46 protein-coding genes (2 of these 46 cut by a window edge) are annotated in these 57,671 nt (G+C 49.1%); 15 read left to right on the forward strand and 31 right to left on the reverse strand.

The annotated features are described in order from the left end of the window. The 6 genes from A3844_RS10895 to A3844_RS10915 all read right to left on the reverse strand — a co-directional run. On the reverse strand, nt 1-859 hold the 5' portion of the coding sequence (locus tag A3844_RS10895; protein ID WP_074107405.1) for an ABC transporter substrate-binding protein. The gene continues 527 nt to the left of window position 1, outside the view; only the first 859 of its 1,386 coding nucleotides appear in the window; it begins with the start codon at nt 857-859; the stop codon falls past the left edge of the window. 160 nt (nt 860-1,019) lie between these two features. After that, complete coding sequence (locus A3844_RS10900; RefSeq protein ID WP_074107406.1) at nt 1,020-2,678, reverse strand: response regulator; 1,659 nt, start codon at nt 2,676-2,678, stop codon at nt 1,020-1,022. Beyond that, nucleotides 2,665-4,494: a cache domain-containing sensor histidine kinase gene (locus A3844_RS10905; protein ID WP_074100263.1), complete on the reverse strand. Its 1,830-nt coding sequence runs from the start codon at nt 4,492-4,494 to the stop codon at nt 2,665-2,667. Before A3844_RS10905 ends, A3844_RS10900 begins: the two co-directional genes overlap by 14 nt. 455 nt (nt 4,495-4,949) lie before the next feature. Next, the gene (locus A3844_RS33730) at nt 4,950-5,072 is read right to left on the reverse strand and encodes a hypothetical protein (RefSeq protein WP_256701440.1); all 123 of its coding nucleotides are present in this window, start codon (nt 5,070-5,072) and stop codon (nt 4,950-4,952) included. A gap of 358 nt (nt 5,073-5,430) precedes the next feature. Beyond that, nucleotides 5,431-6,831, reverse strand: coding sequence for a helix-turn-helix domain-containing protein (locus A3844_RS10910; protein ID WP_178382276.1), 1,401 nt, complete (start codon nt 6,829-6,831; stop codon nt 5,431-5,433). Nucleotides 6,832-6,981: 150 nt separating this feature from the next. Further along, nucleotides 6,982-9,660, reverse strand: coding sequence for a YhgE/Pip domain-containing protein (locus A3844_RS10915; protein ID WP_074107407.1), 2,679 nt, complete (start codon nt 9,658-9,660; stop codon nt 6,982-6,984). Between the two features lie 244 nt (nt 9,661-9,904). Here A3844_RS10915 and A3844_RS10920 point away from each other — a divergent pair, with 244 nt between their 5' ends. The 3 genes from A3844_RS10920 (at nt 9,905) to A3844_RS10930 (ending at nt 12,090) form a co-directional block, all read left to right on the forward strand. Next, nucleotides 9,905-10,432 carry a hypothetical protein gene (locus A3844_RS10920; protein WP_074085937.1) on the forward strand — a complete coding sequence of 176 codons (528 nt, stop codon included), beginning with the start codon at nt 9,905-9,907 and terminating at the stop codon, nt 10,430-10,432. Between the two features lie 370 nt (nt 10,433-10,802). Continuing rightward, nucleotides 10,803-11,657 carry an AraC family transcriptional regulator gene (locus A3844_RS10925; RefSeq protein WP_074107408.1) on the forward strand — a complete coding sequence of 285 codons (855 nt, stop codon included), beginning with the start codon at nt 10,803-10,805 and terminating at the stop codon, nt 11,655-11,657. A gap of 223 nt (nt 11,658-11,880) precedes the next feature. Next, a complete protein-coding gene (locus A3844_RS10930; RefSeq protein WP_244169749.1) occupies nt 11,881-12,090 on the forward strand; it encodes an alpha/beta hydrolase in 210 nt (69 codons plus the stop codon). Between the two features lie 83 nt (nt 12,091-12,173). Here the strand turns inward: A3844_RS10930 and A3844_RS10935 are convergent, their stop codons facing one another. The 8 genes from A3844_RS10935 to A3844_RS10970 all read right to left on the reverse strand — a co-directional run bounded on the left by A3844_RS10935 (nt 12,174) and on the right by A3844_RS10970 (nt 19,668). Beyond that, nucleotides 12,174-13,058, reverse strand: a complete 885-nt coding sequence (locus A3844_RS10935; protein ID WP_074107409.1) for a DUF1349 domain-containing protein — start codon at nt 13,056-13,058, stop codon at nt 12,174-12,176. A gap of 185 nt (nt 13,059-13,243) precedes the next feature. Then, nucleotides 13,244-13,711: a GyrI-like domain-containing protein gene (locus A3844_RS10940; RefSeq protein WP_074085941.1), complete on the reverse strand. Its 468-nt coding sequence runs from the start codon at nt 13,709-13,711 to the stop codon at nt 13,244-13,246. Nucleotides 13,712-13,843: 132 nt separating this feature from the next. Further along, a complete protein-coding gene (locus A3844_RS10945; protein WP_074100270.1) occupies nt 13,844-14,740 on the reverse strand; it encodes a sensor histidine kinase in 897 nt (298 codons plus the stop codon). 22 nt (nt 14,741-14,762) lie between these two features. Next, complete coding sequence (locus A3844_RS10950) at nt 14,763-15,524, reverse strand: ABC transporter permease (protein ID WP_074100271.1); 762 nt, start codon at nt 15,522-15,524, stop codon at nt 14,763-14,765. Then, nucleotides 15,517-16,440 (reverse strand): ABC transporter ATP-binding protein, encoded by a 924-nt coding sequence (locus A3844_RS10955; protein ID WP_074107410.1) that lies wholly within the window; start codon nt 16,438-16,440, stop codon nt 15,517-15,519. Before A3844_RS10955 ends, A3844_RS10950 begins: the two co-directional genes overlap by 8 nt. An 83-nt stretch (nt 16,441-16,523) precedes the next feature. Continuing rightward, complete coding sequence (locus tag A3844_RS10960) at nt 16,524-17,216, reverse strand: response regulator transcription factor (RefSeq protein ID WP_074107411.1); 693 nt, start codon at nt 17,214-17,216, stop codon at nt 16,524-16,526. Between the two features lie 207 nt (nt 17,217-17,423). Then, entirely contained in the window at nt 17,424-18,314 is an 891-nt protein-coding gene (locus tag A3844_RS10965) for a DegV family protein (RefSeq protein WP_074085945.1), read from the reverse strand. A gap of 343 nt (nt 18,315-18,657) precedes the next feature. Then, a complete protein-coding gene (locus A3844_RS10970; protein WP_083606806.1) occupies nt 18,658-19,668 on the reverse strand; it encodes a M23 family metallopeptidase in 1,011 nt (336 codons plus the stop codon). Nucleotides 19,669-19,868: 200 nt separating this feature from the next. Between A3844_RS10970 and A3844_RS10975 the strand changes: the two genes are divergently transcribed. Further along, the gene (locus A3844_RS10975; RefSeq protein WP_074085946.1) at nt 19,869-20,576 is read left to right on the forward strand and encodes a response regulator transcription factor; all 708 of its coding nucleotides are present in this window, start codon (nt 19,869-19,871) and stop codon (nt 20,574-20,576) included. Then, entirely contained in the window at nt 20,560-22,347 is a 1,788-nt protein-coding gene (locus tag A3844_RS10980; protein WP_167374667.1) for a sensor histidine kinase, read from the forward strand. Before A3844_RS10975 ends, A3844_RS10980 begins: the two co-directional genes overlap by 17 nt. Nucleotides 22,348-22,458: 111 nt before the next feature. On the opposite strand, the gene A3844_RS10985 is transcribed toward A3844_RS10980, so the two are convergent. The 7 genes from A3844_RS10985 to A3844_RS32305 form a co-directional block, all read right to left on the reverse strand. Continuing rightward, nucleotides 22,459-23,667 (reverse strand): TerD family protein, encoded by a 1,209-nt coding sequence (locus tag A3844_RS10985; RefSeq protein WP_074107413.1) that lies wholly within the window; start codon nt 23,665-23,667, stop codon nt 22,459-22,461. Nucleotides 23,668-23,915: 248 nt separating this feature from the next. After that, on the reverse strand, nt 23,916-24,833 hold the full coding sequence (locus tag A3844_RS10990; protein WP_074107414.1) for a helix-turn-helix domain-containing protein: 918 nt from the start codon (nt 24,831-24,833) through the stop codon (nt 23,916-23,918). A gap of 294 nt (nt 24,834-25,127) precedes the next feature. Further along, the gene (locus tag A3844_RS10995) at nt 25,128-25,901 is read right to left on the reverse strand and encodes a hypothetical protein (RefSeq protein WP_143192413.1); all 774 of its coding nucleotides are present in this window, start codon (nt 25,899-25,901) and stop codon (nt 25,128-25,130) included. 680 nt (nt 25,902-26,581) lie between these two features. Beyond that, nucleotides 26,582-27,559 (reverse strand): diaminopimelate dehydrogenase, encoded by a 978-nt coding sequence (locus A3844_RS11005; RefSeq protein WP_074107416.1) that lies wholly within the window; start codon nt 27,557-27,559, stop codon nt 26,582-26,584. Nucleotides 27,560-27,593: 34 nt separating this feature from the next. Continuing rightward, nucleotides 27,594-28,865, reverse strand: a complete 1,272-nt coding sequence (locus A3844_RS11010; RefSeq protein ID WP_074107417.1) for a Glu/Leu/Phe/Val family dehydrogenase — start codon at nt 28,863-28,865, stop codon at nt 27,594-27,596. A 275-nt stretch (nt 28,866-29,140) separates the two neighbouring features. Further along, complete coding sequence (locus tag A3844_RS33100; protein ID WP_208619416.1) at nt 29,141-29,851, reverse strand: hypothetical protein; 711 nt, start codon at nt 29,849-29,851, stop codon at nt 29,141-29,143. Between the two features lie 386 nt (nt 29,852-30,237). Then, nucleotides 30,238-34,653 carry a fibronectin type III domain-containing protein gene (locus A3844_RS32305; RefSeq protein ID WP_167374668.1) on the reverse strand — a complete coding sequence of 1,472 codons (4,416 nt, stop codon included), beginning with the start codon at nt 34,651-34,653 and terminating at the stop codon, nt 30,238-30,240. Between the two features lie 294 nt (nt 34,654-34,947). On the opposite strand from A3844_RS32305, the gene A3844_RS11085 reads away from it, so the two are divergent. Continuing rightward, nucleotides 34,948-35,418, forward strand: coding sequence for a pyridoxamine 5'-phosphate oxidase family protein (locus A3844_RS11085; RefSeq protein ID WP_074085954.1), 471 nt, complete (start codon nt 34,948-34,950; stop codon nt 35,416-35,418). A gap of 171 nt (nt 35,419-35,589) precedes the next feature. Here A3844_RS11085 and A3844_RS11090 read toward each other — a convergent pair whose 3' ends face one another. Beyond that, a complete protein-coding gene (locus A3844_RS11090) occupies nt 35,590-36,510 on the reverse strand; it encodes an alpha/beta hydrolase family protein (protein ID WP_074107418.1) in 921 nt (306 codons plus the stop codon). A 109-nt stretch (nt 36,511-36,619) separates the two neighbouring features. Between A3844_RS11090 and A3844_RS11095 the strand changes: the two genes are divergently transcribed. Continuing rightward, nucleotides 36,620-37,060, forward strand: a complete 441-nt coding sequence (locus tag A3844_RS11095; protein WP_074107419.1) for a MarR family winged helix-turn-helix transcriptional regulator — start codon at nt 36,620-36,622, stop codon at nt 37,058-37,060. 113 nt (nt 37,061-37,173) lie between these two features. On the opposite strand, the gene yidC is transcribed toward A3844_RS11095, so the two are convergent. From yidC to A3844_RS11110, 3 genes are all read right to left on the reverse strand, one after another. Continuing rightward, nucleotides 37,174-38,001: a membrane protein insertase YidC gene (gene yidC / locus A3844_RS11100; RefSeq protein ID WP_074107420.1), complete on the reverse strand. Its 828-nt coding sequence runs from the start codon at nt 37,999-38,001 to the stop codon at nt 37,174-37,176. 1,066 nt (nt 38,002-39,067) lie between these two features. Further along, nucleotides 39,068-40,690 (reverse strand): response regulator transcription factor, encoded by a 1,623-nt coding sequence (locus tag A3844_RS11105; RefSeq protein ID WP_074107421.1) that lies wholly within the window; start codon nt 40,688-40,690, stop codon nt 39,068-39,070. After that, nucleotides 40,668-42,494, reverse strand: coding sequence for a cache domain-containing sensor histidine kinase (locus tag A3844_RS11110; RefSeq protein WP_074107422.1), 1,827 nt, complete (start codon nt 42,492-42,494; stop codon nt 40,668-40,670). Before A3844_RS11110 ends, A3844_RS11105 begins: the two co-directional genes overlap by 23 nt. Nucleotides 42,495-42,703: 209 nt before the next feature. On the opposite strand from A3844_RS11110, the gene A3844_RS11115 reads away from it, so the two are divergent. From A3844_RS11115 to A3844_RS11140, 6 genes are all read left to right on the forward strand, one after another. Continuing rightward, complete coding sequence (locus A3844_RS11115; RefSeq protein ID WP_074107423.1) at nt 42,704-43,972, forward strand: sugar ABC transporter substrate-binding protein; 1,269 nt, start codon at nt 42,704-42,706, stop codon at nt 43,970-43,972. A 102-nt stretch (nt 43,973-44,074) separates the two neighbouring features. Then, nucleotides 44,075-44,950, forward strand: coding sequence for a carbohydrate ABC transporter permease (locus A3844_RS11120; RefSeq protein ID WP_074107424.1), 876 nt, complete (start codon nt 44,075-44,077; stop codon nt 44,948-44,950). A 13-nt stretch (nt 44,951-44,963) separates the two neighbouring features. Continuing rightward, on the forward strand, nt 44,964-45,809 hold the full coding sequence (locus tag A3844_RS11125) for a carbohydrate ABC transporter permease (protein WP_074107425.1): 846 nt from the start codon (nt 44,964-44,966) through the stop codon (nt 45,807-45,809). 21 nt (nt 45,810-45,830) lie between these two features. After that, the gene (locus A3844_RS11130) at nt 45,831-46,940 is read left to right on the forward strand and encodes a glycoside hydrolase family 172 protein (protein ID WP_341864890.1); all 1,110 of its coding nucleotides are present in this window, start codon (nt 45,831-45,833) and stop codon (nt 46,938-46,940) included. 95 nt (nt 46,941-47,035) lie between these two features. Continuing rightward, entirely contained in the window at nt 47,036-48,349 is a 1,314-nt protein-coding gene (locus A3844_RS11135; RefSeq protein WP_074107426.1) for an ABC transporter substrate-binding protein, read from the forward strand. A 499-nt stretch (nt 48,350-48,848) separates the two neighbouring features. Next, nucleotides 48,849-49,298 carry a GNAT family N-acetyltransferase gene (locus A3844_RS11140; RefSeq protein ID WP_074107427.1) on the forward strand — a complete coding sequence of 150 codons (450 nt, stop codon included), beginning with the start codon at nt 48,849-48,851 and terminating at the stop codon, nt 49,296-49,298. Nucleotides 49,299-49,594: 296 nt separating this feature from the next. On the opposite strand, the gene A3844_RS11145 is transcribed toward A3844_RS11140, so the two are convergent. The 5 genes from A3844_RS11145 to A3844_RS11165 form a co-directional block, all read right to left on the reverse strand. Further along, nucleotides 49,595-50,557 carry a glycoside hydrolase family 43 protein gene (locus A3844_RS11145; protein ID WP_074107428.1) on the reverse strand — a complete coding sequence of 321 codons (963 nt, stop codon included), beginning with the start codon at nt 50,555-50,557 and terminating at the stop codon, nt 49,595-49,597. Nucleotides 50,558-50,582: 25 nt separating this feature from the next. After that, nucleotides 50,583-52,061: an alpha-N-arabinofuranosidase gene (locus A3844_RS11150; RefSeq protein ID WP_074107429.1), complete on the reverse strand. Its 1,479-nt coding sequence runs from the start codon at nt 52,059-52,061 to the stop codon at nt 50,583-50,585. 32 nt (nt 52,062-52,093) lie between these two features. Further along, entirely contained in the window at nt 52,094-53,005 is a 912-nt protein-coding gene (locus tag A3844_RS11155) for a carbohydrate ABC transporter permease (protein ID WP_074085959.1), read from the reverse strand. A gap of 54 nt (nt 53,006-53,059) precedes the next feature. Next, nucleotides 53,060-53,938, reverse strand: coding sequence for a carbohydrate ABC transporter permease (locus A3844_RS11160; protein ID WP_074085960.1), 879 nt, complete (start codon nt 53,936-53,938; stop codon nt 53,060-53,062). An 80-nt stretch (nt 53,939-54,018) separates the two neighbouring features. After that, a complete protein-coding gene (locus A3844_RS11165) occupies nt 54,019-55,263 on the reverse strand; it encodes an extracellular solute-binding protein (protein WP_244169750.1) in 1,245 nt (414 codons plus the stop codon). A gap of 468 nt (nt 55,264-55,731) precedes the next feature. Between A3844_RS11165 and A3844_RS11170 the strand changes: the two genes are divergently transcribed. Together A3844_RS11170 and A3844_RS11175 are read left to right on the forward strand one after the other, a co-directional pair. After that, complete coding sequence (locus tag A3844_RS11170; protein WP_074085961.1) at nt 55,732-56,688, forward strand: ArsR/SmtB family transcription factor; 957 nt, start codon at nt 55,732-55,734, stop codon at nt 56,686-56,688. Between the two features lie 131 nt (nt 56,689-56,819). Further along, nucleotides 56,820-56,978 carry an asparagine synthase gene (locus tag A3844_RS11175; RefSeq protein ID WP_074085962.1) on the forward strand — a complete coding sequence of 53 codons (159 nt, stop codon included), beginning with the start codon at nt 56,820-56,822 and terminating at the stop codon, nt 56,976-56,978. 129 nt (nt 56,979-57,107) lie between these two features. Here the strand turns inward: A3844_RS11175 and A3844_RS11180 are convergent, their stop codons facing one another. Further along, nucleotides 57,108-57,671 carry the 3' portion of a class I SAM-dependent DNA methyltransferase gene (locus A3844_RS11180; RefSeq protein ID WP_074107430.1) on the reverse strand. Its footprint extends 207 nt past the window's final position, so the window shows 564 of its 771 coding nt (coding positions 208-771); the start codon falls outside the window, past its right edge; the stop codon is at nt 57,108-57,110.

The raw sequence follows: 57,671 nt of genomic DNA on the forward strand, positions 1-57,671 counted from the left end.
AGGAAAAACTCAGGTACATCCCGATCTTGCCCTCGGCAAACTGTGCCCGCAGTGGATCGATATCCAGCGATTCCACACCTGGAAGCATGCTGCCGTCATCTTTGATCTGCTTGAAAGCCTCGATAATCGGCTTGAAGCCGCTGAAGTCATAACGCGCCGTTTTGAAGTCATAGCCAAAGCCGCCGAAGCCGCTCATTTCAGCAATAACCCGCGCTGAGCGTCCAAGTGCACTGGCCGGACTTTTGAAGTTCTGCGCAAAGCCGTAGGCACCGTCTGCTTTTCCCGCTGCGGTCAGCTTTTTGGCAGTGTCCACCAGCTCCTGCAAGGTTGTCGGCGGCTTGGTAATTCCTGCTTTGGCGAACAGGTCCTTGTTGTAGACCAGACGCATCGTCGTACCGTAATTCGGAAGGCTGTAGCGTTTGCCGTCAAAGGTGTTCAGATTAACCATCTCCGGAAACTTAGCCTTCATGTCATCGGACAGATACTCGTCGATTGGAGCGAGATATTCTTTTTTATAAAAAGTGCCGATGGTGTTTTCTTTCACCCGGATCACATCCGGAGAGTCGGCAGTCTGGAAGGACAGATCCAGCGCTGTATCGAAATCATCGCCCTTGACGACCAATTCCACCTCAATGCCATCGGTATTCGTTGCATTGAAATCGGCTACCTTTTCCTTTACGAATTCGGCGTCATGGCGGTCACCTGTCCAGTAGCTGATTTTGGTCTTTTCGCCTGATGCCGATCCCGCTCCAGAGTTTGATGGCTCCTTGGAATTCTCAGCAGTATTGGAGTTGCCGCATGCGGCCAGACCGAATGCCAGCACCGCGCTCAGCGAAGTCAGAAGCAGTTGTTTCTTCATTTCTGTTAGCCCCCTTATATGTTCAAAGCTGTGTTTGCCTTACACCTTGATTATAGGGCAGGCCATTCATCTGCATAATGCGGGTAAACCCACATTAAGGGCAGATATCTGCTGAACTAATGCCAAACGGGGATGAACACCCGCAGCATCAGCGGATTGTTCATCCCCGTGGATTCGTAAGTTGTGAAAAGTCTGCCCTGCCGAGATAAGATATCTTGAACTCCGACGGTGTCATGCCGGTGTGTTTCTTGAATACCTCGCTGAAGTAGCGGCGGTGCTCATAGCCAAGCTCCATGGCGATTTCCTGCACCTGCAGCCCTTCAATCAGCATTGTCTTCGCCTTCTCCATCTTCTCGTGCATGACGAACTGCTGAAAGGAGATGCCCGCCACCTTCTTGAACAAGTTCGAGAAATAGCCCTGGCTGAGGCTGATTTGCTTCGCCACCTGCTCCAGGGTCAGGCTGGTGTGCAGGTTGGCACAAATGTAGGCCTTAGCCTGACGGATAATCCGTGTGGATTCGATGGAGCGCTCTTCCTCAATCCAGCGGCAGCCCTCGGCGCACAGTCCCTCCAGAAGGGAGCGTATCTCCTGCAACGAAGGATGCGGGCGGTTCTTCAGACGGTTCACTTCCTGCTCCAGCGGCTGGACCTTCTCATAAGGGAATAGCTCCAGCATGACCCGGCAGATTTTGAATGACAGCTCGTAGCCGATGTTCTCCACATACTGCGGCGCGGGCAGCGGGTCGAGCTGAAGCAGCTCATCGAATATACGTACGAGCACCAGCTGGCTTTTCTCACGGTTGCCTGAGCGGAGAGCGAAAAGAAATTCCTGTTCGGCGGCAACAGAATAGTGGCTCGCAGCCCGCTGCTTATGGACGATACTTGCGTAGTTGTATACAGCGTTGCCGCCAGTATAGAAATGATAAGCCAGGGCACCAAGCGCCTGCGCATAGGAATCGGCCAGCTCATGGATCGCAGATACGCCCAGTCCCATTCCAATCGAAACCGTGCAGCGGGAATAGCGGCTGACATTGGCACAGCAAGCCTCGGTGATCTGCTCCGCCATATGGGGGTCGTCCCCGTTGATGATTCCGACATAACGGTTCGTCGCCTCACGGAAGAGAATTCCTTGCGTCCAGGCCAAGATCGTCTCTTCCAATATATTTTGCAGGCTGAAGCGGATCAGTTCGATCTCCTGCACAGGCTGGCGGCAGTACTTTTCGGCAAACTGATCGATCTCGACGATAAACACTGTGAAATTTTCCTGCGCCAGCGGAATGCCAAGATACTCCCATCGCGCTTTCGCACCCGGCTCAGTCTCCCTATGCTGCATTAGGAGAGTCAGATACTCTTGGCGCAGAATCGGCAGACTTTCTTTGATCCGGGCTTGCATAGCCTTTAGGTTCTCCTGCTCTCTGCGATCCTCCAGACACAGTTCCTTTGCCTTCAGCACCACATTCACGATCTCCTCCAGTGAAAAGGGCTTTTTGACAAAATCCATGGCCCCAAGACGAATTGCCTGCTGGGCATAGGAGAATTCCGAGTACGCGCTGAGAATAATGATTTTGCAGTGCGGGGCAAACTCCAGAATCGCCCGGGTCATCTCCAACCCGTCCATTCGCGGCATGCGGATGTCGGTAAGCACAATATCGGGTTTCAGCTCACGGATCTTCTGCAATCCTTCTTCCCCGTCGAGCGCCGTACCGGCTACCTCGATGCCGTACTCCTGCCACTGAGGCTTGCGGGCAATCATGTCTACTACGCTTTTTATATCGTCGATCACGCAAATTTTGACCGGCCTTACTTCAGGATATTCCATAACTTCCTCCCTCTTCCTTCTGCAGACTGAGCGGTATCCATAGATCGGTTCGCGAGCCTACGCCTGCCTGGCCGGACAGCTCCATCCGCGCCTCATCGCCGTAATAGAGCTGCAGCCGGTGCCTGATATTGACCAGGGCATATCCTTTTTTGGAAAGCTCCCGCTCAGTCATCCCCAGCTCCACTTTGGCGGTATCCATGCCTTTGCCATTGTCCTCCACCACAATATGGAGCATGGCCTGCTCCAGCGAAATCCTCACATGTATCCAGCCGCCGCTCCTCCGGTCCGAGAACCCGTGCTGGATGCTGTTCTCCACAATCGGCTGCAGCAGTATTTTGGGAATCGGGACCGACAAAAGCTCCTCCTCTTCCGTTTCAGCACGGTACACGAACAGATTCTCATAGCATTTTTGCTGGATGGCGCAGTACTGCTGCACATGCGAAAGCTCGTCCTCGAGCGTAATCAGATCCTTGCCGCCGCCAAGCCCCAGCTGGAACATTTGCGATAATGCGAGGATCATCTCGTTGACATCTTCATTTTCACCCATCACGGACTTACAGTAGATCGTATTGAGCGTATTGTATAGAAAATGGGGCTCCATCTGTGCGGTCAGCGCCCGGATCTCCGCATGGCGTTTGCCTTTTTCCTTCTGCCGCACATCTTCGATCAGGGTTTTGATCTCCGTCATCATCCGGTTAAACTGAAAGCCAACCTGGGCGATTTCATCGTTGTATTTGCTCTCAAAAGAAACGCTGAGCTGGTTCTCCTCCACTCTGCGCATCAGCCGGCTCAGCTTGAACAAGGGACGGAGAAGTGCCGCCGTCAGTTTGTTTGAGAAAAACCAGGTCGTCAAAAGAAACACCAGAATCACATACAGAACCGTCCGCTGCACGCCTTTGAGCTGTCCGAGGAGCTGATCCTTGGACTGCATCCCGGCCAGAATCCATTCCGGCGCAACCGCCGACTGCTTATAGTTGACCAGATAATCCTCACCGTCAAAAGGATAAAAGAAATTGCCCTCGCTGTCCGCTGTTCTGTCCTGCAGAAATTCCGGCTCTTTCGGCGGCCCCCCCTGGGCAGTCCAGCCCGTCTGCACTACCGTCTCCCCTTCCTTGTTCAGAAGCAAATACTTTCGGTCCTTACCGGCAGTGCCCTGACCAAGCAGTGAAGCAATCCGGTTCTCTCTGAGATTGACCACAATGAACACGTTGGTGATCGGCGTTTGCTCATAAATTCCCCGTACTACAAAGGACACCACACGCTGGCTCCCGGTGAACAGCCGGTCGTAGTGCCCTTTGGCCCAGTATCCGCCCGGGCTTTTTTTGCTATTATCGTACAGCTCCGAGCCGTAAAATGAATTATCCTGTGCACGGACCTGGGTGGTGGAATAAAAATCCCCGATCGGTGTAGCTATGAGAACGTTCTCAATCATTGGCTCATTGAAGGTTGCCTGCGAGAGGACGTACTGCATTTCCGATAAATGAACATAATATTTCGTCACATCATGGGCCTGCACATCAATCATCATCTGCCTGTAGGCATCACTGAGCATCAGTGATTGGACCGACATCGCCACATCATTCAGCCGATAGTCCAGCAGCTGCAGTGTCTTATCCACGGTCTCTTTACTGGTCTCAAACGCATTGTTCTGAATTTCCTTTCCGGCTATCCGGTAGGTTAGAACTCCCATCGCGCTAATGGATAGCGCTATCAATACGAGAAATGAGAGAAGTACCCGCTGCTTGATGGACACCTGATAATAACGTTCACTCGACTTGCTCCAGATTAGACTGCCCCACTTTCGAAAGAACCTCATGGATGCCCGCTCTCCTTCCTACCGCAAAAATTCCGCCAGTTCTCCGGCAACCAGCTTTCATCCCCTGTACCATACGACCGATTTCGGGTTGATGTCAACAAGTTCACCTTGATTTCCTACCCCAGCAATGGTCTCGATCATTTCCTTCTAGAATTCCAGAGCAGCCGGTAAATCTGGCCCGCCCGGCCATTCCTTCTTCAGCTCCCCTTCTGCTGAATGAAATCAAATAGAGCATCCCTCCATATCAGAGAGATGCTCAGTGTAGTTAATTAATTGTGCCCACTATAAAATTCAGCCCATACCGCTGCCCCGCTCCTGTTGCAAATGGGGCCAGGCCATCCCCAAGGGTACCCTTTGTGTATTCATTATGTTAGAAAATGAAGGCGTAACCACCTGATTAGCCGTTCAAAATGCCGCTATCTGCAACAACGCTCAGCCATTCTTTGGCAATCAGGTCATGACCGGAATGTGTCGGATGGACGCCGTCCCACAGCCAGTAAGCCGCATGCATTGCCGTCGGTAATCGAATCGCCTTGAAACAGAAAAACCTTGTTTTTTCCAGTAGCTGAACTAGTCATCCATACTCATCCTTTGATTTAAATAGTGGTTGTGGATACTGCCCCGGGAGCGCCCGTTTGGTTCCCATCATAGCAGAAAAATGCTCAAAAACACTAGATGGAAGGGAATGCTCCTCTGCACGTACAGCGACCTATAGAACACGCTTTCTGGATATACAAATAATAAAACCTCTCTTAGGAAAGAGAGGCTTGGGGGCTTCTGAAGATGATTCGGTCGAAAGCTGCAGGAAGAACTTCATTTCACAAAAGGCCTTACAGGTATTACTCGGCACCTACCCCATGTGTCAAAGGTTCAATGAATGAATGCGTTGAAGCGGATTGCATAACTAATGCCGGAGCGTCAACAGCAAAAAAAATGCTACCTACTGCCAGCAGCAGAGCCACTTTTCTTATCATTAATCTTTTGCACCTCGCCAATTAGAATTTTGTATCTTTCCTGATCCTCGCCGGAACTGAGATGTCTGTATTGCTCAAATAATACTACGCACTGAACAATATGGCTGTCACTATTCATTCTAACAGAAGTTTCCAGACATTGGAATAAGTAAGCGATACCATTCTTGATTTTCTGGGCATTTAAGCAATACACCGCCAATTCGTACAGCAGTACCGTATATTTGTCTTCGGTCACCTGAGCATTCAGTTTCCCCATTCGGGTCTTCAGGTTTTTGAGGCCCAGATGAGGCTCGAAGCGTTCAATGATTTCATCCACGTTGAAGTCCAGGCGGTTGGCCGCCTGCATGATTTTGGTCAGGCCCGGGACCATTTCGTTCTCTCTGCCGTTAATGAATTCAACATAATCCGCAAGCACCTTGGTCTCTCCTGTCATCAGACGATACAGGTATGTATTGGCTTCAGCCCATTCTTTAAACTGCTCCATAATCTGCCGGGCCTCCTCCGTCGTCTCCTGAACCCAGCTGAAATCGGAATATAGCGAGACATAATGAAGAGCCTGGATATAATCCCCGCGTTCATCACAAACTGCCGCGCGGAGCAGATGGGCGTAGAGGATATAGAAACAAAGGGGCCTCGCAGGTTCTTTTTGGACCGTACGGCGGCTGACCTTGTGATACTTATTCTGATATTGGATAGACGCCTTGTGCCCCATCTCCTCTGCCAGAGCCTCCACTCTGTTCCAGCGGTGCAAGGACGCATAAATATTGGCCAAATCCTTCAGCGCATTCAGCTGGTCCACCTCGTCGAGCCGCTCGACAAAGTATTCAAAATGCATCGCTGTCCGCAGATTGGCATCCTGATCTTTCCCCAGGGCTATGGTAAACAACCGGTACTGGCAGAGGGCCAGCCGCTCCGAATGTTGATATTTCTCACTCTCTGCCACACCTTCATATAACATCGCTGCCGCTTGCCGCTTGCCCTGGACAAAGAATTCCTCCGCTGTTTCAAACAGTGCCTGGGCATAGGAGATATTATCCATAAGGGTCTGGACAACCTGCCGAATGCATTCAAGTTTGTCCAGCTCCGCACAGCGCTGCAGAAAAGGGCCCAGCCGCCGCCAGTCCGGGGTGGAGTGAACAACACATTCATCTATGTATAATTCATAAAATTCACCTTCGGGAAGCCCCATCCCCGCTGTTATCCGGTCCAGCTGCTTCATGGCAATGGGGCGGTTCCCATTGATAATACTGCTGAGCGTACCGGAGTTCACCCCTGATACCCCAGCGAATTGATTAATGGTGATACCTTCTTTTTTCAAATAAGCTTCCAGTTCTGATTGTATTGTTGTCGTTTTTGATTCCAAACAAACACCTTCCTAAGAACCCATATATTTGAACTATAATCCAGATATTCCTATATATTAGGTTTTATACCGGGATAGGTCAATGTGCATTGGCACGCTAAATATGGGTTGACAGATCTGATCGCAGCCGTTCCACTGCCTGGCCCCAGGTCAGGAGATCAGCCTGGACTCCTCCGCCTGCTCTGCGGCACGCCGGATGAACCGCTCGAGGGGCTTCTGCAGGGTAAGGGCCAGCAATAGAGCAAGCAAGCCGAAAAGAACCAAATACAGAGCATCACGAACAGCAACCTCCGGGAGTATGCCGCCAACCGCCTCTCTGAGCAGGCTGATGGCATATGTAAACGGCATATACGGGTTCAGGATTTGAAAGAAGCGGCCGGTAATGCTGACCGGGAAGGTTCCTCCCGAACTGGAGAACTGGAGCACCATAAATACAATGGCTATGCCTTTGCCCAGGCTGCCAAAGATGTAGACCAGCGTGAACACAATCGTCACAAATACAATACTGATCAGGACGGCAAACAGCACAAACCACAGCTTGTCGGCAACATAGCATTTCAGCAGATATATATTGCCAAGTACGGCTACCAGAGCCTGTAGAATTCCTACGGTCAGAAAAGTCAGCAGCCGGCCAAAATACAACTGGTACCTGCGGTATGCGACCCCTCCAGTATCGACACCAGTCCGCAACAGGGAAATGAGCAGGGTTCCTCCAACCCACAAGGCAAGCACCACATAGAAAGGGGTCATGGCCGAACCGTAATTGGGAATCGGGTATAATGCCCTTTCCTTCAGCACCACGGGATTTGCGAGAAAATCGCTGGTTCCCTTGATATTTCCGCCCAGCAGTTCAGCGATTTCCTCCAGATTGACCTCCTTCTTGATCTTGCGGACCGTATCAGCAGCGCGGCGGACGGCCTGCTCCAGGACAGGCAGATCATTCCGCACCAGTTCTGCAGCCCGGTCCACCCCCTGATCTGCACGGGGAAGTCCGGCGGTAATCCGTTCGGACACACGGCGGAACTTGTCCTCTACCCCCGGCAGGTCCTTGCGGGCAAATTCAGCCGCCGTATGAATTTTTTCTCCGGCAGCGGGCAGCCCGTTCTGAATGCGCGGCAGCACATGCGTGACGAAATCGCTGAACGCTGCCAGCCGGCCGTTCATTCCGGCTGCCGCCGCACGAACCTCATCACCTATCACATGCAGAGGTTCCCGCAGTGCGGCCAGGCCGGTCTGCCCGTACTGGATGGCGGTTCCCGCTTCATCCAGCACCGTGTCCAGCGCCGCCAGCCGTGCGGGCGCCTCCTGCAAGGCTGTGGCGGCGTGCCCCGCCGCCAGAGTGAGCTGCTGCAGCGTGCCCTGCAGCGCATGCTGCCCCTCCGCGCCGTAGCGCGTGAGAATCCCCCCCAGCGCCTCAGCGCTGCGGGCGGAATTCTCACCGAGCTGCGCCAGCGCGGCGGGGTCCAGCTTGCCGCCGCCCCGCAATGCGGCGGCAAGGTGTGCCGCCTGCGCAGCGCCGGCGGCAAAAGAAGCCCGCGCCCCGGCCAGGGCGCGGAGCTCGCTGCCCGGCACAGCGCCGGGCGCGAGGGTGTTCACGGCGGCGAAGAGAGCCGCCGTGTGCTGCAGCGCGCCGCTTCCAGCGGTCAGCCGGTCTGCGGCCAGCTGCAGTTGGTCCGCCGCCGCTGCGCCCGGCAGCGGGGGGCCTTCAGCGAGCTGGCCTGCCAGCAGCGCGGCGCTGTCTGCACTCTGCTGCAGCAGATAGAGATTCTGCTGCAGCACCTGCGCAACAGCGGCAAAAGCCGCGCTGTTCTGCGTAAGGAACTGCTGCAGCTCCTGCCCGAAGGCGGGCCCTCCTGCAGCAATCCGGTCGGTCTGCGGCAGGCCCTTGGCGGCCGCAGCGACAACGGCTGCAGCCTCATCCAGCCGGTCTGCGGCAAGGCCCAGCACCTGTCTGGCCTGAATGAAATCAGCGTCCAGACCGGACAAGAGCTGTGCCGCGTGCGTTAGGTCCGGGAGCCTGCCCTGCAGCTCCTGCAGCCTGCCCGCGGCATCGCTGATCTGCCCCCAATGCTCATCCAGCAGCTCTGCTGCCCTGCCGGCCTCTTCTACTTCCGGCAGCTTGTCCGTAACGCTAGCCATCCGTCCGGCGGCACCGGCGATCTGCGGCCAGTCCTCCTGCAGCTTCAATACCAGCTTCCCTGCCTTTTCAATTTCCGGCAGGCTCGCTTCCAGCTTGAAGAGCCCCTGCTCCACCTTACGGATGACAGGCAGCTCAGCCTGAAATTCACGGTCAATGGCACTTAGGGCAGTAAGCACTGTACGGCTAAGGGTTTCGGTGAAGCGCCCGCTAATCTGAGCGGTAATAGCGGAAGCACCTTTGGCAGTAATTTTTGGAGCAATGGCATTCATTTTTTCATTTACTGTATAGTCTACTTCCGGTTTTACCAGTTCACCTTCGAGGACCCCTGCCATCCGCTGTGAGAACTCTTCCGGTATAACAATGCTGGCATAATAATCTCCGCGCTGCACCCCTTGCACTGCTGCTTCTGCATCAGTGAACGTCCAGCCCAGCGACTTGTTGCCATGCAGGCTCTCCAGCACCTCATCCCCAATGTTGAAACCTGTACCGTTCACAGTGGCCCCTTTATCCAGACTGGCCACCGCGACTTGGATGCCGGATGTATTGCTGTACGGGTCCCACACTGCCGCCACATTTACCCAATCGTAGACCGAGGGCAGCACCGCAAGTGCGGCAACCAGCATTAGGGCTACCGGAGCTTTGAGCAGGCCCATCCAATCCCTTTTGTATATTTGCCATATCGCCGCCATATTTGCGCTTCCCCCCATGCCGTAATCTGGATAGCTTAATATGCCCAGGAATGGCTTATTTAAAGTAATAAATTCATTTCTGCTTGTCCTATATTTTTCTGCTTCACAGGTTCAAAACTTTTTGCAACATTTTCACCGGAATTACGTTTATAAAGGTACAAAGCCCGTTTGAGAAAACCAGCGAAGGGTAATGAGTTATATAGATGTACACCGTGTCATATTCATATCAAGGGGGAATTTTTACATGTTCAAAAGAAAATCGGTTGTTCTGTTTCCTGCTCTGGTCCTCCTGTTCCTCTCCCTCGTGACTACGGCTAGTACGGTAGGTACACGCGCAGATGCACAAAGCGGCAATAAAAGTCAGGAATTGACGGTTTATATACATGCGCTGAAGTCCAAAGACGGACATACGATCATGACCGCCGACCCAATCGAATGGTACGAAGGTGCTGAAGCGAACCGTATCTTTGCGGAACGTGAGCCTGAGGCTGCAGCAGAGCTTGGCGGAGTACCGGATGATTACTATATTGTGAATGACAGTGACTCGCTCACTTCCTACCCCATCGCTGATAATGCTACGGTAACGATGCAGATTTACGACCATACAGGGAAACCGGGGGATTTGGATATACAATGGAATGAAGCCATTACGCTTCACAAGTTCATGACGGAATTCGCCAAAAAGGACATCATCGATCTCAGCCAGTCCCCATACCACATTACGGTTCAGGATGGCAAGGTGATCTCGATCGTACAGCAATACACTCCGTAACTTCATAGTCTGCACACCAAACGAGCATCGTCTATATAGACGATGCTCGTTTGGTGTGCAGTAGTATCTGTAAAGTAACACGACCGGATGCTTCGAAGTCTTCCTCATTGCTAACTGCAATTCTGTTCAACCGATATATTATCATTTGTAATGATAACTTTGGAGTAGCCTGATAAAGATTCCGTGTAAGAACAGATCGTCTTTTTTGAAGCTTCTCCTTTCGAATTAGTATATTTCAAGTTTGAACATGTGTAAAAAGGTTAGATGTTTCCTAAACCTTTCAGGTCGTAAGCGCTTTACTTCGGGCCGGGTTTCATTAATAATTGGAGTATTAGCAAGTGTATAAAAGTCTGAAAAAGGGGATATACAGATGACTGCTTTTGAACTGCATGTGGATACACCGGTTGATCTGGAGATCACCGGCAAATTTGTTGCCCCGTCCTCCGATTGGGTTCACCTGAGCAGAGTACTGCAGGATTACGAGCTTATTGTCATGACTGAGGGCGTGTTATATTTGGCGGGTGACAAACAGCAATTTGTAGTCTCCAAGGGTGAATATCTCTTACTTCCCCCGCTTACCAGACAATACGGAACCCGTTCATCCGATTGCTGCTTCTACTGGCTGCATTTTTCGGCCAAGTCCGGGATCACCATCACCGATGTGGCCACCTCCAGCCATAGTGAGCAAGATAACGTCATTCTGTTACCCCAATATGGGACCCTGAAGAGCCTGGAGAAAATTATCGTAATGATGAAGCAACTGCAGGATTCAGTGCGGGGCTACAATCATAAAACGCTGAACAATTACATGGCGACAGTCATTTTATGCGAGCTGTACAACCAGTTGTTCCATGCGGACTCCAATCCGTCCAAAAAAACCAAACAGGAGCAGCTCTACAACGATATCGTGGACTACATAAAATGGAGCCGGAGCGAGCATATCAAGGTGTCGCAAATCGCCGCTTACTTCGGATATAACGATAAGTACCTCTCCCACCTGTTTACCACTATCTCCGGCATCTCGTTGAAGCAGTACATTCTGCAGCAAAAGATGGAGTTGGCCAAATTCCTGCTCGCCGACACTAATCAGAACATCAGCGAAGTCTCCATCCAGCTCGGATACACAGACTGCCATAATTTCATGAAATCCTTCAAGAAGATCGTCGGCCTGACGCCCTCAGATTTCCGCAACGCTTATGCCAAGCGGCTGCTGTTCTATGAGTGACCCTGAACGATTCTACAGACCTAAGAATGTACAATCAATTCCTTCACCCTGAGTATACTCGCAGAAGCCTGTTAACGCATCATTCCGACCAGAGTATGACCTTCCCTGATCCTGTGGTTGGTATGCTGTAAATATAAGCTCCTGCGAGCTTCCCCCCAGAAACCTTGCCCCTACCTATCTTCTAATGATTAGTCAATCTTTTTTAGGTTAGCTTTTTTACTTAATGTCTTTAATTTACCAGGTTGCCAGCCAGCTGAAGCTGCTGTGGCTGTCATGCGGTGCTTCGGATAATCTGCTGTGGGTCAGCCAAAATTTCCATAATAGCTTGAACACTATGAATATCCCGCACACGTGGTATCTGGATGTGGGCGGACATGAAGGGAAAGTTTGGAGCAGCGGGCTGTATCAATTTTCGCAACGGATCTTTAAGTAAATTTGTGATTTATAAAGTTAATGCCTGTACCGGCAAACATGAGGCTATCCGTTGTGGTTGGCCTCATGTTTGCGGATTAGGGCTTAATTGGTGATCTTCACATTGCCAAACACAGCCTTATTCTTCGCGTCATCCCCCGGATTGCTGAGCGCTATACCGATATACACCTGGCGGTTCATCGAGATCTGTACGGTTCCGGCCTTCGTCCAGCGCTTCCCGTCAGACGAAACTGCGCCAGTGAAGGTATTTCCCTTTCGGTTCAGCTTAAGCCAGCTTGGAGCAGAAGCATCTGTTGTCTGGTCAACCGAGCTGCCCGCCGTCTCTTTCCGATACTGGAAGGTTGCCCCATTCTCAGGGGTAATCATCATGTCTGCGTGCTTTGCATCATGCCCCAGCGACTCCCGAATCATAACGCCGGCCTTGGCCCAGCCGTCCATACGTTCAGTTGAACGCATCTGAACAATGATCTCCGCATCACCCTTCACAGGTTGATAGACAAAGTTCATCTGATCCGCTTTCCCCCAAATATCCGTGGATGTGCTGCTCATTGTAAATTGCTTTTTGGAAGAATTGTATACAACATTCCCCGGCATGGAGCCGATATTCCTTGCCTTCCACCCTGTTGGCAGCTGAGCCGGATAGTCATGTTCACCCGGAGGTGTCCAGTCCGGTGTCGGCCATGTTGTACGTTCATCGATTTTGGCCAGCTCGGCTTCAGGCCAGGCCCCATAAGAAAAGAACGACAGACGCTTCACGCCAGGGTAATTCTCGCGGATTCCCTGGTAAATCTCCTGATATTGATCATCAGTCCAGTCATTATCCAGCGTTGCTACAATTTCCACTTGGCTGCTGCTGATCCGGTCGCTCGTATCCTTCAGGATACCGTATGCCGTGCTGTACACCCAGTCGCTGTTGAATTCCCAGTCATCAAAGTACGCCATAGGGGCGACAAAGTCGATAGACGGCATTAATTTTCTTTGCCTACTACATCATTCTGTAACACAAATAAACCCGCAGAAGCCTGTTTACGCATCGTTTCGACCGGAGTGTGACTACCCTCCCCCCTATAGTCGTCATGATGTAAACACAGGCTCCTGCGAGCTTTTCTACAAAAAACTTGCTGATTAGTGAAAGCAATACGTGGACTGTGTTGTCATTTCGCCACAATCGGTACGAATATATCCGATAGATGATAGCCCATTTTCTCTTTGAATACCTTGGGTGTAGTAACATGGGTCATTTCGTAACGTTCAGCTGAATCATTCTCGCTTGTTGATATTTCGAAGCACCCACTTGTCTCAACCCATGCGCGAATGGATGCTTTAGTTTCCTGGATGGCCACTTCCTCTGCATCTTTTGAAGTTGCAACTGCATATAATCCCCCAGGGAAATCGGCAACCTCGTATCCACCTGTATCTTTGTATCCTTCTGGCAGCGCAAAAAACCATTCCAAGTAACCTTTCTTGACGTTATACCACATAAAGTCGCGGGGCGTAATGTAATGCTTGACATCGACAGAAGACCACCATTGGTCAAACGCTTCGAAATCCTCCATAGATGATATGTTTCCCGAATTAACGACCGTTAGAGGTGGGATCTCAATTACACGGATTCGCTCCATATTCACAAAACCTCCGGAAATAGAAGTACTTTAACCAAGAGTATAAGTATAATGGATAAATCAGGAAATGAAATGCATCACAAGTGGATGAACCGAATGATGCAAATGACAGGCTCATGCTGGCATTGCGCCTTACAGCTTCCAACGGCAGGTCATCGTTAAATTGCCCCCATGCAGCTCCGCTGTCAGTGAGCCGTTCATCTTGTCCATTAGACTTTTCGCTATGGAAAGACCAAGTCCCGATCCTTGGGCGGACCGGGTGCGGTCGACCGTATAGAAGCGGTCGAATAGCAGCCTCACATCGATGTCGGATAACTCCTTCGCTTCATTCACGATCCTGAACATGGCTGTCTTCTCCCGTTGCTCGAAGCAGATCTCCACATGACCGGCCGCATGTTTGACAGTATTAATAAGCAAATTCTCAACGACCCTCTGCACGGCTGATTCGTCAGCATATATAGCCACCGCTTCCTTCGGCAGCCGGATATCCGGCGTAATGTTCCGTTCGTTGAACCGGTCGTAGAAACCAACCAGAATGTCTGACAGGAGGACAGTCATTTCGATCCGCTCGGACTTAAGCTGATAATCCGAAGATTCAATTAAGGACAGCTCGAAGAAATCGTTCAATAGCGCTTGCAGCCGTTTCGTGCGATTTTTAACGATTGTGAGGTATTCGTGCTTCTCCTCGGGCGTAATAGGCTCTGCTTCCAGCAGTTGAATATATCCAAAGATGGAGGTCAGCGGAGTACGAATATCATGGGAAATGTTCGTAATTGCCTGCCGCAGCTCATTTTCTGTTCGTCTTCTGCGGGCCTCTGCATCGACTACGAGGTCGGACTGGCTGTTAATTTGACCCGCAAGCGCTTCGAGCCGCCGGTCAAATAGCGTTACGTCTATTTTTTTACCGGTTGTCCGCTCATTATAGCGGCGCAGCTGCGATGTCATCCGTCCCAGCTCCCGCCTCATCAGCAGCAGATGGGCAAGCAGAAGAGCCGCCACCGTAACCGATATGAGCGTTATGATAAGCAACTCTCTTCCGCCCCTCTTACTTTTATTTTATTTCCTTTCTACGGAACACGAGAATACCGAGCAGCCCGGCTGCGACAATCGTCAGCAATGGCACAAGCAGGAGCGCCGGCAGATCGCCGCCGTCGATGCTGGGCTTGCCGATATCGTTCATCAGCTTGAAGATAGAATAATCATACACTGTAGTAAAGAAAGGGATGTACTCACCCAAGCCCCCCAAAATCGTGTCAATCATAAGGAAGAAAATCATCGAGAAGCCGATCGTCTTGCCGCTTTCGGTGAACACGGCAGTGAACAGCGCCCCGATCGCCGCGTAGCCTGCAGTGTACAGCAGTGTTAGTCCGAGGGCCCGTGGTATGAAGAACGCGTCAACCCCCTCCGGCAAATGGCCAAAACCTGAAAGTAGTGAAACTTCGGTCGTGCTTACGATCGGGAATACCAGAGAGACAGCCATGGCTCCGACCGAGAATCCGATCAGCTTGGCGGTGAACAGCCGTCCTCTATCGTTGCCCGATGATGCGATCGTCTTCATGACACCCGTCGCATATTCACTCGCGATGAAGAATCCGGCCAACGCTGCTACGCCGAATTTGATCACATAGCCATTGCTTGCCATAAATTTAATCAGAAATTCGGCTCCTGTAAATTGCGGATCTCCACTCGACTTATTGTCAAAATAGTAGAGCAGTGGATACACCAGTGAAAGAGCGGCGGTTATGAGCAGCAGCACCCGGAATGATCTGTCCTTACGCAGCTTGAACAGTTCTGACCTGATCAGGTTATACATGCCCGGCACCTCCGATCCGCTTCATGAAATAGCTCTCCAGGTCTTCGCCCATCGGCATAAACTGCTCGATTTCCAGGCCTGCGGAGAAAAGCGTCGACGATACTTTGCCTGGCTGCTCCATGTGGCCATACAGCTTGATGGCCCCATCCGGCATCACCTCGAAATCGGCTGTGCGGAACTCATTCTGAATAACGGTTGCTGCCTTGTCCGGGTTATCCGCTTTGATATACACGTATTGCTGGCATTTATCGTTCAATTCCTGTGCAGTGAGCTGCTCCAGCAGCTTGCCGTGATGAATAATGCCGTAATGGCTTGCCAGCAAATGCAGCTCACTCAGAATGTGGCTGGAGATCAGAATCGTTATCCCTCGTTCGTGGTTGAGCTGCTTGAGCAGCTCGCGCATCTCGATAACGCTCATCGGATCGAGTCCGTTGGTCGGCTCGTCCAGAATTAGAAATTCGGGGTCGCCCAGCAAGGCGATCGCCAGACCCAGCCGCTGCTTCATACCAAGTGAGAAATTCCTCACTTTTTTCCTGCCTGTTCCCTGCAAACCGACCCATTCCAGCATCCTGGCGACGCAGTCTTTGCCGGGGATGCCCCGGAGGAGACGGTTCGCCTCCAGATTCTCGGCGGCAGTCATGTGGGGGAACAACGAGGGGCTCTCGATAATCAGCCCCATCCGCTTGCGGGCCTGGGTCAACGCCCGCTCATCGCTGGCTCCGAACAGCTCGATACTTCCGTCGGACGGAAAAGCAAGTCCGGTAACGATGCGCATCAGCGTCGATTTTCCGGCTCCGTTCTGCCCAATAAAGCCATATATGGAGCCTTTGCGGATAGACAAATTTACTTTATCCAGCGCTACGCTGCCTTTGAACTTCTTAGACAATTGATTCGTTTGCAATACATATTCGTTCATTGTCGTCTTGGCCTCCCTTATGTGATAGACCAAGTATAGAAACGAAAACTTAAGAGGGGCTAAAGCCAATTCTTAAGAATGTCTTAAGGCTTCAGCCGATAGCCCATGCCCCATACCGTCTCGATAAATTCGCTGCCAGGCGCAGCCTTCGCCAGTTTACTCCGCAAATTGCTCATATGGACATTGACCGTATTATCGTCTCCGTGGTATGGCTCATCCCATACGCTTTCATATAGATTGGCTTTCGTGAATACCTTTTTCGGTGCCGATAAAAACAATGCGACAATCTCGTACTCCCGGACGGTCAGCGCAACCTCCGCCCCCTCTGCCGTAACCGTTTTGGAATCGTGGTCGAGTACCAATCCCTTATGCTGCAATACGCTCGGCACAGCCGGAGGAGCGATCTGCGCATACCGGCGCAGATGGGAATCGATGCGCGCCGATACTTCCTCGATATCGAAAGGCTTCGTAATGAAGTCATCCGCCCCTCCGCGCAGAGCTGATACCTTGGTCTGCTGCTCACCCTTGGCCGAAATGATGATAACTGGTACACCACCCCGCACGCGGATCCATTTAAGCAGCTCCTCGCCCGTCATTCCCGGCAGCATCAGATCGAGCAGTACCATGCTCCATTGTCGTTGCTCCAGATAGAGCAGTGCCTCTGTTCCGGAGAAGGCAGGCTGTGGCACGTAACCGCTTTTTCTAATAATGCTGCACAGCAGCCGGCTGATGTCACTGTCGTCCTCGGCCACGAGAATATTGATCGAATTATTCATCTAATCTCCTTGTACTATCTGTTATCAGCTTTCAAACCTATGTTCATCAGCATTTATGATAGACTATTTTTACCTCTGATTCCAGAACAGCATTTTTTATGACCTGGCGAAGAGATTAATTTGGACTCCCATGGTTCGCAAAAAACCAGCAGACCCACTCCGGGACCTGCTGGTTTTTTGTATGCAAGCAATTTGGCCGAGCGGGACTCAATCCCAAAGCATAGGCTCCAGTACTTTATCCTGAACAGTGATACTGTTAAGGGCTGTATTATTAATCCATGAAAGCGCGAGCGTTCCCTCGCCCATATGAACACCTACTACCGGAACAAAAGTCATGATTTCTGTACGCACAGAAGGCGACATATCCTTGATGGCCGACTCCAGGCTCAGCGCCTCTTCCATATTGTTGGCATGCATAATGCAAATATCCTGGATCCGCCAGATATCCTTGTGGAGTGTCTCCAGCAACTTTTGCTTCGTCTTCTTGAAGGTGCGGATTTTGTCCACAACGACAACTTTGCCTTCATCGAACTTCAGCAGCAGATGAATCCGCATCAGCTGGCCCAGTACAAGCTGAGAGCCAGAGAGTCGACCGCTGCGGTGCAGCTGGCTGAGACTGGCAGGGATCAGATAGAAAGACATCTCTTCAATGATATTTTCGATTCTGCTCTTGATCTCCAGCGCAGAGCAACCTGCCTGCTGCCAGTGAACGCCGCGCAGAATCATCTCACGGATCGGGTAAGCGCCTACCTTGGAATCAATGCCAATTACGGTAACTCCAGCGATATCCGCTGCCTGTATAGAGGTATGGAAAGTACCACTAAGCTCGGAGGAACAATGGATCGCAATAATTTCGTCATACTCTTCCTTCAGGCGCTCGTATAACTCTACGAACTCACCGATCGGCGGCTGGGAACTGCCAACCTTGTCATTCTGGCGCATTTTATCATAGAACTGGTCGGCGGTGATTTCGATATTTTCTTTATAACATTCATTATTGACAATTAGACGGAGAGGAACAATATATACATGGTTATTTATGGCGAATTCAGAGTCAATTGTGCTGGTGCTGTCGGTTACCCAAGCGATGGATTTCATGTCACTGCTCTCTTTCGTGAGGGATTGGTTGCGATCAGGAATCAGCAGCTTCAACTATCTGCATATTCGTAAATTATACAGGAAACCAAGCGCTCATATAGCGATTACGAGATAATTACCGGCACCTTTTTCAACATGATTCGACATAAATTCACATTTCACATGATAGATATACCTATTAAAGAACCGACTGGATATGGTATGTGAAGACGCTAAAAAAATGGCCGTTACTTATGATTTACTACTGCCTCATGGCTGGGCGCACCAAAAGAACGGCATCTCTGCCGTCCTTTAACATTTGAAATTATTGAATCATCTTCTACTCTTCGGTACTGAAGTCCGGTTAGGGCGCTAATATATAGGCACCTTGCTCATAATCATCGGCGTCCTTCCAGTGAACGCGCAGTGACTTTGTAGTGTACAGTTCCGCGCTGTTGGCAACCTCGAAATGAAGATGTGGTTCGCTGGAATTACCCGAGTTACCGCACTTACCCAGCGTATCTCCGGCCTTGACTACGTCGCCGGTTTTGACGCTGACCGATCCCTTTTGCAGATGAGCGTAGTAGCTGAACTCTCCATTGCCATGATCGATAATGACATGGTTCCCGGCAATCTGCTCCGTATTCTCCTTACCGACAGGCTTATTGTCTTGGATGTCATTGACGATTTTCACAACTTTGCCCGCTGCGGCAGCCAGAATAGGTTTTCCGAAAGCAAAGTAGCTTTCATTTTTGGTGGCGTCGCCTTTATAGCTGAACCCATTGTTCACCACGATGAGATCATACGCATACCGCTGCTGCTCAGCCCCGTAATGATAATTAATGAGCTCATTCGTGCCCCCCCAATAGACAAACCATTTCCCTTGAAAAGGAAGTTCAAAAGTCGTTTGAGTACGCTTCGCATCCGTCTCAGGATACTGCTGCATCGTATTAAATATCAGGCCCTCTATCTTGTTGTTTCTGTCAAACAAAGCTTGTATCGTTTTTTTTCCTTTAGGGTCCTTCCAAGCATAGTAGCTGGTATTGTTTATAAGAAAATGACTAACCAGTTTATAGGATGTGACGTTCTTGTGGTTGAGGTTGACTTGTTTCTTGAAATCCTTTAACGAGAATTGCTTCTTGAATTCGGCCCCGAGTTGTCCATAAATACGTTCATATTTCTCTTGCTGCAGCAGTTTTAAAAGTTCGTCCGGCCGGAAAGAAGCAGCAGCTACTGCTCCTTTCGAGACAGAGTTTGCTGATACAACCTCAGGCTTGGCGGACTCAGCCGACGCCGAGGCTGCGAGTGAGCCCACAGTCAGTATGCCAGCGAGGCTAAGCAGCATCAGATTTCTTTTGCTAATGATATTGTTCATCCGTTTTCTCTCCTTTATATGGGTTTCACGGATAAGTGTATGCGATGAAGTTTAACACCTGCGAAACGAAACCTTATGATTGTATTAATCAGGAGATTGAAAAGTTAAGGTTCCGTTAAGATTTATATTGTGCTGCTGAAACAAAATGAATGATATATTTAAATGGATACCAAGTTTTGTAATAGGGAGATAAGGAAGCGATGAATCAATCAAAGATTCTAATTGTGGATGATGAATCGTCCATTCTAAAACTATTGAAAACCGTGTTAAATAAAGAGGGATTTCCACTCGTCGATACGGCCACAACAGGCGAACAGGCCTTACTAGCCTGCCAAACCACCAAGTATGACCTCATCCTGCTTGATGTTATGCTGCCGAAGCAAAACGGCTTCGAGATCTGTCCATGGATTCGGCAAACAACGGATGCCCCTATCCTGTTCTTAACGGCTCGGATAGGCGATTTTGATAAATTGACCGGTTTTGCCGTTGGGGGCGATGATTACATTACGAAGCCGTTCAATCCGCTAGAAGTGATTGCGCGTGTCCGGGCACAGCTGCGCCGGTATCTCAAAACTGCCGATGTTCCCACTATGAACCGGATATACACTTACAGAACATTTCAAGTGGACGAATATGCTGGAGAGCTTCGCGTGAATGATGTCACCGTCGATTGTCCGGCTCAGGTCTTTCAGCTCCTCTTGTTTTTTTGCCAAAGCCCCAACCGGGTATTCAGTAAAAAACAACTGTACGAGCAAGTTTGGGGCGAGCAAAGTCTTAGTGATGACAATACAGTCATGGTTCATATCCATCGTATCCGCGAGCGCATTGAACCCAATCCCAGTGAGCCAGTATATTTGATTACTGCACGTGGCCTAGGTTACAAACTTGTTCGTGAATCTGAGAATTAATGCGATGAACATCAAGAAAAGGTTTATCCTTCAATATATTAGGCAATTGCTGTTTATCGGCGTCCTACTATTTGTTCTATTTTTAGGTACATTTACTTTAAGCATTGTAAAGCTGGAGCGGCTTGATCAACAACTGGACTCCATTCAGCCCAGTTTGCCTGTGCTCACAGACTCTATTACCCATCATGACGGTAAAATACAATTTGATCCGAAACTTCTTGCCGAGGTACGCGAGCAGGGGGGCTGGCTACAGGTTATAGATAAGGCTGGAGAGACTATTGCCGCTTACCATACTCCAGCTGATGTACCAGAACGTTACACTCCTGGTGAGCTGATGAGCTATTGGAAAGCGGAGAAGGATTTCCCTTACGGACTATATGCATGGATTCAAGAGCTGGATGGACAAACCTATACCCTCTTATACGGAGTGAAGAATGATATTGCCATGCTCAAAAAAAACTTGCTGCAGCAAGTGACATGGAGAGCGGGCAAGATTGAAGTGAACGAGAGCTTCAAGCAGCAGCTTAATGATATCCATGGCTGGATCGAGCTGCTCGATGGGAATGGGAAGGTACTAGGAGGTTACGGACAAAGGGGCGAAGCGCCAGATCATTATAGCCTTCAGGATTTGATGCTGCGTAACCAATATCCGGAACGTTATGGCATGCAATCATTTACGGTTTATGATTCTGCGGCAGGCAGCACCTGGGTCATTCATGCTCCTCTGTCTACAACGGTGGCTTCATGGGTCAATGGCGATACGTATAAGGAAGATATTACTGTATTCTTCTGGAGATCTGCTGCTTTGCTTGTGATGATTCTTATTCTCTTCCTGCTTCTTGCTCTTTGGTACGGTCACCGGTTTGGGACACCTATTCTGCATATGATTGATTGGCTTCACTCTTTGGCCAAGGGCGAATTACGTGAACCGACCAGTCCTAACTCCAATGGGATGCCTCTTAGCCGTAAGCAGTCTGGACATTTAAAAGAAAGATTCCGCGTACATGCCGAATTGATAGAATCCTTAGCTCACTTAACAGAGACATTACAGAAGAACGAGCATATTCGTAAGCAGCTGGAGATCACAAGAGAAGACTGGATTGCAGGTGTGTCGCATGATTTGAAGACACCGCTGTCTTCCATAATGGGGTATGCACATCTCATGGAATCGAGAACGTATGAATGGTCACAAGCAGAAATCCGTGAATTTGCAGCCATTATGCGTGAGAAATCCACTTATATGGATGAAATGATCAACGATTTAACTTTAACCTACCGGTTGAAAAACGATGCCTTTGCGTTTGAATTCATCCCGACAGACATGAATGAATTCATCGATCAAACCATACAAAAGTGGAAACAGCATCCTCAATTCGCCAATGTTCCGATTCATTATAAGGCTTCGGAAGCACCGATTACCTATCCGATAGATGCCAGATACTTCAGACGCGCTCTGGAGAATCTGCTTGCAAATGCTGCCCTCCACAATCCTGAAGGTACATGGATCAACGTTTCTATAGTTAAGAATAACGTTTCGCAATTTGTAATCCAGATACAAGATAACGGGGTAGGCATAGATAAAAAAACGAAGGAACTGCTATTCGAGCGCTACTATCGCGGTACCAATACGGATGAATTAATCCAAGGTACTGGACTCGGTATGGCAATTTCCAAGCAGCTTGTGATCCAACACCGGGGACAGATTGAAATAGAGAGCCAATTGGGGACCGGTACGACAATTTCATTAGTGTTTAGCACGACAAGAGAATAAAATCCATTCTTTATTCAACTAGGCAGTACTAGAAGCAATAACCTAATGAAAAAAGCCCAAGCCACTTGTCTGCTTGAGCTTTTTTCATTTCCTTACTCAGACTACGACAAACTATTTATAATCATTTAAGGGCCCTTGATCCATTATAACTTCTACCCTATTTGAAGGTCCCATCCTGAGAATAGGCCTAAACTCCGAATTCGGTCTACTGTAAAGCTCCAATGGGCTTATAATAACGCCGTCTGGCGTATTATGAAGTATTCCGGGTACACAGGTATAAATCTTATCATTATTATTGGCATTCTTGGCGGATATCGTAACGGACGTTCCATTATGATTATCTATACTCATGGACACCTTATATCTGTAGAATGAACCGGTTCCATTGGACTGAGCTGAATAAACCACAGGAACAACTGCAAGAATATCATCTTTTAATCTTAATTTTATAACCTCTGTCTTCATTGCTTTGCTGCTTCTCCCGACATCGCCCATATGTTCCACAGTCCCGTTACCAAAACTTTTGAGAGGAGGTGTCCCCTCCGCACCAAACATAGCTACATCAATCTGCTTTCCATCCTTTGTGTAGACTAAAGCATATATATCATAATCCGTCCCAGTCTTCCAAGATACAGTAGCCGTGATTTCTGGTGTTTTATCAATAATAACCGGTTTTTGCCCTTTATCGAGATTTATCTTACCCTTTACCTTTTCAAGGCTTATTGATAACTTCGAATCAGGCTCTTTTGAGGTATGATTTTGAATTGTCTGAGGTTCGGAATGCTTGTCTGGCTCATCAGCTTCAACCTCAACACCATAGTTTTTACATAACCCTTCAAGCCCGGAATCAAATCCGCGCCAGATTGATTTTGCCTTCGTCTGACCATCTCTTAGATATAATTCCAAAACTACGATTCCATTTTCGTGCGTGAAACTGGATGGTGATAACTGAATAATCGTATTTTCGGTACATATCTCGGCTGTTAAATTCTTTACATTCGAAAATCCCGTGCTGTGATCCTCTGTCAGAGTTATAGCTATTTTTGTGATACCTTGAGGGACTTTACCCATGTCGAAATTAATTTTATGAACTTTTGTATGGCCCACTTTCTCGGATGGTAAAAGAGTAGCTACACCTGTGGAACTTGTTGGTTGATTATAAAAGATGACCCCGCTATCTCCTTGTACCTTGTCGGAATCCGTTAAAAGGAATGCTGTTAATGAAATATCTATTAAAGTAGAAATTTCGTGACTAATCGTAATATTACCTTTTGCGGCACTTAAGGTTGTATTTGCTCCCATCTGAAGAAATTGATTCACTTAAACCACTCCAATCCATTAATGGCTCATATTCAAGTTGACTCTTTAATTCCCGAAATTCAGAATACATTCTGACTTACTTATATTACCACAAGAAGGTAATACTTAAGACTTGCATTAACATATTGTCCCTCTTGTGGTACGGTTCTCCGCACTATCGGTAACGGAAAATTTAAAGGCCATCCATTGTGGGATGGCCCTCTTTCATTTTCCTCGACTGTCGTCTCCGTCAGCTGAACGGTATTCAGCTATTCATCTTTGATAACAGGCAACAAATAATCAAGAATAATCTTCTGTCCCTTTTCCAGCGGTGTGCAGTATCGGTCATATGTATAGACATCACACCAATAAAAATTTCCAAAGTCAATTTTGTATCCTGTTTTCTCGATTGCTTCGGAACAAATTAAGTATGCACTATCAATAATATCGTTAAGGTAGTCGGCTTCAATCCATATCTTAGCAACCGTTCCAGCGGGTATATCTGCTGCATACATATTTTCTGGAACAGGTGCATCAAGTTCTACATATTTACCAATGATATATTGAAAATTATCTTTCCCTTCAAATTTACTCATATGCCCAAGTCCAATATAGTCATCAATATCTTTGCAAATCCACTTTCCAACTTCTTGTTGTATTTTATCAAAAACGCCTTCCTTGATTGCTGAACCCCAGCATTCTTCTCCTGCTTTTTGAAATGAGGTCATTTTCATCATGCCCACAATTTTTCGACTTCCAAATTGTGCATACTCGATTTTTTTTAGCTCTGCCATAATTCGTTTACCTCCTACAATTCTAATGTTTGTAAAGGAGGTGCGTGGATGATCACTAAGTTTCTCTCTGTCCTTCCTAACACTAGAGGGAGAAACATTGTGATGCTCCCTGAAAGCTCTTGTAAAAGAAGCGTGAGAATTGAAACCATATTTTGTAGCTATGTCGATGATTTTTTCACTGCTATTTCTTAAATCATGACCCGCTAGGGTTAATCGCCGCCGCCTTAAGTACTCATTAATTGAAATTCCTGAAATATATGTGAAAATACGCTGAAATAATGGAGCAGGGCAACCTGCAATTTTAGAAATAACACTATAATCAACCTCATCTGAAGTCGGTATAATATTCTCCAAGTATTCCACTACACTCTCAAAGGCATTAAGATTATCCACTATGCACCTCCTCTCTAATAAAATTATAGGAATATTTTCATGACATCGCTTTGCAAGAACTGTACGTTTTTTGTTAAGTATCGCAATATAATAATTCCATTATATATCCTGCTTATCCTTCTGTTGAATGTGCTATCCTGCCAATATGCTTAAAACCGGCTCAAGCAATTTTTGGTACATATATCATATTCGTGACCTAAAGCCAATCCCCCTTACCGTTTGGTCCTTTTTTACAGCAAAATTATAGCCCCAGGAAAAATCTCCAGGGGCTGTTCTTACTATTGTGGAGCATCCTTATCTTTTTTGCAAAAAGATCCACCATTGCCGGTCAAAACCGGGAATAAAAATCTCTTCGCAGCCCTGAATCCCGTTCAACCAGCGTCTGGTCAGGGGGATGATATTCTCAAACAAATCTACCGGGTAGCCCCAGTCAAGGTCCAATTGGAACATATAATGATTCATAGCGATAATGCCATTTGTCCGCAGAGATTTCAATAAAGTGTGGATCAAGGTGATAAAAGGCTGCATGGCATGAACTTCGAGTGTACCTGAGGCAACCTCCTGCTGAAGAAGTTTGATCATGGCCGGCAAAGTTTCCATCCAATCCGTATGGATGGTGTCGATTCCAGCCTGTCCGCACAAAATCGCCTGGATGATATCATTGACCGCATGCTGAAAAACGATAAGATCCACTGACCCGGAAGGCAGATGTTTTTCGAGATAAGCTGCATCTTCCTCTATGACTTTCATATGCAGGGGAAGGCCCAGCGTTTTCTGCAGCAAACTGGTGGTGAGGCTTTTATTCATATTGGCCGTTATGTACGTACTGTTTGGATGGGTTCGTGCCATGACCTGGGGAACCATATCTGCATCGCCGGAAGCCACCTCCAATAATGTCAGGTCATCTCCCAACTGCAGCGCTTCAAAAACCTCTGCCCAACGCGCTCTGAAGTAGACTTCATTTACAACGGTAAAGTGGGCAATCGGACTTTCCAGCAACAGTTTAAGCTGGTGTTCAACCTCGTTTTGTGGGAGGGAGCGATATTGCTTCAGTTCTTGCTCGCTCAAAAAACGTTGTGCTCGCTCATTTATTAATGGGTAGCATTTGTCTACGTCGTCTAATGGAATCATAATAAGCTTCCCTTCCTGGCTAACTATATTTGCTACTATTATATTTATTAATAGATTTTCCAACAATCTATATTATTAAAGATATATAGGTTAAACTAAAAGTTTTTTCCGAATATTACAACCACGTATCTGAATTTTAAAATCAATAGTCTTGATTATCGACCTCTGCAAAGGGTTAAAAGTGAAGCCGTCCGACTTTTCCAAGCTGACCCGAGTTGGAATATGAGAAGGCGCAAAAGAATGAGTGAATGCAAATAAGAGCGGAACGTAAGGCCGTTAACCTGTGCTGTGCTCTGCTCTTGTAACGACGACTTTGCCTATACTTCGTGCAGGCCCTCATACTCAAAGGGGTCTTCACACGAGTAGATATCATGGAAAAATCCCATATACGGGATATCGTCTTCCAGACATTTAATGCGATATGATAACTCCTCATCACACTCCAGCTCTTCGCCGTTGTGCTGCTTTCTGTATAATAAAACTTTGCGGCAACAAAAAAAGAAGAAGCTCAAGCTACACCTAGCTTAAGCTTCCTCATTTTTAGCTCATGCACATCCTGCTGATTCTGCGATTTTTCCTGCACGAACTTCTTTCTTCCACTAGGATCTCCACTAACGTTACAGCAGTTCCTTGCGGAGCTGCTCCGGCGATTTCGGCGAGAGCAGGCCGAACGGGATATCGAAGACGGTGTGCGCGCCGGACTCTCCCTTTTGCGCCAGACGGTAGGCCGCGCGGGCATAGGCGACGAGCACGCTGGCGGTAAATTCGGGATTGCTGTCCAGCTTCAGACTGAACTCGACGATCTGCGTATTCCCCTCCCCGGTCCGCCCGCTTCGGATAACATGGCCGCCATGCGGCATTGCGCCATGTTCGGCAGCCAGCGTCTCTTCGCTCACGAAATGAACCACAGTCTCATAATCGGCAAAATAATTCGGCATGCTGCGGATCGTCTCCGCAATCGCCTCGCGGTCTGCGCCTTCCTCAGCCACTACATAACACTCGCGCAGATGCTTGTCGCGGGTAGCCAGCACCGGGTTCTCCCCACTGCGTACGCGCGCCACCGCTTCTTCACGCGGAATAGTGTACTGGATGCCGTTCTTGACTCCGGGAACACGGCGGATGGCGTCGGAATGACCCTGGCTTACGCCTTTGCCCCAGAAGGTGAACTCGCTGCCTTCCGGCAGCACGGCTTCTGCCAGCAGACGGTTCAGTGAGAACAGTCCCGGGTCCCAGCCGGTAGAAATGACGCTGACAGTCCCCGCCGCCTTGGAGCTGGCATCCACTTCCGCATAATACTCTGGAATTCGCGCATGGGTATCGAAGCTGTCAACCGTATGGAACAGCTTCGCCAGAGCCGGGCCCTGTTCCGGCAGATCGGTTGCGGAGCCGCCGCATAGGATCAGCACATCAATTTTTCCCCGATAAGCCTCAATATCGTTAATGGACACCATCTGTGTGCCCGTCTCTAACGCGTGGGGATCGCGGCGCGTAAAAATCGCTTCCAGCCGAAGATCAGGATTTTGCCGGATTGCCGCCTTGACGCCACGTCCGAGATTGCCGTAGCCGACGATGCCGATGGAAATAGGTTGGGTCATGGTTATTGTGTCCTCCATTTCATAATATGCTGGATCAGATCCAGCCTCGGGCACTCATCGCTTCGCTAATCCGTTTAATGGAAATCATAAAAGCAGCGGTGCGCAGATTGGTACCGTGCTCACGGGATAAGGCACGGACCGCATCATAGGAAGCGTACATCCGCTGCGACAGACGCTCCAGCACCTCTTCTTCCGTCCAGTAGTAGTTGGCCAGATTTTGCACCCATTCGAAATACGATACGGTGACGCCGCCTGCATTTGCCAGAATATCGGGAATGACTAGCACGCCATTTTCCTGCAAAATTTTGTCCGCCTCCGGAGTGGTCGGGCCGTTGGCCGCTTCGGCGATGATCCGGGCCCGGATGTTGGCTGCATTGGCGCCGGTAATCACATTCTCCAGTGCCGCGGGGACAAGGATATCGACATCCAGCTCCAGCAACTCTTCGTTAGTAATCACGTAAGACTCGCCGTAGTCAGCCAGCTTGGCATGGTCTTTGAGCGCAAAGACTCTCGGCAAGTCAAGACCCTCCGCCTGATACAATCCGCCCCTCGAATCGCTGACCGCAACAACCTTACAACCTTGTTCGGCCAGCAGTTTAGCCGCAATCCGTCCGGCGTTGCCGAAGCCCTGCACCGCAACTATTGCGCCTTCCGGAGATACGTCCAGCTCCTTAAGCGCAGCAAGCACTGTGTACACGCAGCCTTGTGCCGTTGCTTCATTCCGTCCTTTGGAGCCGCCGAGGATGAGCGGTTTGCCTGTGATGACGCCCGGCGTGTTGACGCCCTTCAGGCGGCTGTATGTATCCATCATCCAGCCCATAATCTCCGGTGTCGTGTAGACATCCGGCGCTGGAATATCTTTATCGGGACCGATGAAATCGGCGATAGCCTCCATATAGCCCCGGCTGACGCGTTCCAGCTCGACTTTGCTCAGCTTGTGCGGGTCACAGATAACCCCGCCCTTGCCGCCGCCGTAAGGCAGACCCACAACGCCGCATTTGAAGGACATCCACATCGACAATGCTTTGACCTCGTCCAGCGTAACGTCAGGGTGGAAACGAATGCCCCCTTTTCCCGGACCGATCGCATCGTTGTGCTGGGAACGGTAACCTTCGAAGACGACCACGCTGCCGTCGTCCATCTTGACGGGAAAGTTGACGGTCAGCACACGTTTCGGTTTTTTCAGAATATCGGTAATATGCTGCGGAAGCTGCAAATAGGCAGCCGCTTCATCAATCTGTTTTTGCACAATTTCAAAGGGGTTTAAGGTCTCTTGCGCCAGTGCCACGTTCTCTGTAATGCTCATGTGCTTCAGCCCTTTCTCTCCATCTGATTTTGCGGTTCACCGCATTAAAGAAGGTTAGAATACATCTTACATCATACGTTAGTTTTATAAAAGAATTTTTACGGAAAATCATTGTTATTTTTTTCATCAGATACGAAAATATGCGAATTAATTGCTTACATTTTTGCTTATAGATTGGATTCGGGCTAGACCTGCCCTGCCGAACCGATGGAAGGGACTTTTGCTGTGGATCTGCAAAAGTCCCCCTCGAATGGGTACAGCGTATGGGTATTGCCTCATTCCGATACGGAATGAAGTCCCTTTATCTCTATTAGTTTTTTACTAAACTGATACGCTACATTAACATTTTCTATAATCTCAGTATCCTGGTAGGCAAGGGAGCCCTCAAACTCTAGGGTATCATTGTCTTTCCACACAAAATGATTAGCATAGCTATAATTCTCATGATCTGTGCGAATCCATGTATCTAATCCTTTTTGTGTACCATATTTGACTCTTGCTGATTCTACTAGCTCTGGACTTATTCTTCCCTCTTCAACATTCATAATTTGAACGAATTCACTTTTATTAGAACATGTTACGACCGCAATGAACTTCTGATTTGGTGAAGGAATAATTTCTTTATGGCCTTCAAGCCCCACCAGCGTCAACAGTTCACTGGCCGGCATCCGAGTGGTGTATAGCCGTCCCCAAAAGGTCAAATAATCGGCAACCTTCATTCGTTCATATAATCCGTCATCCCAAAAGCAGCACCCAACACGCTGCACGATTTCAGAACGGTTCAGCCGCAGACGCTCACCGCGGTATAGCGCCTGAATCCCAAGCCCAGACGGCTCGCCCAGAACGGAACGGATGAACTGACGGCCATGCTCATAATTACACTGCACCACCGCACACTGTCCAGCCATCAGTTCCACTGATGACGATGCAGCATCGCTTTTTCCGGCTTCACTTTGTATATGCAAGGTTGAACCACGTGCTTCCATGATTGGGTAAAGTACTACTGGACGAAAAAGCCGCATAAGAGCTTAGACCTTAGACCTTAGCAGCCATTCCCACAACAATATCTTTCGCCGTCACTTGTGATTTTTGACGATACATGAGGATTATTAACTTATCATAAAAACTGATTCAATAGTACTTCCCCCTTACTTTGGACATTACGTTATTAATCTGCCAATATAATATTCGATTATTAACGCAATTAGTAGATTATTGCAAAGGTTCTTCTATCGTCAAATCTTTGCTGAAAAACTCAAAATCTTGCCGTTACTTATGATAAGGCTCTCCTTGCACGCTATAACGGCTGGATGAAAAATATCCCTCTAACCGGATTCTATCGGTCGAGGGATATTTCGATTAGGGCAACTATTTAATTATCGATTAGATTAGAGTTTTGCAGAAGTCTTTGAACAATAACCGCGACTTCCGCTCTTGTTATGAAGGCTTTAGGAGCCAGCTCACCACTGTTTCGTCCCGAAACAAGCCCGGCTTTCAAACAGTCGGAAACCCCGCTCTTAGCCCAAGTCGATATCGTCTCCGCATCAGTGAAAGAGTCTGGTAATTGCTTTGTCATCTGGTGATCCATCACCTCAAGCCGGGTAATGATCATCGCTCTTGCCAGAATGACCATCGCTTGTTCGCGTGTCATCTTATCATTCGGGCGGAAGCTGCCATCATCAAATCCGCTGATCAGGTTGTACGTGAATGCCGTCCCAATCGCATCGGCGAACCAATCCTTCCGATCAACATCACTGAAAGGCGGTACCCCTGCTTTTAGTTTTAGTCCTAAACCGCGAACCAGGATGGCCGCAAACTCCGCACGCGTAATGTCCTGGTCAGGATTGAAGAGACCTTTGGCAGCGCCATTGACGACCTTGCGTGATCCCATATCGTTTATGGCTTTTTTAGCCCAGTGCCGTTCTACATCCTTGAACTCAAGCGGATGCCATATCACAGAATAGCTGCTATTCGTCAAGCTGTTCACCTTGGCATAATACTTGCCGTTCAGGAGTACGATTTTTGTCGGCACATGGCGCAGCGTTCCATCCGCTTCAATGACGACTCCAGTCGTGATTTTACCAGGATCGATACCTTCCGGAATAACCATTGTACGTTCAACATAAGCTTTGAACTCAGTGACTTCAATGGTAGTGTCCTTATAAAGAGCTCTTACCGTAAAATTAAGCGGTGGAACGACAATTCCCACCGTTCCTTCTGCAGCTTCATTTGGAACCCATGGAATCGGCGATCTGGGCTTAGCAATTTCAATCTGAACCTTAATATCTTGCAGTGCTGCCGCTTTGCCTACCTGCTCCGAGATCGCTTGGATGTCGATCTGCTCAGCTGGTAAACGGAAGGTCGCTTGATCCGTTTTTATTTCCAATATCGCTTGCCGCATTTCCATATTCCTGACTAGCTGTCCGTTGAGCTCTCCGATCACGACATCGGATTTGGTGTACACCGGAACCGTTACTACGGCAAGCTGGCCTTCCTTCGCGAGCTTATCTTCCAGCTTTTTCTCGTCAATCGTGACGGTTGTTACCGTTTGTGAATTTACGCTTGTTACCTTTGCTGTTCCTGCACTCTCCGTTTGGCCGTTAACAAGAACGATAGCAGCCGTTTCATCAGATTTGGCTGTTGGCTGGGCCGGCGCACTTCCTTGCGGCGAGGTGTCTCCACCGCTGTCAACGTGAAGAGCTTCGGGTATTACGCCGTTAGAAACGGCGGAAGCGGTGCTGCTGCCGCCACTGTTGGTCGCAATTACCGTAAACGTATAGGTTATGCCATTCGTTAAGCCGGTCACTCTGATCGGACTGCCCGTACCCGTTGCCGCTATGCCGCCCGGACTTGCCACGACGGTGTAACCCGTGATCGGACTGCCTCCATTGCTGGCCGGTTCGGTGAAGGTCACAATCGCTTCACGGTTGCCCGCAACGGCGGTTACGCCCGTCGGTGCGCCCGGCGCGGTTGGAGGCGCAATCGGCGTCACGCTATTCGAAGGAGCCGAAGCGGTCGAGCTCCCTGCACCATTTACTGCAACGACGGTGAAGGTATACGTCGTCCCGTACTTTAGACCGGTAAACGTGATTGGACTGCCTGTACCACTAGCCGTCAAGCCCCCCGGGCTTGAGGTCACGGTATAGCTGGTTATGTGGCTGCCTCCATTGCTAACCGGGGCTGTAAACCTCACAGTGGCTTGCGATTCGCCATTCGCTACCTCAGCCGTTACTGCAGTCGGCGCGTCAGGTACCGCAGCAGGCGCTGTCGATGCTGTCGGCGTGACGCTATTCGAAGGCACCGAAGCCGCCGAGGTCCCTGCGCCGTTTATTGCAACGACAGTGAAGGTGTACGTTGTCCCGTACGTTAAACCGGTGACCGTGATTGGACTGCTTGTACTGCTAGCCGTCAAGCCCCCCGGGCTTGAGGTCACGGTATAGCCGGTTATGTCGCTGCCTCCATTGCTAACCGGGGCTGTAAACCTCACAGTGGCTTGCGATTCGCCATTCACTACCTCAGCCGTTACTGCAGTCGGCGCGTCAGGTACCGCAGCAGGCGCTGTCGATGCTGTCGGCGTGACGCTATTCGAAGGAGCCGAAGCGGCCGAGCTCCCTACGCCATTTATTGCAACGACAGTGAAGGTATACGTCGTTCCGTACGTTAAACCGGTAACCGTGATTGGACTGCCTGTACCGCTAGCCGTCAAGCCCCCCGGGCTTGAGGTCACGGTATAGCCGGTTATGTCGCTGCCTCCATTGCTAACCGGGGCTGTAAACCTCACGGTGGCTTGCGATTCGCCATTCGCTACCTCAGCCGTTACTGCAGTCGGCGCGTCCGAAGGGACAGACACGATTTTCAATTTCTGAACGCGGTGGTTGCTGAATTCGGATACGTATACGATCCCGTTGCTATCTACCGCCACGCCGAGTGGACTGTTAAACTCGCCCAGGCCGCTGCCCGCTCCGCCGCCGCTCTTCTTCCACTCGCTCCATACCCCTGTAGCTACCGTCAGTTTCTGGATGCGCTCGTTATTGGAATCGGCCACATATACATTGCCGCTGCCGTCTACCGCCACGCTGTATGGTTCATTAAATTCGCCTAAGCCGCTGCCCGCTCCACCGCCGCTCTTCTTCCACTCGCTCCACGCGCCTGTAGCTACCGTTAGCTTCTGGATACGATGATTTCCCATATCCGCCACATATACATTCCCGTCGCCGTCTACCTCCACACCGGACGGTTCATTGAACTCACCTAAGCCGCTGCCTGATCCGCCGCCGCTCTTTTTCCACTCGCTCCACACCCCTGTAGCTGCCGTCAACTTCTGGATGCGGTGGTTACTGGAATCGGCCACGTACACATTCCCGTTGCTGTCTACCGCTACGCCACCGGGATAACAGAACTCGCCCAAGCCACTGCCCGCTCCGCCTCCGCTCTTCTTCCACTCGCTCCACACCCCTGTAGCTGCCGTCAGCTTCTGGATGCGGTGGTTATACGGATCTGCAACGTACATATTTCCTCTGCTATCTACAGCAACATCTGTTGGAGAATCAAACTCTCCCAGGTCGCTGCCTGATCCGCCGCCGCTCTTCTTCCACTCGCTCCACACGCCCGAGTCGACATCCAGCATCTGAATGCGGTGGTTATCGAAATCGGCTACATACAGATTATTCTGGTTGTCTACCGCCATACCGGCTGGATAACTAAACTCGCCCAAACCTGTGCCAGCAACTGCTCCCTGATACCCATATTCGCTCCATAGTCCCGCAGCTACCGTCAGCTTCTGGATGCGGTGATTTCCGGAATCGGCCACATACACATTCCCGCTACTGTCCAGCGTCACGCCCTTGGGATTATTAAATTCTTCCAGACCGCTGCCTGATCCGCCGCCGCTTTTCTTCCACTCGCTCCACACGTCCGAGGAGACATCCAGCTTCTGGATGCGGTGATTTTTAGAATCCGCCACATATAATACATTGCCGCTGCCGTCTACCGCTACGCCAGAGGGTTGATTGAATTCGCCTAAGCCGCTGCCCGTTCCGCCTCCGCTTTTTTTCCACTCGCTCCACCCCCCTGTAGCTGCCGTCAGCTTCTGGATGCGGTGATTTTTAGAATCCGCCACGTACACATTCCCGTCGCCGTCTACTGCCACGCCAGAGGGTTCATTAAACTCGCCTAAGCCGCTGCCCGTCCCGCCTCCGCTTTTCTTCCACTCGCTCCACACCCCTGAGGCAACATTCAGCTTCTGGATGCGGTGATTTTTAGAATCCGCCACGTACACATTCCCGTCGCCGTCTACTGCCACGCCGCGGGGATAACTAAACTCTCCCAGGCCGCTGCCTGATCCGCCGCCGCTCTTCTTCCACTCGCTCCATACCCCTGTAGCTGCCGTGAGCTTCTGAATACGGTGGTTGTAATAGTCCGCCACATATACATTTCCACCGCTGTCTACCGCCACGCCGCTAGGGTTGGCAAACTCGCCCAGACCGCTGCCTGATCCGCCGCCGTCCTTCTTCCACTCGCTCCACACGCCTGTCGCGGCCGTCAGCTTCTGGATGCGATGGTTTTCAAAATCGGCCACGTATACATTCCCGCTGCTGTCTACCGTTACACTGTACGGATTAGAAAACGCTCCAAGAAATTTATTGCCTGCTTGTCCGATCTTGGCATATTGACTCCATTGATCTGCCGCTTGCACAGGAAAAACAAATAATGAGATAGAGACCATAAAAATTAAAATGACCGATACCCACTGTTTTCCTGTGAAATGAAACGTACTCTTCTGATTCATTACTTTTACTCCCCTCTTCCTTGGCTCATACATACCCTCCCTGCATGTTATAAGATCCTTCTCTCAAAATCCTCTCAAAATACGGAAGACATAAAGAATCCCCCTCCGCTCCACAGTGAATAATTAATTCTTCCACTGCCTAAGGGGATATCATTCGCGGCAATTCCACCCTAAGTCGGGCAGAGGATTATGATAGCGATTTAATATTTTTTCGTATTATTCTTCACATGCACTAAGATTTTACAATGATAAGCTTAATATTGTATGCCTTACGACATTTTAGGAGGTAATATAATGAGCAAGTACGACGAAGCCATGAAGCTGCTCGAAGAACAAGTGGGTAACAAGGACGGCCTGATCACTCTGTCCACCATAGCACTTGAACCGGGGGCCAATGGCAAAAGCCGTCCCGCCGCCCGCATTGTGGACGCCTATTATGAGGACGGCGCGTTCTACACCGTCACTTACGCGACCTCAGGCAAGATGCAGCAGATCGCCCAAAACCCCGAAGTCGCCGTTTGCATCATCGTCGAAAACTTTACGGCCGATGGTATCGGTGAAAACCTGGGCTGGGTATGTGACGAGAAAAACGCGGAGATGATGACAAAGCTGCGCACAATATTCGCCGGGTGGTATAACGAAGCCAATAACGACGAAGACCCTAACACATGCCTGCTGCGCATTCGCCTGATAAAGGGCCTGTGGAATGACGCCCATAAAGGGATCAGAAATGAGATTGATTTTGTCAATAAGACGGCAAATTAAGTATTATTGGATAACAGACAATATTAGCTCAAAGGGAGTGTCCGCACACTCCCTTTTTTCGCCGTTACTTATGGTAAGGTTCACCGTGCTGTTTGTAACGGCAAGTTTTAGGGCCATCCTTTTGCGGGATGGCCCTTTCTTCGATTCGCTTTGATCACGCCTTTTAGGTTCTTACTTGGATTCGATGCGACCTAACGGATTGGCGTCCTCCTTCAGAGCCTTCTGGGCTTCCAGCCAGCTGAAATCGTCGAGATTGAGCACATCGCGAAGGTAAGACCACGTGAGTTGCCCGAGCAAGGCAACTCGTTCGGGGTCCTCGTCCGTCGTCTCCGCGATGTTGTAGCCTGCAATTCCGCCAAGAGAGTGTTCTGCCCCAAAGAGGGTGAGCAAGCTCTTGCTGCCCGGACTCAGGAAATAGGGGTCGGTGAACCAGTCCGGTCCCCGAGTAGACAGCAGGGATTGGTCATGATCCCCCGTCACCACCAGGGTCGGCGTCCTCATGTCGGAGAAGCTCGGGTTCATAAATGAGAAGTGCTCTGCAGCGAACGGAGTCAAGTCAGTCCCGCCCAGTCCGGGCGTTGCAAGCAATACGCCCGCCTTAATACGCGAGTCGGACATATCCTCTCTCAGTTCCCCGTAGGCATCGAGAACGCGCGCACCAAGCAGCATACTCACCGTTTGACCTCCCCACGAGTGTCCGGCTGCAGCGATACGACTTCGGTCGAGACGTCCGCTTAGACCTGGTACGGAAGCTTCAATAAAATCAAGTTTGTCAAGGACGAGCTTTAGGTCCTCGACGCGGAAAAGCCAGATTAATGGTGTACGGGGATCGCCAGGAGGAAGATTCAGCGTCCTCGAGTCGAGATGGGTGGGCTGAATGACTACGAAGCCGTGAGCAGTCCAGTAGTCGACTAACGGACCATAGCCGTCCAATGAATTACCAAAGCCATGCGAAAAAATAATAATAGGCAATTGACTCCCCATCGCTGGCGCCGATACCCGTACTTGCAAATCCTCGCCACGACCCAGGACTGACAGCACTACCGGCTTTACCGAAATGACTGGAGTAGACGTACTTACGTTCATTTTCATAATAGATGTTCCTTTCTTGTTCTTCTCAATATCAGTTTAGGTTGACACGTCAACCTAATGCAAATGTAACATATTGAAGTTGACACGTCAACTATGCTATTATATTCCCATGGATAAGATCGAACTGAACCAAGAAGAAATTCAATTATGGTATAAATGGAAAGGCTCCTTTCACACCATCTTCGGTCGCGTAATTAAAGAGATGTCCGAGCACACCGGATTATCTGAGGGCGATTATGGAGTATTGGATCGGTTAGACCTTCTGGGGGACGGAAGCCTTCGCCAACAGGAGCTGGCAGAATCTATGGACTGGGATAAGAGTCGATTGTCACATCATCTGACGCGGATGGAAAAACGCAGGCTTGTGATGAGGAAGCCATTAGACGCAGATCGCGGTGTTCAAGTCATCATCACTCCCATTGGAAAATCAGCATTAGATGATGCCCGTCCCATCGTCTCCATGGCCATACGCAAACATTTTCTGGATCAATTAACCGATCTAGACATTGAGTCGATTACGAAGCTGGCGGAAAGAACAAAAAAGGGGTAACAGCGTCTTGTAATGCCCCGATGCCATGACCGCGTTTTTTGAAGTAGACACGCCGAACATTAATTGAACAAGCCCCCTCCGCCAAATTGGCAGAGGGGGCTTGTGTTTCAATTTTATAAATCTTCTACACTGGTGGGTAGGTTTTTACTTGCTGCATTTGGCTTCTTGTACATTTTATTGAGTATGATCGTTTGCACGATAATGAATATACCGCCAGCCGCCCAATATAGTGGTAACGCGGCGGGCATCTGAAATGAAAATACACCCATCATAATCGGTGATAACAATCCGATGAACGCCATTTGATTATTTGGATTTTGCTGAACCTGCGCCGAAACGGATTGAGACACGCGGAACTGAACGTAATACACCGCAGCGGCAATAAGCGGCAAGATCATATCTGTTGTCCCCAAGTTAAACCACAGAAAATCATGAGCTGCAATTTCCGGAGTACGACGAATGGCGTAGTAAAATGCAAGGGTGATCGGCCACTGGAGAAGCATCGGTAAACACCCCATGTTTAAGGGATTAAATTGATGTTTCTGGTAGAGCTGCATCATCTCGGCTTGCTCTTGTTTTTTGACATCCGCACTAGCTTCGTTCTTATACTTCTCCTTAAGTGCAGTTAATTCCGGCTGGAGGACGGCCATCTTTTCTTTCATGTCCATTTGCTTCTTGGTTTGATTCATCATGAGCGGCATGATCGCAAGTCTGATGATAAAAGTCAGCAGCACGATTGATAATCCGTAGTTTCCGTGAAATTCATTCGCGAAAAATTTAATCAAGATTGAAAAGTGATTAAATATCCCTGCTGAATCGACATTAATCGAGTTTGATTGGGATGCGGCCGAACATCCGCTGAGCACAATGATTGGAATAACTCCAATCAACATGACAAGAATGGGCTTAGCCCATTTTTGGAGCAGTAAAATCTTTTTCATCGTTGTCCTCCCTAATTGAAAGTATGGAATATCAATGTGGGGAAGGACCCTTGTCCTCTTCATCTGGCGCTTCTCTTCGTCTGACGGTACGTACTATCCACCGCTGAATGCTGCTCGGTTGCGACAGTCTGACAGCTACAAACCAGGTTGAACCGGCTGGAGCAATTTCATAACCCCAGTGTATCTCTTGTGTAGAAAAATAGGTGAATGGAATTGACACTAAGGAATAGATGAGAGCGATCGAGAATGCCAATAGAACCAAGTCATAAAAATGCTCCAGTTAAGTTCACCTCCGCATGATCCAATGTTGGAAAAAATTGAATAATGGTTATACGTTAGAGAAAACTTTATGGTTTCACTAACCTGCCTATTAGCTTAAAACCGCTTACTTGACCTGTATCATCTTAATATCCACAAGGGTATCCAAATTGATTTCAATCCTCATATCTTCATATCTTCATATTCATTCATTGCAACTAATATTTGATCTTCTATACTCAATTTCTTGATAGGATTTGTATTATCCAAAAAAATACTCCAGACCAAACGATCGTTTGCATCTGTGCAAGCAAGGAATCCTTCATTTCCCATCTGCCCATCGCCGCCATGGATTTTACCGCCTTGATAGTCAATACTCGTCCATGTATCAACTATTGTCCAAATATCATTGTTATATTTTTCAATACTTGTAATAGTTGTATCGCACAGGGGAGAAATCGTTCTACAAGCGCGAAATAAAACTCATCATTAGGAAGGTACCGGACCACTTTCCATAAAGAAATTTCCGATTTTCCCATCAAAAAACTTGCCCCTACTTGTGATACGGTTCACCGTGCTAGCTGAAGGGGCAAGTTATTGATCCTGATCGGACTAATATATACTCTCCTGGATACCTAGATAGGGACCCTGATTTGAAAAGCTTTCACCTGGATGGACCATTATCCTCGGTGATTACCTCCAGGTACACCCGGAACGGAAGGTAGATGTGATTCGTTTTGTGCGAGAGGGGATGTTTCTCTGAAAGCACAACAATTCCGGGCTTTAAGTAGTCCTGTTTGATTACGCACTACTCTCCGCCACCTTCTCCCCCTGCCTCCTTCCGCCACTCCCGCGGGGTCATGCCCGTTAGCTTGTTGAAGATTTTGCTGAAATAACGACCGTCCGGGTATCCTACCCTCTCAGCGATGGAAGCGATCTTGTACTGTTTGTTCATAAGCAGGATTTTGGCGTTCTCAATGCGGACCCGTTCAAGATATTCGGACTGATTCTCGTGAAACACCTGTTTGAATCGACGGGAGACATATTCACGGCTCAGGAAGAACTGGCTTGCGATTTCCTGGAGCGACAGATCGTGCATATAGTTAAGGTCAATGTACTGCTTGATCGAATGGATGACGTCATATTCCTGTAAGCGGGAATCTTTCAGAACCTCGGCGATTTCCAGAAAAGCATTCGTCCATTCCTTCTGCCATTCCTCCAACGATAGCCGGCCGTCCGGCCCGATCGGAAACAGCCACTGGGAGGAAGTCCGGGCGGTTTCGCCTGCGGCACGGTCCGTGTCCTGCAGCAAATGGCTGCGGAGCATTTCAAATTCATACCGCCAGTACTTCAACTGTTCCCAGGTCACGGCATGCAGTTGTTCAATCGCCTGTACCCAATTGGCGACGGCGCCCTTGATCTGGCGTTGCTCCCCTTTGTGAATAGCGGCCGAAATCGAGCTGCTGTAATCGGCCAAGACGATTCTTTTGTCGGAGGTGGCGGCAGGAATATCGTCATAACTGTGAATCCAGGTGTTCGGTCCCAGAAAGGAAACGGAAAGGGCTGTGTGCAGCATCTGCTGAAATCCGGTGTGAATGTCCTGCGGGAAGGAGACCCTGCCGCTGCAGGCAAAATGAAAGCGTGCTCCAAGCACATGGTACAACGCCTCATTGATGGCTGTCAGCTTCCTGCTGTTGCCCCCAAAATCACCAGTCAGCAGCAGAAGGATACCATAATTGGGATCGGCATGCTTGAAGGCATATCCATTCCTGGAAGAACCGATAACCTCATTGCAGATGTTAAGCATTAAAAAATACAGAAGGTCGATATTCCTTCCGAATTTCTCCAGTACAGTACGCGGCAGCGGATCAGAGATCAGCATCACGAGCTGGCATTCCCGAACGGCGGACCACTCGAAGGATGCCTGAAGCTCATCAGCGACGATAGAGTAGCCATCCGGCTGTGAAACAACGCCTGACAGCATTTTGTCCCAATACATAGGCAGGGTTTTGTTGATCTCGACATCCCTGCGGATATTCAGAAGCCGCGCTTCATCATCTTTCAGCCACGTATCCACCGCATTGCGGAGTGCTTCGAGCAGTTCATTGCGGTTAATCGGCTTAAGCAAGTAGTCAAGTCCGCCGTGCCTCATCGTCTTCCGGATATAGGTGTAATCGTCATAGCCGCTGATCACAATCCTCTTCGATTCAGGCGCATGGTCCCCGATCCATTGCAGAAGCGTGAGGCCGTCCACATTGGGCATTTTCATATCCGTAAAAATAATCTCCGGCTGCTCACTTCGAATCAGCTCCATAGCCGCTGCCCCGTCGCAAGCTTCAATCACATCGGTGATCTGAAAATCTTCCCACTGGACCAGAAGCCGGATTGAATCTCTTACATCGGTCTCATCATCCACGATCAGTACTTTCATAGAGCCTGCAGTCCTTTCGTTGCGGGATTCTGATAACTACATAAAAGCCCGAAGGCTGGACCTGTCCTATCGATACCCCAGCCTCGTCGTTAAAGAACAAAGAGAGTCTTGAGATCACATTGATCAGACCGATACTGCCCCCCACCGTACCTCCGGAGGCTTCTTGCTTAATGCGCTGCTTCAACCGCTCCAGGTTCTCCGGTGTAATGCCAAGCCCGTTATCCCGGATTGAAATAGTCAGCCCATCTTCGCCGCTTTCCAGCTTAATGTCTATTTCGGCATTTTGCATCGTTTCAAATCCATGTTTGAAGCAGTTTTCTACAAGAGGCTGCAGGATCATTTTGGGTACAAGCAGTTCCAGAGCGGAAGGTTCGGCAATGTCAATGGTGCAGTGCAGACGTTCCTTGAACCGCTGCTTCTGCAGTTCCAGATAGGCCTCAACATGAGCAATCTCTTTGGTGAGAGGGACAATGGACTCCTCGGTATTCATATTGTAGTGCATCATTAGCCCCAGCGAGGAGGTCAGCTCGTATATCTTGGGCACCTTGTTGTGCAAAGCCACAGATCCGATGGACTGCAGGGTATTAAAGATAAAATGCGGATTGATCTGAGCCTGAAGCGCCTTCAGCTGGTTATCCTTGTTGGCAAGCTCCAGCCGGAGTTCCCGCATGATCAGATTGTCGATCGTATCGACCATATTCTTGATCGCGCTGCCAAGAACCCCGACCTCATCGCTGCGTTCCGAATCCACATCAAACTGCAGCTTCCCCAATTTGATCCGCCGGATCGACTCGGTCAATTTCTTGATCGGGGTGGTTAGCTTAAGCGACACGTACAGCGTTGCCGCAATCGAAATGACCAGAAAGCTTATCAGGACAAGCACATTCATACGAAGCACGCGTGACGCGTTGTTGTATAGATAGCTGTCCGGAATCTGCTTGGCTACAATCCAGGTCCGCCCGAACTGCTCAAATCTCTCGAAGACGACAATCCCTTGGAAGCCGCCGTTCTCATTCCAGTAAAAATGGCCGGAGCCATAGCTGTAGCGGGCATGCTCCAGCCAGGCATAAGACGGTTTTTGCCCAATCTGGCTTTCCTCGGAGGCATAAATGACGGTACCGGTATCATCCAGCAGATAGATGTTTTCTTCTCCCTTGTCATAGAGCATGTTCATAATATTACGAAAGCCGTCAAGCTTGAAGTCGATGGATACTATGCCGACCCTCTCTTTGAGCGGTGCCCGGTAGATCGGGCGATGAATGGTAAACACCGTGTTGGACGGGCTGTAGGGGAATTCCTCCATGCCGTAATTATGCGATTGGTGGGGCGGCTCCAGATAGGGATCATTTTTGTCCAAAGGTTGATTGAAGTGGCCGTCAAGACCGGCGTTGCCCGCCGTCCGCTTCAGATAGCCGTTGATCAGCAGCCAGGATTGATGGGTCAGGTCGGAGTAGAGATAGACCTGCTGAATATCCTTGGCCGACTGTTCAATGGCATGGAGACCGGAGTAAATATTAATCTCGACCAAAAAATCGCTGTAGCCCCGATTCAGGATGTTATAGAGGCTATTTGGCATTTGAATATTGTTGTATACGTACAGGGAAATGCTGTTCATCCCGCTGAGCAGATTGCTCAAGCTCGTAGTCCCTTGCCGTACCGTGTTTGAATTTTCCCGGATAGCGTCTTCCTTTAACGAGTGCTTGGTATAGAAGTAGGAAATCAGGATAGATGCGGTGATCGGCAGGAGGATGGCGACCATCAGGAACATGCTCAACTTATAGCGGATGCTACGGCGGAATTTCATGGCGGTCCCCCTCGCTCTACGAATTGGTTAACAGTCTAGCACCGCCTTGCAGGAAGGTCAATAAAGGCCCCGGTGCTGAAATGGATATATGACCCATATCACGATTTTACACATTTTTGATCAATTACGGCTGTTTTTCGCTTGTATGGCAGCAGCTATACTGATAGTGTAAAGCGCTTACAAGAAAAACAAAACAGGGAGGTTATGGTATGAAACGATTGTGGTCCCTATTCTTGACCGGCTCCTTAACCATCGCGGTTGCACTGTCTGGTTGCTCCAGTAATGGCTCCAAGGCAAACGAGACGACGTCCGGAACAAAGGATGCCGGAAACGCAGGAAAGGATGAGATTACCCTCTATACCATTCAATCCACGAATCCTAAATTTCAGGATTGGCTCAAAGAAGCGGAGGAAAAGAGTGGTGTGAAGATCAACTGGGTCGCCGCGCCGACCGATTCGGATACCCGCCAGCAGAAGGTATCGACGATACTTTCCTCGGGTGACAATACCGTTGACATTCTTGAGATCAATGATGAAATGGCAACCTCTTTTAAAAATGCCGGTTGGCTGGAGCCGCTGCAGGATACAGTCCTGACCGGGGATGTCCTGAAACAGCTGCCGCAGGGCTATATGAAGGATATGCTGACCTCAAGCAAAGGTGATCTGGTCGGCGTCCCCAGCTATACCGGTTATCTTGGCCTATGGGTCGATCAGAAGAAGCTCGATGCCGCAGGCATGACTTCCATTAACAACGAAGAAGACTTTGTGAAATTTCTGAAAGCGACGACCAAAGACGGTCAGTACGGATACGGCGGCTCCTGGGAAAAGACGTATGTCTTCAACGAAATCGCGACCTTCGTCAATCTGTTCGGGGGCGATTACTTTGACTGGAGCAATGAAGGCAGCCGCAAGGCGGTCAAATTCATGTACGACATGGCCAATACCTGGAAGGTTACGCCGGTGGATCAAATTGCGGACAAATATGAACAGATGAACCAGAAGTTCATCGACGGCAAATATGCTTCGGTCTTCATGTGGGGAACCGGTACGGATTACAAGCAGGCGAACCGCTACGGTGAAGATCAGATCCATATGATCAATATGCCGGAATTTGCGAAACGGAGCATCTTCACGGATTCCTGGAGTTATGTCCTGAACTCGGCTTCCAAGAACAAGGACGCTGCCATCAAGTTCCTGAAATATGCTGCCAGCGAAGACGGGGAATTGAACAGTTGGAAGAACTTTGACCGCTATCCGGCCAGAGCGGATGTCGCGGCCAAAGAAGAGGTTACCGGAGACATCAAAACGATTTACAACGAGATCCAATCCACCAACGAAGTGCATGGGCGTCCGATGCTGCCGCAGACGATGGAGTTCATCTCCGAGATGGGAACGCTGTTTCAGAACTACATCCAAGACAAAATTACGCTGGATGATTTCTGCAAAAAGGCACAGGAAGCCGTTGAACGTTACAAATAATCAGGGCCATTTCCCGGCAGCATAAGCAGGCGGATCTGTAGATGCCTGCTTGTGCCGCCCGTATTCTACGGATATGGCTATCCTGCGAGGAAGGTGCGTTATATGTATGCCAGCAAAAAATATTGGATGATTGCCTGGATTCTTGTACTGCCGGCGCTGCTGATCCGGATCTTCACAACTATATATCCCATTATCGAAACCTTCCATATCAGCTTGTTTGAGGTCAAACTGCTGCAGGGCATCCGAAAGTTTGTCGGCTTGGATAACTATATTCAGCTTTTCCACGATTCAAAAATGATTACCTCTATCCGGTTTACAGCCATTTTCGTCGTGGGATCGATGATTGGCCATATTGTGCTCGGAATCATCCTGGCGCTAATTCTCAATATGAAATTCAGAGGACAAAAGGTACTCCGAACCATCGTACTGCTTCCCTGGGCCATGCCGATGGTCGTGATCGCCATGGCGTCCAAATGGGCATTCAACAACGAATATGGTCTGATCAATGACTTTATCCGCCGGTTCGCCCCTTCCTTCAATCTGGACTGGTTAATCTACACCAATACAGCCCGCAGCGCCGTAATCGCCGTGGACCTATGGAAGGACCTGCCTTTCTTCGCCATTCTGGTGCTGGCCGGTCTGCAATTCATCTCCTCGGACATGTATGAGGCCGCCAAAATTGACGGGGCCGGAAGCATCCGCTCCTTTTTCAGCATTACGCTTCCGCTTATTTCCAGAAACATTCTGATGCTCAGCATATTCTTCACCATGTGGCGCATTACTTCCTTTGATGTGGTATACGCGATGACAAGCGGCGGGCCGGGTGAGAGCACCGCACTTATTGCCTACCGGGTAACCACCGAAGCGTTTACGAATCTGAATACCGGCTACGCCGCTTCGATCGCCGTCGTGCTGTTCCTGGTGATGGCTGTACTCAGCGGGCTCAGTATGTCGGCAGCCAAACGCGTAGACTATTAAGGAGCGATATCCTATGATCCCCAAAAACTCCAGATCTGTGCCGCTGACCCTGACCATATGGGGATTGGCTGCCATTGTCGCCTTTCTTATTCTTTTTCCGCTGTGGTGGATCTTTATTTCATCCATTACACCGGCCGGAGAGCTATTCTCCAAACCGGTCAAGTACTGGCCGGTCCATCCGACCTTGGACAGCTACCGTTATCTGATCAAGAATGTGGGCCTGTTACCCAAAATAGGGAATACCGCAATTATTGTGGGGCTATCCATCCTGATTGGTATGATCATCTCCGTCATGGCTGCCTTCAGTTTTGCCCGTTTCCGCACCAGAGGATTATCCATTGCCGTCGGTTTCCTGCTGGCCTCCATGCTTATTCCCGATGTGGTGACCGCGCGGCCGCTGTATGACTTTCTGCGCAGCGTTCATTTATACGATACGTATACCGGCCTGATTATCCTGTATATCAGCGGTATTCTTCCGTTCACCATCCTGATTCTGCAGAACTATCTGAATGATATTCCGGTCTCCATAGAGGAATCCGCCTCTATTGACGGCTGCGGCTTTTTTCAGTCGATGTTCTATGTCACGATTCCGCTCCTGAGACCGGCGCTGGCAACAGTATGTATCGTCAACTTTATCACCTGCCTGAACAACTTTTTTACACCGCTGTTCTATTCCAATGGCATCTCTGTGCTCTCGACGGCCATTACACAGTTGCCTCTTAGAGACAATATGTACGCGGTGCCCTGGGATCTGGTTAGTGCTATGGGCTGGATCATCATCTTGCCCATCATTATATTCGTCGCCATCTTCCAGAGACAGATCATGGAAGGCATTATGGCCGGCGGCGTCAAAGGCTGATTACCGAGAGGAGAAGAACAAATGAATATGAACCCGTTTCAGGGAGGACTCTCATCGCTCCCTCTGATCAAGACCGGCAGAAGCCGGGCCATCAACGCAGAGAATCCGCACGGTGAAAAAGGAAAGGGAGGAATGGCCTCCGGCCCTCTCGGCCCCTCCCGCAAAGGCTCGCCCTGTATCCGGGACGTGGCGCCCGGAGCGACGATAACGTTGGCTGAGATCAGCGGCCCTGGCATTATCGAGCACATCTGGATTACGGTGACTGATCATACCGAGGCGGATACTTTTGTTCTGCGCGATCTGGTGCTGCGCATGTATTGGGACGATGAAACGGAGCCTTCTGTTGAGAGTCCACTGGGCGACTTCTTCTGCAATGGCTTCGGGAGAGGCTGCACCGTCAATTCCCAGCCGATAGTTGTAAATCCCACAAGAGGATTCAACTGTTATTTTCCGATGCCGTTCCGGAGCACAGCGAGAATTGAAATCGAGAACCAGCATGAAGCGTCAATTCCTGCCTTCTTCTATCAGATCGATTATTGCCTGCATGACGAGTTGCCTGAAGATACGGCTTACTTTCATGCGCAATGGAAGCGGCAGCGGATCACCGATAAAGCGGAGGATTATATCCTTCTCGACAACGTCAAAGGCCGCGGCCAGTACGTCGGAACCTACATGGCACTTACCACGCTGGAACGCTACTGGTGGGGAGAGGGCGAGATCAAGATGTATATCGACGGCGACGAGGAGTATCCGACCATCTGCGGCACCGGCACTGAAGATTATTTCGGCGGTGCCTGGAGCTTTGCGACTCAAAAGGACGGGAAGACGATTGAGAACACGTACTGCACGCCATACATGGGCTACCCCTACTATTCCAGCCATGACGAAGCCGTCCATAATCTGTACCACAATGACGATGCGCCGCCCATGCGGGGATTTTACCGCTGGCACATTCTGGATCCCATCCGGTTCCAGGAGGATCTGAAAGTAACAATTCAGCAGATCGGCGTGTACAAGAAGGGGCTTTTCGAACGCCAGGATGATGTGGCATCGGTCGCCTATTGGTATCAAACCGAGCCGCATCAGCCTTTCACACCGCTGATGGGCAAGGAGGAACGCTGGCCGCGCTAATAAGCCTGACTGCAGGAACAACGGCTTGTTTCCTCTTTTGGGGGATGGCGTTTATACTGGATGTGCAGCCATCTTGATTAACGAAGGGATATGCCATGAAGCTTAAATCCATGACCTTGACTGCCCTTTTGCTGGTCCTGGCCGTTATTGGCACCGCGTGCCGGGGGAGCAATAACCAAATTGTGAATGGCTCCGGCCCGGCAAGTGCCGCCGCAGAGCCGGGCCCTACTCTAAAGATCTTCAATTTCAAGGTCGAAATGGCCGAACAACTGGACACCCTGGTCAAACGGTATCAGGAGGAGACCGGCGTGAACATTGAAGTTGATACATGCGGCGGCGGCTGTGATTATAGTGCGGGACTCAAGACAAAGTTCAACTCCGGTGACAAGCCAGACATTTTTTTTGTGGCAGGCTATACCGATCTCGAGTTGTGGCAGGAGTATTTGGAAGATCTGTCCGACCAGCCATGGGTGGGCGATATGCTTGAATTGGCCAAGCCGGCTATTACAAAAGACGGAAAGATTTACGGTATGCCGCTCGCCCTGGAGGGCTGGGGCTTCATTTATAACAAGGACCTGTTCCGACAAGCCGGCATCAATTCCACACCAGCCACGCTGACGCAGCTGCGGGAAGCGGCCGACAAGCTTAGGGCGGCCAACATCCGTCCTTTTGAGAATGGCTATGCGGAGTGGTGGGTTCTGGGGAATCATCTGCTAAACACCGCATTCGCCCAGCAGCCAGATCCGGTCGCATTTATTGAACGATTGAAGAATGGCCGCGCCGCTCTGACGGACAATACGATATTTAAGGAATGGACAAGCCTGATAGATTTAACCGTCGAGTACGGCCAGCCCAATCCGCTGCAGACGGATTATTACACACAGGTTGCCAACTTTGCGAACGGACGCGCCGCCATGATGCAGCAGGGAACCTGGACGCAGCTGCAGCTCGACAAGCTCCACCCGAACCTCAATATCGGATTCCTGCCGATGCCGATCAACGATGATGCCAAGGCCATGAACAAGCTTCCTGTTGGCGTTGCGAATTATTGGGTGGTGCTGAAGAACTCAAGAACAGAGGAAGAAGCCAAAGCCTTTCTACGGTGGCTCGTTTCTTCCGGCACCGGCCAGGCGTTCATCGTGGATGATGCCAAGCTCATTCCGGCGTTCCGAAGCATTCCGGCGACCGAAGCTCAGCTTGGTCCCTTGTCTGGAGAGATTCTGTCCTATATCAAGGAAGGCAAGACGCTCCCCTGGTTATGGCAGCTGTACCCCGGCTACGAAGCGAACACCTCGCAAATGGCCACGCAAATCCAGTCTTATATCGGCAAGAAGATCGGGAAAGAAAAAATGCTTCAGGAATTCCAGAACATCTGGGACGATATGTCGGCAAAAGAAGCAAGCGAATAGCAGGGCTACAGAAGGGAGATTAACAGTTGTTCATAGCTGCTAATTTCCCTTTTTGTAACTACTTAATCCTTTCCGAGCAAGAACTTAGGGTCATCGAACAAAAGAAGCGGCTAACGGCGATATTGGAAAAGGCGAGGAGCCGATCAGCTTTTGCGTGCCACTTGGCGGGGAATTCCTTGTACACCCATTTAAATCGCCGAACTCTCATTTAAGCAAACTTGGAGATATGGTGCTTCACCTTTATTTACAATCATCTATACATTCTGACAAATACCCAGTAAATTTCTGGCCTCACTTCTCGCTATGCTACTATTGGCTGGTACTTTCCCCTGTCCACGGATTTATAAAAACTTGCCGCTATTTGTGATACGGTTCACCGCGCTGTCTGTAATGACAAGTTTTTCTGTACATCACTTGCAGTGTAAACAAAATAAAATTGTATTATTTATATTCATTTATATGTATAATTATAAAAAATACAAATTACGGAGGTTTCGCTATGTCAGCTTTAATAAGACCCGCAGCACTTGAAGATTTAAACGGGTTGACCGAATTGATGTATGATTATATCGTCGGCTTTTATCAAAATCCTGGTCCGCCTATCGATAAGGTCCATCATTTGATTCAAACTCTTTATGACACACAACAAGGTATCCAATTCGTTGCAGAAGAGAATGGCAGACTCATTGGTTTTGCTACACTCTATTTTACATTTAGCACTATGAAAGCAGATAAAATTGCTGTCATGAACGACCTCTTCGTCAAAGAAGCCTTTAGAGATACAGAACTGGAATCTCAGCTCTACCTGACATGTAAAAATTATTGCGTAGATCAGGGATTCGCCAATATGACTTGGATAACATCAATCAATAACACACGAGCTCAATCTTTCTTCAATAAAATGAACGCGGTCCTAGGGAAGGATTGGGTCCATTTCTCCATTAACTAAGCAGCTTGCATAGCGTGTACCCAAAAACTTGCCCCTACTTATGATACGGTTCACCGGAATGCACCTTCAAATAAACTGCCTGTTAGATTAATGCCCTTTCCGGTCTAATATTTTTTTCTCTGTATACAATTTTATCCCCCTAATCTAGGACTTCATTTTATTTTTTAGTCTATTCGTATATTTTCTTTTAACAGCAAAAAGTGCCCCGCAACCCTAATTAGGGCTGGCAGGACACTTTTTTCACTTTGCCTAATAGCTATTCATATACCAATGTTATGATACCTACATCTGCTTCCTTACTTCCCGCCATCCTTCACCGGCACTCCGAAATTCGGCGTGCCGTCTTCATTCCACTCCAGCACCTGGGCGCGGGTATGGCGGTTCGGATCATAGAGCGGGTCTCCGGTGATCTCCTTGTAATTACGCGCATGGTAGATCAGCACATCTTCCCCATTTTCGTTAACCGTGAAGCTATTGTGACCCGGACCATATTGTCCGTTCACTTCACTGGTCTGGAATACAGGCTCAGGGTGTTTGTTCCAGGAAGCGGCATCCAGCAGATCGCTGTCTTCGTCAGCTGTCAGCAGCCCCATGCAGTAATTATGGTCCGTGGCGCTGGCCGAGAAGCTCATGAAGATTTTGCCGCCCCGTTTCAGTACGGCCGCACCTTCGTTGACACTGAATCCGATAATTTCCCATTGATGCTCCGGTTTGGATATCATGGTCTGCGGGCCTTTCAGTGTCCACGAATTCTCCATCTCTGAAATGTACAGGTTGGAATTCCCCGGAATATCCGGGTCCTTCTGTGCCCATACATAGTAGAGCACTCCCTTGTGCTGGAAGGTTGTTGCGTCCAGAGCGAACGACTCCCAGGCTGTCTTCACCTGGCCCTTCTCCACCCAGTGTCCCTCCAGCGGATTCGCGGATTCGTTCTCCAGTGCGTACATACGGTGATCGAACAGCCCTTCCTTGGTCTCCGTAGTCCGGGCAGCCGCGAAGTAAATGTACCACTTGCCTTGAATATAATGGATCTCGGGAGCCCAGATGTTGGCACTGAGCGGCCCGGTCTCATGTTTGCGCCAGGCCACAGCAGGTACGGCATCCCGGAGGCCTTCAATGGTTTTGGCCCGCCGTACTTCAATCCGGTCGTATTCCGGCACCGAAGCCGTGAAGTAATAATAACCATCCGTATGCTTATAGACCCAAGGATCCGCACGCTGCTCCACAAGCGGATTGCTGTATTCTCTATTCCTACTCATAATGTTTCTCCTTTATATCGTTCTTTTACTCCAGGGTAAGGACAACAACCGATGCCGGAGGCAGCTGGCAGTCCAGCACTCCGTCCTTCAGTGCAGCCTCCGTGAAAGGAGCCGTACCTACAGTTTCCGGTGCTTCGAAGGTATTGTGGGCATTCAGGTCAGAATGGGTCAGAATCTGGCCCGATACGCTTCCTGCCGAAGTGCCGATCATCTCAATGCTTAGGCTGGCACTGTCCGCATGGCTGATGTTGCAGAGCGAAATGTAAATCTTGCCGGCAGCATCCCGGGAAGCAGACACGCTTACCTGAGGCAGAGACTCTCCGCCCATGCTGTACACCGGACTCTCAAAAGCCACCTCAAGCAGCTCGTTATCCTGATGCACCTTGTACATCTCAAAGACGTGATAAGTAGGCGTAAGCAGCATTTTATCGCCTTCGGTTAAGATCAGCGCCTGCAATACGTTGACCATTTGTGCAATGTTCGCCATTTGCACCCGTTTACTGTGATTCTGGAAAATATTCAGGTGAATCCCGGCCACGAGCCCGTCACGCAGTGTATTCTGCTGATACAAGAACCCCGGATTCGTTCCCGGTTCACTGAGGAACCAGGTTCCCCATTCATCTATAATCAATCCTACCCGCTGCTCCGGATCATATTTGTCCATGATCGCTGAATGCCGGGTAATCAGCTCGTCCATATGGAGGGATTTCTTCATCGTTTCGAACCATTCGCCTTGATCGAAGCCGAGTGCATAACGCTTCTCTTCCCAGCTTCCCGGAATCGTGTAAGAATGCAGGCTCAGACCATCCATAAACCGTCCGGCTTCGCGCATCAGCACTTCCGTCCAGTTATAGTCGTCCACGTTAGCGCCTCCGGCGATTTTGTAGAGCTTGTTGTCACCATAATTACGCGCATACGTCTGGTATTGGCGATACAGGTCGGCATAATATTCCGGACGCATGTTGCCTCCGCAGCCCCAGTTCTCATTCCCGACGCCAAAATATTTCAGTGCCCACGGTTGTTCCCGCCCATTCTCGGCCCGCAATCCTGCCATGGGAGATTCGCCGTCAAAGGTCATATACTCCACCCATTCGGACATCTCCTGAACAGTGCCGCTGCCGACATTACCGCAAATATACGGTTCACATTCCAGCAGCTCACAGAGCCGGAAGAATTCATGCGTGCCAAAATGGTTGTTCTCGACTACGCCGCCCCAGTGGGTGTTGATCATCCGCTTGCGCGTTTCGGGAAGGCCGATGCCGTCCTTCCAGTGATACTCATCGGCGAAGCAGCCGCCCGGCCAGCGAAGCACGGGAATATCCAGCTTGCGCAGCGCAGCTATGACATCATTGCGGATACCATCCGTATTGGGAATGGGAGAATCTTCACCCACCCAAATCCCTTCATAGATACATCTGCCGAGATGTTCGGCAAAGTGCCCGTAGATATTTTTATTGATTGTACTTTTGGGCAGATCTGATAGAATTCTCATCTTCACAGTCATTGTTTCTCTCTCCTTACCCGTTCTCTATTTACTTAACCCTTAATACCTGAATTCAGATTGATCGATTGGACAAAGTATTTCTGTGCGAACATAAACAACAGCAAGGTTGGAATAATCGCCAAGACCGCTGAACCCATCAACTGCCCGATCATACGGTAATTTCCATAAATGTCCTGAAGCAATAACAGCCCCGCAGTAACCGGCATTTTATCCACATCCGTAAACACGATTACAGGCCACAAAAAGTCATTCCATGATCCGGTGAAGGAGAACAAGGCGCATACGATCAATACAGGTTTGACGAGAGGCATAATAATCGAGAAATAAATCCGGAAATGTCCTGCACCGTCCACGTGAGCGGATTCATCAAGGTCCTTCGGAATTCCGTTCATAAACTGTCTGACCAGAAAGATATTACCCATGCCTGCCAGTCCCGGGATAATCATCGCCCACGAGGTGTTGACCCAGCCTAACGCGTCAATAATTTTGTAGGAAGGGATCAGATTCACCACGCCAGGGAAAAACGAGATGCCTAGCAAAGTGAAAAAGAGTGTATCTCTGCCTTTAAATTTCATCCGTGAGTAGCCATAACCGGTAATGGAAATAACTACAACCACAAAAAGAGTATGCATCGTTGCAATGAATAACGAGTTCATCAGCCAACGCAGTATAGGAGCGGTTGAGGTATTATCCAGAATTGCGGTATAGTTTTCAAGAATCCATTTTTTAGGGAATAATCTAAATCCGGAAGAGACTACCTCTGACTGTGACCGGAAGGAAGTCGTGATGCCAAAAATAACCGGAATGATCCAAATAATACAAAGCACGATCAAAAACAAGTAAGATACATATTTCGAGATGCTGATCCCCGAGGCTTTTCCTTTCACTGCCTGTTCTTTGACGCGGGGACGTTTATCGTATTGCTGCGTCATCTGATTGGACATACGGGTACACCTGCCTTTTTAAATTCCACTTTGGGTTCCTTGCCATATCGTAAATTAAGCCGCATTCCGGTTCATTACATAATATTGCAGAGCCGAGATGGCCAGGATAACCAATCCAAGCAATACAGCCATAGCCGAAGCCATACCCGCAATGGACTCCCCATTACCGAATGCCAGTTGGCGGATATACATCATGAGTACATGTGTACTTTGGCGTGGTCCTCCGTCAGTCATCATCAAAGGCTGCCCGAATACGTTGAAAGCCCCGGCAGTTGTCATAACAAAGGTGTAAATCAGCGGGAAACGGATCGAAGGTAGCGTAATACTCGTAAATCGTCGTATCGTTCCGGCTCCGTCCATCTCTGCCGATTCATACAAATCCTGCGATACACCGCTGATAGAGGCACGGTAAATAATCATGTTGCCGCCGACCCCACCCCAGATCGTGATGATAATAACGAGGATCCAGGCATAAGGCTGGTGCGCCGGCCAGGAAACATTCGAACCAAAGACATTGCCGGCCATCCCCAGTTGCTTGTTGAAGAGCAGCAGCCAAATCAGCGCCCCTGCAGATATGGAGATTAAGCCTGGAACGTAAATAATCGATTGGATCAGGCTTTTCCCTTTGACTTTTTTGTGTTCAAGCGCCACCGCAACAAGCAATGGAATAATGATTAACAGCGGAACACTCAGCAGGACGAATATAAACGTGTTCTTAAGGCCGTTATTAAATTGCGTATGGAAGGTCGATTTGCTGTCAAAAAGAATAGTTCTATAGTTATCCAACCCTACCCAGACCGGTTCGTTCATCAAATTCCATTTGGTGAACGAAGCATAAATCCCGTAGAATGTCGGCAGCAAAATAAAAACAACAAACAGGATAACATGTGGACCGACAAAGAAGGCAGGCGCGAGATTCAGTTTCTTTTTCATAGGCATTCATTTCTCCTTTGACATGAAGCAATGTTCCGGATTACGGCCCATTGCTTCATGCTATCATTTCCGCTATTCTGTTATTTTGCTGCTCCGCTAGTTCCTTCGGTGATTTTGTCTTCAACAAATTTCTGCATGGTCTGCAGGGTTTCATCGATGTCTACATTACCGCGTACAATGTCCCCGCAATACGTATCTACAGCTTCTGCAATGTACGGATAGTATTCATAGGTGTAAATGTACAGGGATTTAATTTCTTTTTCACTGGAAGTGAAGAAGGACTGCATATAGTTCTTGAATTCAGGGCTTTCATTGACTTGCTTACTGGCTACGATCTGTCCTGCTTTAGCCCACTCGATTGAATTCTCGCGGATAAATTCCAGGAATTTGCCGATGCCCGCTACTTTTTCTTCGGATCTGTCTTTATTCTTCATCATTGTGAACAAGTGGGAGGACGATCTGTTGGTAAACTTATCTGGTGTTGGCGAATATACATTCGTTACTCCAAAATTCAAGCCTTCTACCTTTGCATGTGCAGTAGAACTCCAAGTACCGTCTGTGGAGAACAATACGTTGCCTGATTGGAACATCAGGTATCCGTCTTCACCAAAAGGGGTCATCAGTCCCGCATCGTTGATTTTTTTCACATCCTCGAAGGCCTGCTTCATTACTGGAGTGTTAACGGCTGGTTTGCCATTCTCCTGAATATCTCCACCCAGGTTCTGGATCTGTGCCAGGATAACCCAGCCCAGCAGTGCATCATTAACGACGTAGTCGCCTTCAGCCAGCTTTCCTTTTAAGGAGAGCATTTCATCAATGGTTACCACATTATCATCAAGGAACGATTCAGCACCATATTTCTTAAGCAGATCCTTGTTGTAGTACATTACGTTACTGTGGATATCAAGAGGAACTGTATATTGAGTACCGTTAATTGTGCCTGTCGACCATGCTTGCGGCAGATAATTCTCCTGTTTGATCTCAGGCTGTGCAGCGGTTACGGCTGTCATAGGCTCAAGTACACCCTGCTTGACATAGCCGGGAACACGGTCCGCATGAATAATGGTTAAGTCCGGAACACCTTTGCCGGAGTTAAGTACCGTGGACAGCTTGGTGTACATATCGGAGGTGATTACATGTTTCACTTTAATCTCAGGATTGGTGGCATTGTAATCCTTTACAAGTTGATCCATATAGGCACCGTCGTCACCAGTAAGCGGCGTCCAGAACGTAATTGTCTTTGAATTATCTTTTCCGCACCCCGCCAATACTGTTGATAACATTAGAACAAGCGTTAATACTGAAAGCCCCCATTTTTTCTTCACACTTTCTCCTCCTAATGAAATAATTTTAGTGAATCATCTACAAAAATGTTTTTGCAAACAATTAACTCTTCCCTCTTCGCAGGCTGTGCCTTTTTGATGTGGCTGACAGCCGCTTCTTCTTTCACATCTTCATTAAATAATTAAAAAACATTTGAATGTATTCGCTTACAGTTATAAAATAACATACAAGAGGTACCTTGTAAACAAATTTGTCTAAACCTATTCATATGTATTCAAAACAAAATGCAAAACAAAGCTTTTTCGTGATATAAAATCCCTTTTCACCCCCATTTTCATGGAATTACCTTTAGTAATTCATGAATATAAGGTACAAATTAGTTTGAAACAAACTTAATTTTTAAACAAATAGACAAATAACTGGAGAATACTTCCCTTTTCAGGTTAATTAGTTTATAATTTTATAAAACAGTTTTGATAATGACGTCTGCGGAAGAAGGTACAGTAATCATGATTTATATTAAAGATCTAATGAGCGGGATTGATATCTTCAAGGCTCTCAGCTCCGAGATCCGGATTCAGATTCTGGAGCTGCTTGCTACGAATCAAGCCCTTAACCTCAATGAAATCGCCAAGAAGCTGAATCTCAGCAATGGTGCCATCACAATGCATATCAAGAAGCTTGAGGATAGTGGGCTGATTGAGATCAATACTTCTGTCGGCAAGCATGGTATCCAAAAGGTGTGCTATTTGAATAAAGACAAACTAATGGTAGATTTGCGAAGCAAGGAGACCGACAATTTGTACGAGGTCGAAATCCAGGTTGGGCATTACAGCAATTATCAGGCGGTCCCTACCTGCGGGCTTGCCACGAAAGACAGTATCATTGGAGACTTTGACGAACCGCGCTATTTTGCCGATCCCCAGCGGATTGAATCCGAGATTATCTGGATGGCAGAAGGATTTCTTGAATACCGGATTCCGAATTATCTGAAAGCGAACCAGACCTTCCGCGAAATTCAGTTCTCCATGGAGATTGGTTCGGAGGCACCTGGGTTCAACGACAATTATCCCTCGGATTTATATTTTTATGTAAATGGTATCGAAATCGGCTATTGGACGAGTCCCGGCGACTTCGGCGATGCCCGCGGCACCTTCAATCCAGACTGGTGGCCTCCTCACCTTAACCAGTACGGAATGCTGAAGCTTATCCGCATCAACAATGAAGGAAGCTTTATCGACGGCTGCCGTATCTCAGATATTACACTGGATGATATCAAGCTGGATTACAAAAGCGAGCTGACCTTCCGTATTGCCGTCACCGACAAACCGGTCAACAAACGCGGATTGACGATTTATGGCAAGCATTTCGGCAACTATAGCCAGGATCTGATGGCCCGTGTGCTCTACAATGTACATGAGGTTGAAGAGGCTGCTTCCCGGCTTACACCTCCCCTCGCAGACTAGGTTGATGAACTTTCCGGGGAGGCTGCCTGGAACTGATGGAAGAGATGGTGACCTTCTCCACCGTATAAATGTCCTCACTTTAACCCACACTAACTAGGTCTTTCAATCCAGCTAAAGAGGGAGTGTTTCGAATGCGTGAAGGTATGATTCCCACCGTTCTCGGAACTGTAGTCACCGCTTCAAGCGCAGCTTTTCTTGGCAGCAGATATAAGATTGCCGCTACAGGTATTCTTGGTTTTGGCATAGCCCACATCGTGCTGGGAGCCATTGATCTGTTCGAGCACCGCTAACAAGATTGAAAGATGCCGGCCCTGTAGGTATACAGTGCCGGTTTTTTTTCGACCAATATCCAATCCTGGTGCAGGGACATCAAAAAGGCCCTTCCCTGATACAGGTAAGGACCTCATAATACTTAGTGTTTATTTTACAGCTACATAAAATAGCCTTCCGGCACTGTCGTCGGCCTCCACCCATTCAAAATCGGCATAGACCTTCACTTCACTGAAGCCGGCCTTCCGCAGCTCCTCTGTCATCCATTCGGGATCATAAGCCCGCTGGATGTGAGTCTCTTCAAAACGGCGGTATAGGCCGCTTCCTCCCTCTTCACGGGCGAAAATGGACAGGTGATGCTCAATCTCACGGCGCGGCACATCCATTTCACAAGTCCAGATATAAGATACCGTAGGCTCGTCCAGCACAAACGGCTGCTCCTCTTCGTAGCGGATAAGTGTATTGGGATGATGCACATCGAACAGGAAGCTTCCTCCCGGCTTAAGGCCGGCAAAGGTCTGTTCAAATACGGACCGGATATCCTGCTCTTCCAGCACATAGTTCAGACAATCGCAAAAGGAAATAACCGAATCGACAAGCTCCGGCAGCTCCCACTCCTTCATATTCTGCCGTACCCAGCGGACACTGCCCTCACGCAGGAAACGGCGTCCCTGAGGATGCCGCTCCATCTTCATCTGGGCTACAGACAGCAT

This window comes from Paenibacillus helianthi (assembly GCF_001909055.1).
Classification (GTDB): Bacteria; Bacillota; Bacilli; order Paenibacillales; family Paenibacillaceae; genus Paenibacillus_AQ; species Paenibacillus_AQ helianthi.

What these genes read in the sequence shown, in the direction of transcription:
- A3844_RS11120 (WP_074107424.1), top strand. Translation starts at nt 44,075, where the DNA reads ATGTATGCCAGCAAAAAATATTGGATGATTGCCTGGATTCTTGTACTG.
- A3844_RS11130 (WP_341864890.1), top strand. Translation starts at nt 45,831, where the DNA reads ATGAATATGAACCCGTTTCAGGGAGGACTCTCATCGCTCCCTCTGATC.
- A3844_RS11145 (WP_074107428.1), bottom strand. Translation starts at nt 50,557, where the DNA reads ATGAGTAGGAATAGAGAATACAGCAATCCGCTTGTGGAGCAGCGTGCG.
- A3844_RS11170 (WP_074085961.1), top strand. Translation starts at nt 55,732, where the DNA reads ATGATTTATATTAAAGATCTAATGAGCGGGATTGATATCTTCAAGGCT.
- A3844_RS11010 (WP_074107417.1), bottom strand. Translation starts at nt 28,865, where the DNA reads ATGAGCATTACAGAGAACGTGGCACTGGCGCAAGAGACCTTAAACCCC.
- A3844_RS10970 (WP_083606806.1), bottom strand. Translation starts at nt 19,668, where the DNA reads ATGAACAATATCATTAGCAAAAGAAATCTGATGCTGCTTAGCCTCGCT.
- A3844_RS10960 (WP_074107411.1), bottom strand. Translation starts at nt 17,216, where the DNA reads ATGAATAATTCGATCAATATTCTCGTGGCCGAGGACGACAGTGACATC.
- A3844_RS10930 (WP_244169749.1), top strand. Translation starts at nt 11,881, where the DNA reads ATGTCTTTAATTTACCAGGTTGCCAGCCAGCTGAAGCTGCTGTGGCTG.
- A3844_RS11135 (WP_074107426.1), top strand. Translation starts at nt 47,036, where the DNA reads ATGAAGCTTAAATCCATGACCTTGACTGCCCTTTTGCTGGTCCTGGCC.
- A3844_RS11140 (WP_074107427.1), top strand. Translation starts at nt 48,849, where the DNA reads ATGTCAGCTTTAATAAGACCCGCAGCACTTGAAGATTTAAACGGGTTG.
- A3844_RS11110 (WP_074107422.1), bottom strand. Translation starts at nt 42,494, where the DNA reads ATGAAATTCCGCCGTAGCATCCGCTATAAGTTGAGCATGTTCCTGATG.
- A3844_RS11105 (WP_074107421.1), bottom strand. Translation starts at nt 40,690, where the DNA reads ATGAAAGTACTGATCGTGGATGATGAGACCGATGTAAGAGATTCAATC.
- A3844_RS11160 (WP_074085960.1), bottom strand. Translation starts at nt 53,938, where the DNA reads ATGAAAAAGAAACTGAATCTCGCGCCTGCCTTCTTTGTCGGTCCACAT.
- A3844_RS11090 (WP_074107418.1), bottom strand. Translation starts at nt 36,510, where the DNA reads ATGAAAATGAACGTAAGTACGTCTACTCCAGTCATTTCGGTAAAGCCG.
- yidC (WP_074107420.1), bottom strand. Translation starts at nt 38,001, where the DNA reads ATGAAAAAGATTTTACTGCTCCAAAAATGGGCTAAGCCCATTCTTGTC.
- A3844_RS10955 (WP_074107410.1), bottom strand. Translation starts at nt 16,440, where the DNA reads ATGAACGAATATGTATTGCAAACGAATCAATTGTCTAAGAAGTTCAAA.
- A3844_RS33730 (WP_256701440.1), bottom strand. Translation starts at nt 5,072, where the DNA reads ATGACTAGTTCAGCTACTGGAAAAAACAAGGTTTTTCTGTTTCAAGGC.
- A3844_RS10950 (WP_074100271.1), bottom strand. Translation starts at nt 15,524, where the DNA reads ATGTATAACCTGATCAGGTCAGAACTGTTCAAGCTGCGTAAGGACAGA.
- A3844_RS11155 (WP_074085959.1), bottom strand. Translation starts at nt 53,005, where the DNA reads ATGTCCAATCAGATGACGCAGCAATACGATAAACGTCCCCGCGTCAAA.
- A3844_RS32305 (WP_167374668.1), bottom strand. Translation starts at nt 34,653, where the DNA reads ATGAATCAGAAGAGTACGTTTCATTTCACAGGAAAACAGTGGGTATCG.
- A3844_RS10900 (WP_074107406.1), bottom strand. Translation starts at nt 2,678, where the DNA reads ATGGAATATCCTGAAGTAAGGCCGGTCAAAATTTGCGTGATCGACGAT.
- A3844_RS11005 (WP_074107416.1), bottom strand. Translation starts at nt 27,559, where the DNA reads ATGACCCAACCTATTTCCATCGGCATCGTCGGCTACGGCAATCTCGGA.
- A3844_RS10905 (WP_074100263.1), bottom strand. Translation starts at nt 4,494, where the DNA reads ATGAGGTTCTTTCGAAAGTGGGGCAGTCTAATCTGGAGCAAGTCGAGT.
- A3844_RS10965 (WP_074085945.1), bottom strand. Translation starts at nt 18,314, where the DNA reads ATGAAATCCATCGCTTGGGTAACCGACAGCACCAGCACAATTGACTCT.
- A3844_RS11095 (WP_074107419.1), top strand. Translation starts at nt 36,620, where the DNA reads ATGGATAAGATCGAACTGAACCAAGAAGAAATTCAATTATGGTATAAA.
- A3844_RS10920 (WP_074085937.1), top strand. Translation starts at nt 9,905, where the DNA reads ATGTTCAAAAGAAAATCGGTTGTTCTGTTTCCTGCTCTGGTCCTCCTG.
- A3844_RS10935 (WP_074107409.1), bottom strand. Translation starts at nt 13,058, where the DNA reads ATGCCGTCTATCGACTTTGTCGCCCCTATGGCGTACTTTGATGACTGG.
- A3844_RS10940 (WP_074085941.1), bottom strand. Translation starts at nt 13,711, where the DNA reads ATGGAGCGAATCCGTGTAATTGAGATCCCACCTCTAACGGTCGTTAAT.
- A3844_RS11115 (WP_074107423.1), top strand. Translation starts at nt 42,704, where the DNA reads ATGAAACGATTGTGGTCCCTATTCTTGACCGGCTCCTTAACCATCGCG.
- A3844_RS33100 (WP_208619416.1), bottom strand. Translation starts at nt 29,851, where the DNA reads ATGGAAGCACGTGGTTCAACCTTGCATATACAAAGTGAAGCCGGAAAA.
- A3844_RS10975 (WP_074085946.1), top strand. Translation starts at nt 19,869, where the DNA reads ATGAATCAATCAAAGATTCTAATTGTGGATGATGAATCGTCCATTCTA.
- A3844_RS10925 (WP_074107408.1), top strand. Translation starts at nt 10,803, where the DNA reads ATGACTGCTTTTGAACTGCATGTGGATACACCGGTTGATCTGGAGATC.
- A3844_RS11125 (WP_074107425.1), top strand. Translation starts at nt 44,964, where the DNA reads ATGATCCCCAAAAACTCCAGATCTGTGCCGCTGACCCTGACCATATGG.
- A3844_RS11085 (WP_074085954.1), top strand. Translation starts at nt 34,948, where the DNA reads ATGAGCAAGTACGACGAAGCCATGAAGCTGCTCGAAGAACAAGTGGGT.
- A3844_RS11150 (WP_074107429.1), bottom strand. Translation starts at nt 52,061, where the DNA reads ATGACTGTGAAGATGAGAATTCTATCAGATCTGCCCAAAAGTACAATC.
- A3844_RS10915 (WP_074107407.1), bottom strand. Translation starts at nt 9,660, where the DNA reads ATGGCGGCGATATGGCAAATATACAAAAGGGATTGGATGGGCCTGCTC.
- A3844_RS11175 (WP_074085962.1), top strand. Translation starts at nt 56,820, where the DNA reads ATGCGTGAAGGTATGATTCCCACCGTTCTCGGAACTGTAGTCACCGCT.